Source organism: Nocardia sp. NRRL S-836 (assembly GCF_001279525.1).
In the GTDB taxonomy this organism is placed as follows: Bacteria; Actinomycetota; Actinomycetes; order Mycobacteriales; family Pseudonocardiaceae; genus Lentzea.
This window is the reverse complement of record NZ_LGDY01000104.1, coordinates 57672-114912: the sequence shown is the minus strand read 5'-3', so window position 1 is coordinate 114912 and position 57241 is coordinate 57672. Positions and strand designations below refer to the sequence as shown.

Genomic DNA, 57241 nt, shown 5'->3' with positions numbered 1-57241 from the left:
CGCGGCGCCCCGCTGCCGTGGTCGCGGGAAAATCGGGGTAGGGCTTTCCCCACCCCGCACGACTGCTCGGTAGGGTCCCCGCATGGGTGTCTTCGTCACTGGTGTGCGGCCGCGGTGGTCGGACATGGATGCGTTCGGTCACATCAACCACGCGAACACGGTGACATTGCTGGAAGAAGCCCGCATCGAGCTGCTGTTCACCGAGGCTGCCCGCCACGGGGTCAAGGAGCTGGCCGAGGGCATGGTCGTGGCGCGGCTGGTGGTCGACTACCTCGCGCCGATCGTGTTCACCGGCGAGGAGATCGTGGTGGAGATGTCGGTGCGCGAGCTGAGGTCCGCGGCGTTCACCCTCGACTACGTGGTGCGTGGCGGCCGGGAAACGGGTAGCCCGGTGGTCACCAAGGCGGAGACGCTGATGGCCCCCTACAACTTGACGACCGCGCGCCCGCGTCGTCTGACCGATGCCGAACGCGACTTCCTCGCGGGTTGGCGTGCCGGAGGAAACGGTGCCTGAGCTGGTGTTGGCCGACGCGGCCGAGAGAGACGACCTCGGCGCGTTCGCCGCGCGCGCGGTGCGGCTGGACGGGCAGACGGTCGTGCGTCTGCGCAACCGCAACGAAGAACTGCTGGACGCGTGGGTGGCGACGCCGTTCGACACGCTGGCCACGCGGACCGTCGCGGGGCAGGCGAGTCCGGCGGACGTCACGGTGTCCGGGTCGGAGCTGCTGACCGGTCTCGCGGTGATGCGCGACGAGCGCATCGATCCCGGCCCGGCCAAGGACCTGATGTGGCGTTCGGCCCTGCCGCCCGCCGACGGCTGGCTGATGGTCGACCGGTTGCCGGTCGAGGTCGTCTCGAAGCTCGCGGACGAGGGTGTCGAGGTGGCGCGGGAGAACACCGGCCCGCACGGCACGCCGCCGGCGTCGCTGATGGACCAGACCGTGCTCACGGTGACCGGGTCCGGGCTGGACGTGAAGATCCCGCTGCGGTGCCTGTTCGCGTTGTCCGGCATGGGTTTCCTCGGCGAGGACGGCGAGGTCCGGGTGACCGCGACGGACTCGTGGCTGCGGATCGACGCCCGCTACGGCGCCGTCGTCAGGCGCCGGCACTCGATGCTGCCGCTGATCGTCTGAACCTCGACCTTACTGCAGCTCAGCCGAGGGTGAATTCGCTGCGTCGCAAGCGGACGCGCGTGGCACCATGTCGCGCGTGTCCGCCGAAACCCGCGAACAGGTCCAGGAGACCGAGTACCGCGTCTCGACGCTGGAGCTCTTCTTCGACCTGGTCTTCGTCTTCACGATCACGCAGCTGACCGGCACGCTCGCCGACGACACGTCGCCGGTGGGCTTCGCCCAGGTCGTGATCATGCTGTTCGTGATCCTCTGGATGTACTTCGGGTACGTCTGGCTCACGAACGCCGTCGCGCCGGACACGAACGTCCGGCGGCTGCTGCTCATGGTCGGCATGGGCGGGTTCCTGGTCATCGCACTCGCGATCCCGAACGCGTTCGACGCGGCCGGTCCGGCGTTCGGCATCGGCTACCTGATCGTGAACCTGGTGCACTCCGGGCTGTTCATCTCAGCCGGTGGGCCGGGGTCCGCGGCCGCGATGGCCCGCCTGGCGCCGTTCAACCTCGGGTCGGCGGGGCTGGTGCTGGCGGGTGGTTTCCTGCCGAGCACGTGGCGCGCGGCCGCCTGGACGGCCGCGGTGGTGCTCATGGTCGTCTCGCCGTACGTGAACCGGCGGCACGGCGAGTTCCGCATCCGCCCGGCCCACTTCGTCGAACGGCACGGGCTCGTCGTGATCGTCGCGCTCGGCGAGTCGATCATTGCGATCGGCATCGGCGCGGCCGGTCTGCCGCTCAACTTCCAGCTCGTCGTGGCGGCGTTGCTGGGTCTCGCACTCGTCTACCAGCTGTGGTGGTGCTACTTCGGGCGTGCGCAGGACACCCGTGCCGAACACAGCCTCGCCGCGATGTCCGCACCGGAGCGTGCGCGTGCGGCGCTGTCGGCGTTCGGGTGGGCGCACGCACCGATGCTGCTCGGCATCGTCGTGGTGGCCGTCGGCGTGAAGAAGACCATCGGGCACGCCACCGAGCACCTGCACCTCAGCGGCGCGCTCGCGCTGGGCGGTGGCGCCGCGCTGTTCCTCATCGGTCACGTGATCTTCCGCACCCGGCTGCGGATCGGCACGGTGCGGTGGCGTGCCGGCGCGGCCGCCGTGTCGCTCGCGACCGTGCCGATCGGACTGTGGCTGGCGATCGCCCAGGTCGCCGTGCTCGTGCTCGTCTTCGGCGCGCTACTGGCGGTCGAGGACAAGCTGCGGGCGTGACGGCAACGCCAGCAACGACAGCCCGCCAAGCACCAGCACCCCGCCGACGACCGTCGCCGTGGTGATCTCCTCACCCAGCACCAGCACCCCCAGCGCGGTCGCCACCACCGGTTCGGTGAGCGTGAGCGTGGCGACCGTCGCCGCCGGCAACGCCTTGAGCCCCGCGCCGAACAACAGGTAGGCCACCACGGTCGGGACCAGGGCGAGGTACAGCGCGATGGTCATACCGCTCGCGGAGTCGAGCCCGCCAGGCCAACGCCACACGAGCACCGGCACCAGCAGCACCGCGCCCACGCCGAACATGAGCCCCATCGCGCCGTAGGAACGCTGGCCGTGCGCGATCAACCGCGACCCGGCCACCGTGTAGACGCCGTACCCGAGCCCGGCGAGCAACGACGCCGCCACCCCGAGCCACGACACCCCGCCGCCACCGCCGGTCAGTACCGCCACACCCACGATCGCCAGCGCCGTGGCGCCCAGCCAGCGCGGCGACGGCGTGCGGCGGGTGAGCAGCCACTCGACGACACCCGCCCACACGGGCCCCGAACCCAGCGCCACGACCGTGCCGACCGCGACGCCGCTCAGCCGCACGCCGGTGAAGAACCCGAGCTGGTAGGCGACGACCCCGACCGCTCCGGCGACCACGACCGGCCACGAGAAGCGGGCGTCGCGGTAGGCGCCGAGCAGCCAGGCGACGGCCACGAGGACCACGCCCGCCAGCACCACGCGGACCGCGCCCACGGCGAGCGGGTCCAGGCCGCCGGGGCCGAGCTCCTGCGCGGTGCCGGTCGTGCCGAAGAGGACGGCGGCGGCGAGGACGGCGAGGACTCCACGGGTGCGCACGGCTGTCATCCTCGCCAAGGCCGGCGGTTCGGTCGAACGGATTCCGCGGTGGGCTCGGCAGTGGGGCTGCCCTCGAACTTGCGGTTGTCGGAGAAGTCGAACACGTCTGAACTTGAGGAGATCAAGGCGTGGTGGATTTGGTCCAAGCTTCGTAAGCCTCGACAAAGTCGTGTACGACGGGCGCTTTTGTCCACCTCGTGGCAGCTCTTCGGAGAGTTGCGGCACGTTGCAGAATCGACTGAACAGGGCTTGCTCCGCTCACCCGCAACGCGGCTGTCCCCCACAGAACCGCGCGTTCGAGATCGGGTGGATTCCGCAGGATTGCAGCTGTTGCCATGTCCAAGCGGGTCAACACCCGGCTCCAAGCGGAGTCGGCTTCCTCGACTGCTGCGTCACTCTCTGTGACGTAACGGACGACGTGCCCCAAGTGTCCCAGCGGAACCCAGGCTGTAGCCGCATTGACGGCAAAGCGCGGGTAGTCATAAGGGCTGAAGGAAATGCAGGGACTCAGGATCTTGGTGTCCGTGCCGAGTGACTCCAGCAACCTCATGCCCGAGTCGATTGCCGCCCCTGCTTCGTCGCGTCTGCCGAGCTTTCCCAGCGCCCGTGCCTCTCCGTTCGACCGCAGGCGTACGACCTGGGGAGAACTCGGATTCAGGGCGATACCCGCCCGGGCGATTTCTGCTGCCGCTGCGTAGTCTTTTTCATAATATGCGCAGAATGACCGCGTACCGCGAACCCAGATTCGGAGATCGGTGTCGTTGGCGGCCGCGGCCAAGGCCTCGCCTTCAGTGCAGTACGCTGTGGCTACGTTGAACTTGCCTGCGTTGACGGCCATGTAGCCGAGCAGAGCCGATGCCTGCGCGGCGAGTCGTGTGACCGCGTCGCGTCTGGTCGGATGTATCCAGCCGTCGAGTACGTGTTGCACTGTGGTTCGAATCTTCAGCGCTTCCGCTGCGAGCCGTTTCGGGCCTTCGCTTTCATACCGCGAAATGACATCTGTGATGGCTGTGTTGACAAGCTCTATCATCGTCTCGCCGGTGGCGGAGGCAAAAGAGCTCGCTCTCTCGGCGATGGCCGACGGGCTTTCCCAGACAAATTCTGACGACGATCCAACCCCAGTCCGTCCGTCTGCCGCCTTGTCCTTCAAGGCCTCATCGGCACGGTTGCGTCCAGGGAAGTCGAACCACAGCAAATCCTCGGGAAGGTGCAGGCCTTTCGCAATAGTTCTGAGCATATCAATGTTCGTCTCGGGTTTTCCGCGTTCGATCCTGCTGACGCTTCCCTGTTGCAGGCCGAACCAGCGGCCGAACTCTTCCTGGGTGAGCGATCGGCCGATCAACTTCAGAAAGACTTCGTGTCTGCGATAAGCCTTGATCACCCGGCCCATGTGCTGACTGTTGAACGCTGCTCGCATCTCGTCTGTGAGGAATGATTCCCTCGCGAGTCCGGAAGGCGGCTTGGAGAGCACGTCGGCGTGGGTTCGGCGGCAGCGTCCGCACAGCTTCGCGGTGTTGTCGGTGGCCAATGATGAGTTGCATGTACCGCATTGGCGCCCACGCGGGTTCGGCGCAACGCGTCCGGGAGTCGTGTTCATGAAGAGACGATCATCCCACCGCGCACCCGCTATGCAGGTCAGACGCGCTCAGGGTGCTACCTGTGGCCGGCTGCGCTGCTACCGGGTAGCAGCACGCCGACCACAGGTGGCAGCGCTGAACGGGGTCTCGCGTTCACAAGGAGGTCAGACCGCGCCGGCCCAAGCTCAGACTAGCCACACCGCGGTGTCCGGCGGCAGCTGGTCGCCGTCCATCGGCCCGGACGACAGCAGCACCTGACCGGGCGGCAACGGCACCGAAGCGCCCGAGGTGTTCAGCGCGCAGATCAGGCCGCCGCCCTTGCGCCGGAACGCGAAGCAACCGGCGGGGGCGCCGTACCACTCCAGCTCGTTGCCGCCGAACGCCGGCGAGGTCTTGCGGTGTTCGAGCGCCTCGCGGTACAGCGACAGCATCGAGCCGGGGTCTTCCAGCTGGGCCTCGGCGGTGAGGTGGTCCCACTCGTTGGGCTGCGGCAGCCACGTGTTGACCGCGCTGGAGAACCCGAACGGGGGCGCGGTGCCCTCCCACGGGATCGGCACCCGGCAGCCGTCGCGGCCGCGTTCGGTGTGGCCGGAGCGTTCCCAGGTCGGGTCCTGCAGGGCCCAGTCGGGGAGCTCCACGTTCGGCAGGCCGAGCTCTTCGCCGTTGTAGAGGTAGACCACGCCGGGCAGGGCCAGCTCGACCAGCGTCATCGCGCGGGCGCGCTGTTCGCCGAGGGGGCCGCCGCCGTAGCGGGTCACGTGGCGCACCACGTCGTGGTTGGAGAGCGTCCACGCGGCGGGCGTGCCGGTCAGGGCCACCGCGCCGAGGGAGTGCTCGATCGCGGAACGGACGGCGTCGGCGTCGAAGCCGGCTTCGACCAGGCGGAAGTTGAAGCCCAGGTGCAGCTCGTCGGGGCGGACGTAGGCGGCGAAGCGCTCGTCGTCCTTCACCCAGATCTCGCCGACGGCCATGGTGCCGGGGTAGCCGTCCATGACCTTGCGGATCATGCGGTGGATCTCGTGCACGCCGTCGTTGTCGAAGCGCGGGTCGTGCACGTCGTCGGTGAGCACGCCGGGGACCTGGGCGCGGATCTCCATGTCCGGCAGGCCCTCGGGCTTGGCCATGCCGTGGGCCACGTCGATGCGGAAACCGTCGACGCCGCGGTCGAGCCAGAAGCGCAGCGTGTGCTCCAGGTCGGCGCGGACCTCGGGGTGGTCCCAGTTCAGGTCGGGCTGCTCGGGCGCGAACAGGTGCAGGTACCACTGGCCGTCCGGCACGCGGGTCCACGCCGGGCCGCCGAAGACGGAGACCCAGTTGTTCGGCGGCTGGGAGCCGTCGAAGCCGCGGCCCTCGCGGAAGATGTAGCGGGAGCGCTCCATGCTGCCGGGACCGGCCTGCAGGGCCTCCTGGAACCACTCGTGCAGGTCGCTCGTGTGGTTCGGGACCAGGTCGACGGTCACCCGGATGTTGTGCTCGTGCGCGTCGGCCACCAGGCGGTCGAACGCGGCCAGGTCGCCGAACATCGGGTCGACGTCACGCGGGTCGGCCACGTCGTAGCCGTGGTCGGCCATCGGCGAGCGGTAGAACGGGGTGAGCCACAGGGCGTCGACACCGAGCAGTTCCAGGTAGCCCAGTCGGGAACGGATGCCTTCCAGGTCGCCGACGCCGTCGCCGTTGGAGTCGGCGAAGGAACGCACGTACACCTGGTAGAAGACTGCGTCACGCCACCAGGCGGACTCTTCGGCGATCTCAGGGCTGAGGTCGGAGGATCGTCGCACGGGGGGTCATCCTGCCATTCGTCTCGCTGCGAAAGGACCCGATCGGGTGATGGGCGATCAAGACCAGCTGTTCATCAGGCTGTTCGCGGCCATCTCCAGGTAGTCCCAGAGCTGCTTGCGGTGAGCTTCGTCGAGGCCGGCTTCGTCGACGGCGACCCTCATGCAGCGCAGCCACGCGTCCCGCTCGACCGGTCCGATCGTGAACGGCACGTGCCGCATTCGCAGCCGGGGGTGTCCCCGGTTCTCCGAGTACGTGTGCGGGCCGCCCCAGTACTGCATGAGGAACAGCCGGAGGCGTTCCTCCGCTGGTCCGAGGTCCTCTTCCGGGTAGAGGGGGAGGAGGACGTCGTCGGACTTCACCTCTTGGTAGAAGCGCGCGACGATGCGGTGGAACGTCTCCTCGCCACCGACCTGTTCGAAGAAGCTAACCGGGTTGCCCACGCAACCATCCTGACTCACGCGGGCCACCGCGCGCAGGCCGCCCCGGCTATTAGCTCAGTCATAGGGGTCTGAGCTGCCAGGACACCGGGTGATCACCATCTCGAATGGGTGTTCTGGCTCACCCCGGGCCGCCGGTTCACTTGGCCGTGAAGCCGGCCTCCTCCAGTGCGGGCATCAACTGCGCGCGCAGGTTGCGCTGGACCGCCCACTGCCGTCCCGGCCTGGTCTTCACGGTCACCCGCAGCGTGATGTTCTCCGGCGTGAACTTCTCCACGCCGAGCACCTCGGGCTTGGCCGTGATGTCGGCCTTCAGCGGCTCGGACTCGGCCACCTCGGCGACCGTGCGCTCCAGCACCTTCGTGGCTTCGGCCAGGTTCGCGCCGTAGCTCAGCGGCAGGTCGACGACCGCGACCGCGAAGCCCTGCGACGAGTTGCCCACGCGCAGGATCTCGCCGTTGCGCACGTACCAGACCGTGCCGCCGGTGTCGCGGATCGTCGTGGTCCGCAACGCCACCGCCTCGACGGTGCCGGTGATCGACGGGCCCAAGTCCACGACGTCGCCGACGCCGTACTGGTCCTCCAGCAGCATGAACATGCCGGACAGGAAGTCCTTGACCAGGTTCTGGGCGCCGAAGCCGATCGCGACGCCCAGGATGCCCGCCGAGGTCAGCACCGGGGTGATGTCCAGGCCGACCACGATCATGATCTCGAGGAACGCGATCCCGAAGATCAGGATCGTGACGATCGACTTCAGCACCGAGCCGATGGTCTTGGCACGCTGCTCCCGGCGCTCGGAGATCAGGTTCCCGAGCGCCTGCGGAGCACGTTCCCGCAGCGGCTTGAGCAGGCCCGGCTTCTTGCCCTCCTTGCCGGGCGTCGTAATCCGGTCGATGACCTTGCGGAGCAGGGCCCTGATCACGAAGGCGGCGATCAGGATCACGACGATCTTGATCGCGCCCGCCAGGATCGAAGGGCCGTACTTCTCGAAGAACTCGACCGCCTGCGCGGTCTTGTTCGCGGCGTCATCCACTGGATTCGTCGCCAACACGTGGTCGTGCCCTCCTACAACTCCATGCCGGTGGCATTCGCGAGAAACGTCAGCTGGTCCACGGCGAGAGCGACCGTCCGGCTGACCGACCTGCCCGCGTGACCGACCTCGGTCTCGCGCCTGATCAGCACCGGGTGCTTGGCCGGATCACTCGTCGAAGCGTGCTGCAGCGCCGCGCACATCTTCCTCGCGTGGTTGGGATCCACGCGACTGTCCGACTCGAACACCGTGAACAGGACCGAAGGGTACTCAACGTCCGCTTCGACGCGGTGGTACGGGGAGTAGGACAACAGCCAGTCCAGCTCTTCCGGCACGCTCGCGCTGCCGTACTCGTCCGCCCACAGTCGCCCGAGCAGGAACTTCTCGTAGCGCACCATGTCGAGCAGTGGCGCTGAGCACACCACGGCCGCGTAGAGGTCCGGCCGTTGCGTCAGCGCGGCGCCCACGAGCAGGCCGCCGTTGCTGCCACCCATGATCGACAACTGCTGCGGCGTGGTCCAGCCGTTGCGCACCAGGTGCTCGGCGGCGGCGTGGAAGTCGTCGAAGACGTTCTGCTTGTGCTGCCGCATGCCGTCGACGTGCCACTCCTCGCCTTCCTCGTCGCCGCCGCGCAACGACACGTGCACCCACACGCCGCCCGCCTCGACCCACGCCAGCGTGGTCGCGCTGTAGCCGGGGCCGCGGCCGATCGCGAAGCCGCCGTAGCCGGTCAGCAGCGCGGGACGGGGCAGGTCGGGCTTCTGCTCGCCGCTGACGACGAACATCCGCACGGTCGTGCCGTCCTTGGACGGGTACGCGATCTGCTGCGTCGTCACGGCCGGCAGCTCGACTCGGCCGGGAGCGGCCTCGTGCAGCTCGGTCCGGCCGGTCGCCGAGGAGTAGCGGAACACCGAGGCGGGCGTCACGAAGTCCGTCCACCCGAACCACAGCGTGTCCTGGTCGTGGCCGGTCAGCGAGTCCACGACGGACATCCCGTGCAGCGAACCCGTGCCGGGCATGGGGATCACCTGCCGGTGCGCGCCGGTCGCGGCGTCGTGCAGGTGCAGTTCGGACACGGCGTGCCGGGTGCGCAGCACGACCAGGTCGCCGTCGAGCCAGCGCACGCCGTCCAGCACCGAGTCGGACTCCTCGCCGATCAGCTCGGTCCACTCGGCCGGGTTCGCCGGGTCCGCCACGCACACGCGGAACCGCGGCGCGTCGAGCGAGGTGTGCAGGTAGAGCTTGCCGTCGCGGGCGACGAACGCCTCGGAGCGCGCACCCGCCTCGGTCAGGATCACGGGCCTGAGCTCGCCGTCACCGTGCAGGTCGGCGATCCACACCGAGTCGTGCCGCGTCGTGCTGGGCGAGCCGTTGACCAGCAGCCAACGGCCGTCGTGCGACAGCTTGACGCCGTAGTAGTAGGTGTGGCCGAGTCCTTCGCCGTGCACGTTGAGGTCCGTGTCCGGGTTCGTGCCGACGCGGTGCCGCCACACGCGGCGGTGGAACAGCTTCTCGTCTTCGGGCAGCAGCGCCGGGTCGACCTGGCGGACGTAGTAGAACTCCTCGCCGCCGGGCAGCCAGGCGACCGGCGAGTACCGGCACCGGTCGATCGGGCCGTCGAGGTGCTCGCCGGAGTCGACGTCGACCACGTGCAGCAGCGAGTGCTCGTCACCGCCGATGGAGACCTGGTAGGCCAGGCGCGTGCCTTCGAGGCTGGGCGACCAGCTGTCCAGCGTGGTCCTGCCAGACGGGTCGAGCACGCTCACGTCGAGCAGCACGCGTTCGGTGCCGTCGCTCTCGCGCAGGACGACGACCGGGTGGTCCTGCTCGGGGCCGCGGCGGGTGAAGAACGCGCGGCCGGCGCGCCAGGTCGGCGTGGACACCGAACCCGTGCGCATCAGCTCCTTCAGGCGCGCGCCCAGGCGTTCGCGGCCCGGCATGGCGTCCAGCCAGGAGCGGGTCAGCCCGTCCTGGGCCTGCGACCACGCCTCGGTGCGGGGATCTGCGGTGTCCTCGAGCCAGCGGTAGGGATCGGCGACCTCGCGGTCGTGGATCCGCTCGACGAGGTTTAGCCGCTCGGCGACCGGGTAGGCGATCGTCGCAGGCAGTGGTGTGGAAGGAGCCTCTGTCACCTTGTCAAGGGTAGCGGGCGATGAAAACCATCCCCGATAGGGAGCTGGTTCACCCCAGGTTTGATCACACATCCGTGACGCGTCACTTATCACACGTGATTTTTTCCTGGTAAGTGTGGTCTCCTATGGCTGAACCGGTGGAGGTGGTCGCGTGCCAGACCGACAACCGACCCCTATCGGCGCCTCGCCACCAGGCGAGACGACGCCGACGGTCTCCCCATGCCGAAATCAGCCCGAGCTGCGGGCGGTGCCGGATGCGGATCGAGACGGGGGAGGTTCCGGTCCGGCGCCGGTGGTTTTCCCCTGGGGAAGACGCAAGGTCCTGCTGCTGAACGCCACGTTCGAGCCGCTCACGGCGCTGTCGCTGCGCCGGGCGGTGGTCCTGGTGGTGTGCGGGAAAGCCGAGGTGGTGCACGGGGACGCTTCCGGGCTCGTGCTGCACTCGTCGAAGTCCGAGGTGCTCGTGCCCTCGGTGATCCGGCTGAGCACCTACGTTCGCGTGCCTTACCGCGGTCGCGTGCCGATGACCCGTGCCGGGCTCATGCACCGCGACCGTTACCGCTGCGCCTACTGCGGCGGGCGGGCCGAGACAATCGACCACGTCGTGCCGCGTTCGCGTGGCGGACCTCATACCTGGACGAACTGCGTCGCGTGCTGCGCGAAGTGCAACCACCGCAAGGCGGACAAGCTGCTGTCCGAACTGGGCTGGCGGTTGCGCGTCGTGCCGGCCGCGCCACGTGGCCCGCACTGGAGGCTGCTCGCGGGTGTGGCCGAGGCCGACCCGCAGTGGTTGCCCTACCTGGGTGAACCCGCGGCCTGAGCTGCCGCACCGGTGGGCGTGGGTCAGGCCGCGAGGGTGAAGTCCGTGCGGCGGGCCGTGATGCGCACGGAGTCGTCCATGGTGATGCGGACGGAGTCGTCGTGCGCCGTGATGCGGACCGAGTCCTCACGCGCCGTGATGCGGACCGAGTCCTCACGCGCCGTGATGCGCACCGAGTCGTCGTGAGCGGTGATCCGAACGGAGTCCTCACGCGCAGTGATCCGGACGGAATCGGCGCACGTGATCCTGACCGAATCGCTCGCCGTGATGCGCACCGAGTCGTCCATGGTGATCCGCACCGAGTCCGAGGCGGTGATGCGCACCGAATCAGCCGCGGTGATCCGAACGGAGTCGTCGGCGGTGATGCGAACGGAGTCACTGGCGGTGATACGCACTGAATCGTCCTTGTAGCTCGGAAGAGTGACGGACAGGGCCTGGGGGCGGGTCGTCGTCAACATTTCGTGTCCTCCAGGACTCTTAGGGCGGGTGCGCAAGACCCGTATAGGTGAAAAGCTAGGAGCTGGGTGATCCGGGAACAAGACCCCAAACCGGCACCCGTTCGCATCCGACCGGGTGAGGCCTGACCGGGTGTAACCGCTGCGCCGCACGAGAGCGCTCATTGGCTCTACTGGCCGGTACGGACACGCTGAGTGACCCGAAATCCGGCCAAACGTGATGTGCGTCATACTGCAAACGGAGTGCTGCGCTGTATTTACCGGGACTTTTTCCGGTGCTGTGCCTGAAGAACAGCGCTCGCGCACCGTTGCGAACCGGCCCGAACGTGCCGAATCCGGGCTGGGTGCCGAGGCCGGTGATCGCCACGCGGGTGTCGTGCCGCTGGTGACCCCGCCTGTGGACGCGTGAATGGACGGCCGGGACCCCTGAGCCGATCGTCGGGTGGGGCGTTCGTCGGGTGTCGGGGTGACCGGAGTGCTCGCGCGGCGCGGTGGTCGTTCGGGTCCGCACGGTGCGGTCACTGGTAGTTGCCGCCGCAACCACTGCGGCGGTCTACTCCATCCAGGTCCTCCGGCGGCGCGAACCGGTGGTTCTCGGACGCGTGCGGTGCGTGGCCGCCGACGCTCTGCTACACGTCCCGCCGCGGCCGCGGCTCACCGCGTGGTGGCCCGGCCACTCGGGCGCGACCGAGTTCGGCTACCGTACCGCCGTGACCATCGTGGAGACCGTTCTCGTCTTCGCGCTGATCCCGCTGGCGATTTACGGCGTGATCACGCTGCTGACGGTGAGGCCAAAGGCCACCCGGATTCCCCGGTACCGGCCCGGCCAGGAGTGGGGCTACGCCCCGGTGTGGTGGAGCGCGAACCCGGCCGGGTTGAGCGCGGACCACCACGGTTCTGCCGAGTCCGCCGTGGCGGGTTCGACTGCCAAGGGAGGCGCTCGTGGCAACTGGTAAGGCCATCGAGGCCGTCGACCCGTCGACGTTGCCGCTCGGGGCGGTCGTGACCAACAGCGGTCGCGTCTCCGCGGCCAAGATGTACGAGCCGCACGCGCCCGAGCTGCCGTTCTCGGCGTCCCAGCTGGCGCAGCTCGACGAGGCCCTCACGCTGTCCAGCCGCACCACCGGGCTCGACTTCAGCGTGTACCTCGGCGAGCTGGGCGGCTCGTCCCGTGCGCGTGCCGAGGAGCTGCACGCGTCCACCGAGCGCCCCTCGCACCACGTGCTGGTGGCCGTCTCGCCCGGCGAGCGCGTCGTGGAGGTCGTGACCGGCGAGGAGTCGCACCGGCGGCTGGCCGACCGCGGCGCCAAGCTCGCGGTGATGAGCATGGTCGCGTCCTTCAAGGAGGGCGACCTCGCCGGCGGCCTGGTGTCCGGCCTGCGCATGCTGACCGACCAGGCGGGCCACGCGCCGCGTTCCTGACCTGAGCTCACCCGACAGCCCCCGGCCCCGCGGCCGGGGGCTTGTCGGCGTCTCAGAGGCGCATGCGCGCGGCCACCTCGTTCTGTGCCACGACGAGGGCGGAGATCCGCTCCCAGCCGAGGCTGCGGTACAGGTGCACGCCGTCGGCCGACGAGAACAGCAGCCCGGTCCGCGCCCCGTCCTGCACGGCCTCGCGCGCCAGCGTGCCCATGACGACGCTGCCCAGCCCGCGCCGCCGGTGCTCGGCCGAGGTCTCGATGCGGTGCGCCACCGCGTCCGTACCGACCACCGCCATCAGCCCGCTCGCCGCCGGCTCGCCGTCCGCGGCCAGCACCCGCACCTGGATGACCGGGTCGCGCGTCACCTCCACCGCGTACCCGGCCGGTGGACCGGGCTGCGGGTGGTCGTCGAGCGGGCGCCGCATGAAGGTCTCGTCCGGCCTGGCCACCCGCAGCCCGGCCCGTTCCAGCTCCCCGATCACCCCCGCCGGGTCGCCGGTGGGGACGCTGAGCCAGTCGGGCTGCCGGGTCGCGGCGACCAGTTCGGCCAGCGCGGCGACCTCGGTCTCGTCGGTGGCGAGCCACTCGAACCGCCGGTGCGGCCGGTTCACGTGCACGACCAGGTGGCCGTCGCGGTGCTCGGACGTCAGGCCCTCCGCCGCGATCCAGCCGCGGTGCCAGCGTTCGACGAGCGTGCCGATGTGGTTCATGGTTCCCCCTCGTTCTCCAAGGCCCCCGCACGCGGAAGCCCCGCACCGCGCGAACGGGGTGCGGGGCTTCCATAGGACCGTGTCAGGACCGGTCGAACTCCTGTGCCGCAAGGGCCCGCACGATTCCCGCGCGTCCCTCGGACACCAGGCGGCGCAGCGCCGGCGGGTGCTCGTCGGCCAGCCACGCGTCCGCCGCATCCACAGTGGACTTCGCGATCGACCACGCCGGGAACATGCCGACCACCATGGACTGCGCGCGTTCCGAGGAACGGCGGTCCCACACGCCCTTCACGTCCGCGAAGTAGCGCTCGACGTACGGTTCGAGCAGCTCCTTCTGGCTCGGGTGCGAGATGCCCGCGATGATCGCCTCGCTGACCGCGTTGGGCAGGTCGTCGTCGTTCGCGGCCCGCTCCCACGCCTCGTCCTTGGCGGCGGCCGTCGGGCGCAGCGCCCTGGTCGACTGGGCGCGGCGGTGGCCGGTGGAGGTGGGGTCGCGCTCCTCCTCGGCGGTGATCTCGGCCAGGTCGGCCCTGCCGTGCGCGACGAGGGCCTGCAGCAGCCGCCAGCGCAGGTCGGTGTCGACGTCGAGGCCCTCCAGGACCGCGGTGCCGTCGTACCAGCCGCGCAGCACGTCCAAAGTGGACTCGTCCAGCACCGACGAGGCGAGCGCGTTCACGAACGCCAGCTGGTGGTCGGAACCCGGCTCGGCCGACTGCGCGAGCTCCAGCGTCTTGGCCACGAACCGGCGCCAGCCCTCCGCACGCCACGCACCGTCCGCATAGGACGACAGCGCCGTCTGGGCCTGCAGCAGGAGCCGCTGCACGACACCGACCTCGGACTCGGCGTGCAGACCGCCGAGCACCAGGTTCACGAAGTCGCGGGCCTTGAGCTCGGCCTCGCGGGTCATCTCCCACGCGGCCGACCAGCACAGCGTCCGCGGCAGCGGCTCGGCGATGTCGGAGATGTGGTCGATCAGCCCCGCCAGCGAGTCCGGGTCCAGGCGCATCGTGCAGTACGTGAGGTCGTCGTCGTTGACCAGCACGATCTTGCCGCGGTGCACGCCGACCAGCTCCGGCACCTCGGTGCGCTCACCGGTGACGTCCAGCTCGTGGCGGTGCGTGCGGACCAGCTTGCCGCTGCCGTCGTCGTCGTAGACGCCGATCGCGATGCGGTGCGTGCGGTACTCGCCGGCACCGGGACGCGCGCCGCCCTGCAGCACCGCGAACTCGGTGAACTTGCCCGCGGCGTCGACGGTGAACTTGGGGCGCAACAGGTTCAGGCCGGTCGTCTCCAGCCACTGCGCGCTCCACCACGACAGGTCGCGGCCGGACGCCTCCTCCAGCGCGCCCAGCAGGTCCGCGAGCGTCGCGTTGCCCCACGCGTGCTTGCCGAAGTAGACCCGCAGGCCCGCCAGGAAGTTCTCCAGGCCGACGTACGCGACGAGCTGCTTCAGCACGGAAGCGCCCTTGGCGTAGGTGATGCCGTCGAAGTTGACCTCGACCGCCTGCAGGTCCGGGATGTCCGCGGCCACCGGGTGCGTCGAGGGCAGCTGGTCTTGCCGGTAGGCCCAGGACTTCTCGATCTTCGCGAACGTCGTCCACGCCTGGCGGTACTCGGTGGCCTCCGCCTGCGCGAGCACCGAGGCCCAGGTGGCGAACGACTCGTTCAGCCACAGGTCGTCCCACCAGCGCATGGTGACCAGGTCGCCGAACCACATGTGCGCCATCTCGTGCAGCACGGTCTCGGACCGGCGCTCGTAGAGGTAGCGGGTGACCCGGCTGCGGAAGACGTAGTCCTCCAGGAACGTGACGCAGCCCGCGTTCTCCATCGCGCCCGCGTTGAACTCCGGCACGAAGCACTGGTCGTACTTGCCGAACGGGTACACGACGCCGAACGCCTGGTGGAAGAACCCGAAGCCCTGCTTGGTCTCGGTGAACAGCCGCTCGTGGTCCATGTGCGGGGCCAGCGAGGCGCGGCAGTAGATGCCGAGCGGGATGGTGATGTCGCTGCCGTCGTCGCCGCGGCTCACGAACTCGTCGCGCCACTCCGCGTACGGACCGGCGACCAGCGCCACGATGTAGGTCGACATCGGCTTGGTGGTGGCGAACGTGTGCACCGCCGAGCCGCCCTCGCCGTCCTCGGTGGCGGTGATCTCGCCGTTCGAGATGACCTTCCAGTCGTGCGGCGCCGTCACCTTCATGGCGTACACGGACTTCAGGTCGGGCTGGTCGAAGCACGCGAACATGCGCTTGGCGTCCGCGGTCTCGAACTGCGAGTACAGGTACACGCCGCCGTCAACGGGGTCGACGAACCGGTGCAGGCCCTCGCCGGTGTTCATGTACCGGCAGTCGGCCTCGATCGTCAGCTCGTTCGTCTCCGCGAGGTCCGACAGCCTGATGCCGTCCTCCTCGCGGTAGTCGGAGACGTCGAGCTCCTCGCCGTTCAGCACGGCCCGGTGCACGGTCGCCGCCACGATGTCGATCCACGAGGAAGCACCCGGAGTCCGGCTGCGGAACACCACGGTGGTGGTGGAGCGGAACGTGTCCGAACCCGGCTTTCCGCCGCCGTCGGTCAGGTCCAGCTCGATCCGGTAGGACTCCACTTCCAGCAGCTCAGCACGTTCCTGAGCCTGGTCGCGGGTGAGGTTGGGCGCGGCCACTGGTCACCTCGTCTGCCGCGCGTGTGGTTACGCGCTGACGTCGTCGGGAATGGTTATGACTCCCGCATCCAATCACGGAACCGGCGCACGGGAAGAGATGACAGGGTGATCTGGTTGGGCTGATGGGGCGATAACCCCACCCACCGTCACTGAAGGGGCACGTATGGCCGACAAGGCGAAGGTCGACTTCTACTTCGATCCTCTTTGCCCGTTCGCCTGGATCACCTCCAGGTGGATCCTCGAAGTCCAGGAGGTCCGCGACATCGACCTCAGCTTCCACGTGATGAGCCTCGCCGTGCTGAACGAGGGCCGCGACCTGCCCGAGCAGTACCAGGAGCTCATGACCAAGGGCTGGGGCCCCGTCCGCGTGGCCATCGCCGCCGAGCAGAAGTTCGGCAACGAGGTGCTGCCCCGGCTCTACGCCGCCATGGGCACCCGCATTCACAACGAGGGCAACAAGGACTTCGACGACGTCATCAAGCTGGCGCTCGCCGACGCCGAGCTGCCCGCCGAGCTCGCCGAGGCCGCGCACTCGACCGAGTACGACGAGGAGCTGCGGGCGAGCCACCACCGCGGCATGGACCCGGTCGGCATGGACGTCGGCACCCCGACGATCCACATCGACGGTGTCGCGTTCTTCGGGCCCGTGCTCACCAAGATCCCGCGCGGCGAAGAGGCCGGACGGATCTTCGACGGCGCCCGCCTGCTCGCCGGATATCCGTACTTCTTCGAGCTGAAGCGCACTCGATCGGGTGATCTCGACTTCTCCTGAGCCGATTCGGGCCGTCCGGGGACATCGGCGGCGATTTCCTGTCAGGGGTCGCCGCTAACGTCCCCGACATGGCACACCACCGCATCGAAGTAGCAGTTCAGGGCCCCTGGTCGCTCGCGACGAGCCGGTCGTTCTGGGAGGGCTTCACGCCGTCCGCGTTGCCGCCGAGCGAGGGCGAGAGCCTGCACACGACGTTCCTGGTCGAAGGCGAGTGGCGCCGGGCTGAGGTCTCCGTGACCCAGCACGGCGCCACTGCCGTGTTGGAGGCGTCCGGCGAGGGTGACCTCGACCGGGCGGCGGCACAGGCGTGCCGTTTCTTGTCGCTGGACGTGGACGCGCGCGCCTGGCCGGACGTCGGCGCGCGGGACCCGGTGATCGCGTCCGCCCAGGCGTCCTTACCCGGCCTGCGGCCGTGCGGCTTCTACTCGCCGTACGAGGCCGCGGCCTGGGCGGTGCTGTCGCAGCGGGTGTCGATGGCGCAGGCGGCCAAGTTCAAGGCAGCCCTGCTGAGGGACGGCGTGTTCCCGCAGCCCATCGCCCTGCGCTCGCTGGACCTCGACCTGCCCGGCCGCAAACCCGAGTACCTGCGCGCGGTGGCCGAGGCCGCCCTGGACGGCCTGCTGGACGCGACCGCGTTGCGGTCGATGAAGCCGGCGGCCGCGGTGCTGGCCGTGCAGCAGGTGAAGGGCCTCGGCCCGTTCGCCGCCGAGCTGGTGGTGCTGCGCGGGGCGAACGCCCCCGACGCCGTGCCGCACAACGAGAGCCGCCTCGACGACGAGGTCCGCGAGCGCTATGGCCGGCCCCTGGCCGAGGTGTCCGAGGCGTGGCGTCCTTTCCGGACGTGGGCGGCGGTCCACCTGCGGGTGCTGCGCGAGCGGCGGATCGGGGGTGTGCTCGCGGCAGCGGGGAGTTGAGCGGCGAAATTTCGCTTCGCGGGTTGTAGGGCGCTAGGGCGTGTCGTGGGGTCGGTGGGCGTGTCGGGGGAGGGCTTGGCGGGGCGCGGATGCCTTGGCGGGTCCACTCATTGCTTCCGTGGCGTCCGCTCCTGTCTCGGTGGCTCCGGCAACGGCCCCAGCTTCGGCTTGGTGGCACTGGTCGGTCGGCTCACGGGTGATCGCAAAGTCGATCCGCAGCCGGCAACGGCCCCAGGCTTCGGCTTGGCGGCACTGGGCTGACGGCACGCGGCAGTCGGCACCGGACTCGGCGGCACTGGGCTGAGGGTTCACTGCACTCAGCACCGGACTGGTGGAGGCGGGCTCAGCGGCACCCGGTGCCGGGCTTCGTGGTGATGGGCCCAGCGCCACCCGCTGCGGGGCTTTGCGATGCCGGCCCGGCGGCACCCGTTGTCGGGCTTTGTGATGCCGGGCCCGGCGGCACCCGGTGCCGGGCTTTGTGGTGCTGGGCTTCGCGTCCAGCCCAGGTCCTCGCGTCTGATTTGCAGTGCTGGTTCCGGCTCCGCAGCTCCAAGCCGCTGCCCACTGCGCCCACCTCCGCAGTACCTGGCCTCCGTCCCCCCGCAGCCTTTCCGGCCTGGGCGCGGTCCCAGGTTGGTCCCGTCTTCGGCCCGCTCCTGATTCCGATTCCGCCTCGTCCCAGTCCTGGGCTGGCCCTGGCCTTGGGCGACTCCCGACTCCGGCTCGTCCCTGACCTCTGCGCCCGGCCACCGCCCCCTTGGTCCCGGCCGCTATCCCCGGCCGCCCCGCCTGCGGCTCCCCACCTGCGGCGCCCGCCCTCGGGGCCCCGCCCGCTACTCCCGCAGACCGCGCCCGCTACCCCCTTGGTCTCAGCCGCTATCCCCGGCCGCGCCCCTGCGGCTCTCCGCCTGCGGCTCTCCGCCTGCGGCTCTCCGCCTGCGGCTCTCCGCCCGCTGTCCCCGCAGACCGCACCCGCGGTCCCGGCTGCCTGCCTCGCGCACGTGGCCCCCGCCCGCCTGCCCCGACCTGCCTGCCCGGCCGCCTGCCCCAACCGCAGGTCCCGCGCCCGTGGCCCCCGGCCGCCTGCGCGACCAGCCTGCCCGGCCGCAGGCCCACCCTGCGGACCGCGCCAGCGGTCCTCGGCCGTCGCCCACATGACCGCCCCGACCGCGATGTGACACTCTGGGAGGTGTCAGCGCTGTAGGTGTCACATCCGCCTTGGAGGGCTCTCGTGATCGAGGTCGTCAACCCCGCCACCGAGGAAGTCATCGGCACGCTCGCCGAAGGCACCCCGGCCGATGTCGACGTGGCCGTTGCCGCGGCGGTCGAGGCGTTCCCGGCCTGGGCTCAAACCTCGGTCGAGGAGCGGGTGAAGGTCGTGCGCGCGATCGTCGACGGCCTGCGGGAGCGGGCGGGTGAGCTCGCGGCCACCATGACCCGCGAGATGGGTACGCCGCTGACCTTCAGCCAGAAGGTGCAGGTCGCGAACCCCATCGGCATCGCCGAGGGGGTTGCCGAGGTGCTGGAGGGCGGGTACTTCGCGCCGGAGGAGATCGGCAACTCGCTGGTCCTGCGCGAGCCGGTCGGGGTGGTCGCGGCGATCACGCCGTGGAACTTCCCGTTGCAGCAGATGGTGGCGAAGGTCGTGCCGGCGCTCGCCGCGGGCAACACCGTGGTGCTCAAGCCGAGCGAGCTCGCGCCGAAGACCGCGGACCTGCTCGCTGAGATCGTCACCGCCGTGGTGCCGCGGGGCGTGTTCGGGCTGGTGCACGGCACCGGGCCGGTGGTCGGGGAGGCGTTGGCGGCGCACCCGGACGTGGACATGGTGTCGTTCACCGGGTCCACGCGGGCGGGGCGGCGGGTGTTCGCCGTGGCCGCGGAGACGGTGAAGCGGGTCGCGCTGGAACTGGGTGGCAAGTCGGCCTGTGTCGTGCTCGACGACGCCGATCTCGGGCGGGCGGTGAAGATCGCGGTCGCGAACTCGTTCATGAACAACGGTCAGGCGTGCAGCGCGTGGACGCGGCTGCTGGTGCCGGCCGACCGGCACGACGAGGCGGTGCGGCTCGCGGCCGCGGCGGCGGGCAAGTACGCGCCGGGCGACCCGGCGGAGGCGGCCACCCGGATCGGGCCGGCCGTGTCCGCGGCCCAGCGCGATCGTGTGGTCGGGTACATCCGCAAGGGGATCGAGGAAGGTGCCCAGCTCGCTGCCGGTGGGACGGAGGCGCCGTTGCCGAAGGGGTTCTACGTGACGCCGACGGTGTTCGGGGGTGTCACGCCGGAGATGACCATCGCGCAGGAGGAGATCTTCGGGCCGGTGCTGTCCGTCATGCCGTACGTGGACGAGGACGACGCGGTGCGGATCGCGAACTCCACGATCTACGGGCTCGCGGGGGCCGTGTTCTCCGCCGACACCGACCGTGCGCTGGCCGTTGCTAAGCGCTTGCGCACGGGGCAGGTCGACATCAACGGCGGGGCGTTCAACACGAGCGCGCCGTTCGGCGGGTACCGGCAGTCGGGCAACGGGCGCGAGTTCGGGCGGTACGGGCTCGACGAGTTCTGCGAGATCAAGTCGATCCAGCGGTAATTGGGCTGCGAAACCGGTCATGGCGGCGTATCACTGCCGTCATGACCGACTCGACGCTGAGCATCAGGACCCTCGGCCGCGCCGACTCCGACGACTTCAGGACGGTCTTCGCCTGGGCGTTCCTCGCCGAGCCGCACGAGAGCGGTAACCGCTGGATGCGGGTGCTGGAGCCGGAGCGGACGCACGTCGTGTTCGACGGTGACGAGATGATCGGCACCGGCGGCGTGCTCAGCCGGGAGCTCACCGTCCCCGGCGGGGTGCTCGCACCGGCCGGCGCGGTGACCGTCGTGGGGGTCAAACCCGGTCATCGGCGCCGTGGTGTCGCGTCGCTGCTGATGAGGACGCAGCTCAACGACATGCACGAGGCGGGCGACTCCATCGCGATCCTCTGGGCGTCGGAAGGCTCGATCTACCGGCGGTTCGGCTACGGCGAGCTCGCGTCGGGCATGTCGATGCTGACGATGCCGACGCGGATGCCGTTCCACGCCGGTGTGCCCGTGAGCGATGCCAGGATCCGCCAGGTCACGCGGGACGAGGCGCTGCCGTTCATGCGTGAGGTCCACGACCGGGTGCGTCGCACGAGGGTCGGGTGGATCAGCCGGGTCGAGCAGACGTGGGACGTCCACCTCTCCGACGACGAGTCCGACCGCGGTGGCCTCACATCGTACCGCTATTGCCTGCACCCGCAGGGGTACGTGGTGTTCCGCGTGAAGCACGGGCGCAGCAGCAGCGGGCCGCAGAACGAGCTGCACGTGCGCGAGCTGGTGTGCGAGACCGAGCAGGCCTACGCGGACCTGTACCGGTTCCTGCTGGACCTCGACCTGGCCAGCGAGATCTCCTTCTTCACCGCCACCGACGACCCGATCGTGCACATGGTCGACAACCCGCGGAAGGTGCGGCGGGAGCTGTCCGACGCGTTGTGGCTGCGGATCGTCGACGTCGGCAAGGCGCTGTCGCTGCGCCGCTACCTGTCCGATGTGGACAGTGTGATCGCCGTCGAGGACGCCCTGTGCCCGTGGAACTCGGGCCGCTGGCGGCTCACCGCGAAGGGCGGCGAGGCGGTCGTGACGCGCACCGAGGACGCCGCGGACGTGTCACTCGACGTCGCCGCCCTCGGCAGTGCCTACCTCGGTGGCGTGCGGCTTTCCGTGCTCGCACGGGCGCACCGCGTGGTCGAGCACACGCCCGGTCATGTCGACGCGTTGACGGTTGCGTTCCTCAACACACACGAGCCGCATTGCCCGGAAGTGTTCTGACGGAACTCAAGGGAGCTATTGCTCGTTGACGGATTACCTGCTGTGGGAGGTAAACCGTGGGCACGATCGTGTGGGTCGTTGTGCTGGTGCTGCTGGTCGCCGGTGTGTTCTACCTGGTCAGCCAGAGCAACGCGCGCAAGGTGCGGGAGCTCGACGACGCCAAGGCGGAGGCACGCCGCTGGGTCGAGCGGCTGGGCGGGCAGGTGATGAGCCTCACCGGCGGCAACGCCGCGTCGACGCAGGCGCTGGCCGACGCGTCCGAGCGCTTCACCGCCGCCGGCTCGCAGATGGAACAGGCCCGCACGATTCCGCAGGCGCGGCTGGTCACCCAGACCGCGATGGAGGGCTTGCACTACGTCCGGGCCGCCCGTGAGGCCATGGGCATGGACCCCGGCCCCGCGCTGCCCGAGATCGCGGGCCAGAAGCAGGCCGGTGCCGTCAGCGAGGACCGCCAGGTCACCGTCGAGGGCCACGCCTACGCCGCCTCACCGCAGTCCGGCTCCGGCACGCCCTACTACTACCCCGGTGGCATGGTCGCGGGCCGCCCGGTGCCGCGGGGCTGGTACTCCGAGCCGTGGTGGAAGCCCGCCCTCGTCGCCGGCGCCTGGGGTGTCGGCACGTTCCTGCTGATGGACGCCATGTTCTCCGGCATGCACGGCATCGGCGACTACGGCATGGCCGACATGGGCATGGGCGGCGACATGGGCATGGGTGACATGGGCGACGTCGGCATGGGCGACCTGGGTGACACCGGCGGGTTCGACTTCGGTGACATGGGCGGCGGGTTCGACTTCTGACGAGGAGGTGCTCGGTGTCCGAGCACCTCCCGCAGTGGCCTCAGGCCTGGCAGACCGGGCACCAGAACAGGTTGCGCGCGGCCAGCTCCCTGGTCAGGACCTCGGTGCCGCAGAGGAAGCACGGCTCACCGGCACGGCGGTAGACGTACACCTCGCCGCCGTGCCGATCCACGCGCGGCGGCCGCTTCATCGCCCTGGGCATGTGCTCGGGGCGCACGGTGTTGATCTTGCCGACCTTCACGCCGTCCTTCATCAGCACGACCAGGTCGTTCCACAGCAGGTCCCACAGCTCGCGGCTGACCTCGGTACCGGTCAGCAGCGGGTTCACGTTGTGCCGGAACAGCACCTCGGCCCGGTACACGTTGCCGACGCCCGCGATGACCTTCTGGTCCATCAGCAGCACCGCGATCGACTGGCGGGACCGGGCGATCCGCTCGTAGGCCAGGTCCGGGAGGGCGTCTCGGCGCAACGGGTCGGGTCCGAGCCGGGCGCGGATGGCCTTCACCTCGGCGGCGTTGAGCACCTCGCACGCCGTCGGGCCGCGCAGGTCGGTCCAGTGCGTGGCGCCGGCCATCCGCATCCGCACCTGGCCCACCGGCGCGAGCACGGGCAGCGGCGCCTCGGTGAACGTGCCGTACAGGCCGAGGTGCACGTGCACCACCGCGTCCGGGCCGTAGACGTGGAACAGGTGCTTGCCGTGCGCCTCGGCGCGCACGAGCCTGCGTCCGTCCACAAGGGACGCCGCGAAGCGCCCCTGTGGACTGGAGACGGTGACCGGCGCGCCCGCGTACCGGCGCTGGTGCAGCCGCGCGAGGCGGTGCAGGGTGTGACCTTCCGGCATCGGCTATTCGGTCTTGCCGGAGTTCTCGTAGGCGCTGACCTGGTCGATGCGCCGCTGGTGCCGGGCGTCGCCGGAGAACGACGTGCGCAGGAACGCCGAGACGATCTCGGTCGCCTCCTCCGCGGTGTGCTGGCGGGCGCCGATGCCGACGAGCAGGGCGTCGTTGTGCTGGCGGGCGAGCTGCGCGGTGTCGACGTTCCACGCCAGCGCGGCGCGCGCACCCTTCACCTTGTTCGCGGCGATCTGCTCGCCGTTGCCGGAGCCGCCGATCACGACGCCGAGGCTGCCGGGGTCGGCCACGACCCGCTCGGCGGCGTCGACGCAGAACGACGGGTAGTCGTCGAGGGCGTCGTACTCGTGGGCACCGACGTCGACGACCTCGTAACCCTGCTCCTTGAGAGCCGTGGACAGGTGGGACTTCAGCTCGAAGCCCGCGTGGTCTGCTGCCAGATAAACGCGCACGTCACGAGTCTGACACGCTGGTGCCCATGTTCAGCCAGGAGGGGTACCGGCTGCGGCTGGAGTGGGGGCCGGAGGGGATCGAGGCGCTCAGGGCCTGTGACGTGCTCGTCGTCGTGGACGTGCTGTCGTTCACGACGTCGGTCGACCTGGTCGTCGGCAACGGGGGACAGGTCCGGCCGTCGCGCTGGCAGACCGCCTCGGGGCGGACGCTGCGACCAGCGTCACTCGTCGACGCCACAGGCGTGGTGGAGCTGCCGTCGCCGAACGGGTCGAACCTGTGCGCGCTCGCCGGGCAGACCGGGGCGCACGTGCTCGCCGCCTGCCTGCGCAACGCCGAGGCGGTCGCGCATTACGCTGCCGAGGTCGGGGAGACCATCGGGGTGGTCCCCGGTGGCGAACGGTGGGGGCTCGACATCTTGAACGCCGGACCACGCGAGTTCGGCCCGTTGCGGCCGTGCGTCGAGGACTACCTGGGGGCGGGCGCCGTGCTGGCGGCACTGCCCGGATCGGCCTCACCCGAGGCCCAGCTCGCGGCCACCGCGTTCCGCAACACCGACGTCGCGGCGGCCGTGCGGGAGTGCGGGTCGGGGCGAGAGCTGGTCGAGAACGGGCACGCCGCCGACGTGGACCTCGCGGTGCGGGTCAACGTCAGCACGGCCGTGCCGCGGCTCGTGGACGGGGTGCTGCGGTGATCGAGATCGCGGACGGCGTGTTCCTCCGCCGCCACAGCGCCGCCGACCTCGACCTCACCCTCGGCCTGATCACCGGATCGGGTGACTCGCTGCTGGTGGACTCCGGCATGGACCCGGCGCTGGCCGACGAGGTGCGGCCGTCGCGGATCGTGTTGACGCACAACCACTTCGACCACGTGCTCGCGACCGAGGCGTTCCTGCCGTGCGAGGTGTGGGCGCACGAGGACTGCGTGGTCGACGAGAGCCTGCTGGAAAGCCGGGCCAGGTACTACGACGACCCGTTCACCGGCACACTCATCGCGCCCACGCACACCTTCCGCGACAGCGTCACGCTCGACGTCGGCGGCCGCCGGGTCGACCTGCACCACTTCGGCCCGGCCCACTCCTCGCACGACGTGGTCGTGCACGTGCCGGACGCCGGCGTGGTGTTCGCGGGCGACCTCGTCGAGGAAGGCGCGGAGGCGAAGGCCGGGCCGGACGCGACGACGTCGAACTGGCGGCACGTCCTGGACCTGCTGCTGGAGCTCGACCCGCGCATCGTCGTGCCCGGCCACGGCAACCCGGTCGACGCGGCGTTCGTGCGGGCGATGGCTATCCCGGAGGCCAGCTGAGGCCGCGGCCGCCGAGCACGTGGCAGTGCACGTGGAAGACGGTCTGACCGCCGTCGCGGCCGGTGTTGAACACGAGCCGGTAGCCGGACTCGTCGACGCCCTCGGACTTCGCCACCTGGTGCGCGGTCGCGAGGACCTGCCCGGCGAGCAGCGGGTCGAGGTCGCCGACGGCCCCGTGGTGCTCCTTGGGGATCACCAGGACGTGCGTCGGCGCCTTGGGGTCGATGTCGCGGAACGCGAGCGTGGTGTCGGTCTCGGCCACCACGGTCGCCGGGATCTCGCCCGCGACGATGCGGCAGAACAGGCAATCGGTCACGCCGTGATGGTATTGGTCCCGATGGGTGCTGTTGTTCTGGCCGGGCAGCGGTCAATCATGGCGGGGTGAAGGGCGCCAAGCTCCTCGTCGTCGTGCGGTGCCTCATCAGTTTCGCGATCGGCCTGCTGCTCGCCGTCCTCGCGATCCGCTTCGGTGAGGCGCTCTGGCGGGCCTTCCAGTCCTAGTTCTCCGGTGGACGAACTGTCAGCAGCCGACTGTCAGCGTTGAACTGTCAGCGCACGAAGCAGAACTCGTTGCCCTCGGGATCGCGCATCACCTGGAAGCTGCCCTGCTCGTCGGTGTGCACCACGCCCTCGCGCGTGCCACCGAGGTTGACCGCCTTCACCACCGCGGCCTCGATGTCGTCGACCTCGAAGTCGAGGTGCAGCCGGTTCTTCACGTCCTTGCGCTCCGGCACCGGCTGGAACGACATCCGCGGCCCGCCAGGCGGTTCGACGTGCGCCCAGCCGTGCGCGCGCTCGACCGGCTCACCGCCGAGCAGCTCGGCCCAGAACCGCACGAGCCGCGCCGGCTCGTTGCTGTCGATGACGATCTGTTCCAGCCTCACGTCTCCACCAGGTTCTCTCGTGCCCACTCGCAGCACAGGTCCAGCAGCGCCAGCACCTTGCGGCCCTGCCCGGTCAGCTCGTACTCGACCCGCGGCGGGTTCTCGTCGAACGACTCCCGCGCCACCGTGCCGTCCCGCTCCATCGTCCGCAACGTCTCGCTGAGCACCTTGGCCGTGACCGGCGGCAGCCCGGCCCGCAGCTCGGTGAACCGCCGACGCCTGGGTGAGAGCGCGCGCAACACGTGCGCCGTCCACTTGTCACCGATGCGGTACGGCAGGCTCACGGTGTCGCATTCCACCTGGTCAACCCCGATATCGTTGCGGAAACCGGCAGTGTGCAGCCTACCTTCGCGGCCATGGCGAACATCGTTGTTTTCGGCGCGTCCGGCCAGGCCGGGCGCGAGGTCGTGGCGGTCGCGAAGGCACGCGGCCACGACGTGACGGGCGTCGGCCGCGACCCCGGCGTGCAGGCGGCGGCCGAGGTGGCGGCGGGCCACGACGTGGCGGTGAGCGCGGTCGCCGACCTCGCCCGCGACCCCGCTGAGTTCTACACCGAGGCCGCCACGGCCCTGGTGGCCTCCGGGGTGGGCCGGATCGTCGTCGTCGGCATCTACCCGCTGCTGGAGACCGCGCCGGGCGTGCGGGTGGTGGACGCGCCGGACTTCCCGGCGGAGCACCGGCCGTTCTGCCTGGGCCACGCGGCGGGCGTCGAGGTGCTGGCGCGGTCCACCGCGGACTGGGTCGTGCTGAGCCCGGCGGGCCTGTTCGGCGGCGAGGACCGGGGCGGCTACCGCATCGGCCCGCCCGACCCGGCTGACCAGCTCACCTACGGCGACTTCGCGCTGGCCGTCGTGGACGAGATCGAGCGCCCGAAGCACCACCGCACGCAGATCGGCATCGCCTCGATGTGAGTCACATCACGAGAAAGGGCCGAGTGCGGGTGCACTCGGCCCTTCGTCGAGAGCGGGCGACGGGAATCGAACCCGCGTAGCTAGTTTGGAAGACTAGGGCTCTACCATTGAGCTACGCCCGCTTGCCGCCCCTCTTCAGGGGCTGCGGTTAATACTTTAGCGGGTGGCGGTAAGCTGGGTGCAACCGGGGCGTGGCGCAGTTTGGTAGCGCACCCGCTTTGGGAGCGGGGGGTCGCAGGTTCAAATCCTGTCGCCCCGATTAGAGGCCCTGACCAGTCATTACGACCGGTCGGGGCCTTTCCCGTGAGGAGCACGGAGTGCGGTGACCACCCGCTCGGAGAAGTCACCCCCGCAGGTACCGGCTCGCCCACGCCGCCAGCACCTCCGCCACGTACGCGGCGTCCGCGCGGTGGGTCAGCAGGTGGTCGGCGCCGTCGAGCGAGACGAACGACTTCGGGTGCCGGGCGGCGTCGAACACGGTCCGGGCGTTGTCGATGCCGACGAGCTCGTCCTGCGGGGAGTGCATGACCAGCAGTGCGCGGCCGAGGCCCGCGATGCAGGCGGTCTGGTCCTGCCGGTTGATGTCGGCCAGGAAGTCGTCGCTGATGCGGAACGGCCGCCCGGCGAGCACCACCTCGGCGATGCCTCGGGTCTCGATCTCGGCTTTCGAGGAGCCGAGCAGGTGTTCCACGTGCGCGGTGTCGGCGGGGGGCGCCGATGGTGACGACGGCGCGGGCCTCGGGGATGCGGCGGGCCGCGGCGAGGACGGCGGCGCCGCCGAGTGAGTGTCCGATGAGGACGGTCGGGGCGCCGATCGTGTCGCGCAGGTGGTCGGCGGCGCACACCAGGTCGGCGACGGTGGAGGTGAAGGTGGTGTTGGCGAAGTCGCCGCCGGACTGGCCGAGGCCGGTGAAGTCGAAGCGCAGCACGGCGACGCCGCGGGCGGCGAGCTCGCGGGCGATGCGGGACGCGGCGACCGAGTCCTTGCCGCAGGTGAAGCAGTGGGCGAACACGGCGGTGGCGACCACCTGGCCCGCGGGCAGTTCGAGGCGGCCCGCGAGCAGGTCGCCACCGGCTCCGGTGAAGAGCGTTTTCTGGTTGTCCACGACACTAGTGTGCGTTCGTGCGCTATCAGTACCTCGACGCCCGGCTGCGGCAGGCCTTCGACGACGCCGGGCTCAGCCGGTGCCAGCGGGCGTTGCTGCAGGGGGTGTTGCGCGCGCTCGACCCGGACGCACACCTCGGTGAGCACGTCGCGGGGGTGAACAGCGCGGTGCTGGCGGTCATGCGGGCCCGGACCGCGCTGGCCGGTCACGCCGCCGAGGACCAGCCGCGGTGGAACCTGCTGCGCCGCGTCGTCACCACCTCGATCACCGTCCTGGACGCGGCCGCGCCCGCCTACGCGCACGCAGGGGCCACAGCGCTGGCCGAGGCACGGCAGGTGTTGCACGACGTGGACGCCGCCATCGCCGCCGACGGACAGCGGCTCGACCCGGCGGTCACGGCCGCGGCCGCCGCGAAGCTCGACCCCGCGGTGCTCACCGCGGCCGTCAAGGAGTGGCTCGGTCCACTGTGGAACGGGGTCGAGCTCCCGGTGCGCGCCAGGATGGTCGCCGAGCTCGCGGTCGTCACGGCCTGCCACGGGCGGGACGGGCGGCACCTGCGCACGGACCTGTTGCGGTTCCTCAAGAAACCGGACGACCTCGCGCAGGTGCTGTGGCCGCGGCCGCGCAGGCACGCGGTGGCGCTGGTCGTGCGCGGCGCGCGGGTGCTGCGGCACCTCGACGGGCTGCTGCCGGGGGCGCGGCAGGAGCCGTTGCACCGCAACAGGTTGCCGAGGGATGACTTCCTCAAGGACGTGGTCACCGGGTCGTCGGTGCTGGTCAGGATGCCGGTCACGGCCGCGGACGCGCACACCGCGGCGCTGCTCGGGCGGCGGGCGTTGAGCGAGGTGCTCGACCAGTACGCGGCGGGGGAGCGGCTGACCGAGCTCGACATCGCACCGGTGTGGCAGGTCAGCGGGCCCACCGGGCGGGTCACGCGCGGCACGGAGCACCAGCGCACGGTCGGCAACGCCTACCCGCTCACCGCGTACTGGCCGGGTGAGCTGCGCTCGGCGATGCGGGTGGCGAACCTGGCCCGCCAGGTCGACGCGCCGATGGCCAGCGCGGGACTCGCGTGGAGCGCGCTGGAGGCGACCGGGCTCGACCCGGGCAAGATCGCCTGGCTGGCCAAGGCGTGCGCGCTGCAGGTGTTGCGGCAGCACCTGGTCAGCCTGCACGTCGTCGTCACCGGCCACGACCGGGAGCTGCGCGCGCCCCTTGACGCGTGGGTGCCGACGACGGGCGTGAAGCACCACCTCAGATCCGTGGACGCGTGGCTGGAGGTGCTCGTCCGGCACAACCGGCCGGCCGGGCCGCTGAAGGCCGCGCAGGACGCCGTCATCGCGCTCGCCGCGAACGAGGGCGGCCTGGTGCAGGACCTCGTCGAGCTGTGGCGGGCCCGGCTCGCGGACGCGAACCTGCTCGCGGACTGGTTGCAGGAGCAGGAGGACACGGCCGCGGCGACGCTGGAATGGCTCTACGTCACGCGGAACCTCGCCTTCCACGCCGGCACGTTCGCCGCGCCCGGTGACGTGCTGACCGCACATGCCGGGCAGGCGCTGGCCGACCTGACGCTGGAGTTCCTCGGCAACTGGCGCACCAGGGAACGGCAGCGCGGCCAAGCCGAGACCCCGGCGCTCGACGTCTACCGCCGCCTCGCCCAGCGCAAGGACCAGCTGACCGCACGGCTCCGGCGCGCGGGGTCGGTGCGCCGGCTCAGCGTCGAGGACATCTCCGGCCCCGACGAGAAGTGGTGGTCGCGGGGCAACGGCTGAGGCGGGTCGCACGGGAGAGGGCTCCCCGACCGGGGAGCCCCACTTCACGCCGTTCTAGGGCTTGTCCTGGCTCAGCCAGTCCTCGACCCGGTCCGGGTTCGCCTCGATCCACCGCTTCGCCGCCTCTTCCGGCGCCATCTTGTACTTCGCGATGAACGACGCGACGGTGTTCTGCTCGTCGTTGTTCCACTGGAAGTTCTTGACCAGGCGGTACGCGGGCCCGCCCTTCTCGGCGAACCCCTTCGAGGCGATCTTGTCGAGGTCGTATCGCGGGTAGTCGCAGGCGACCTTGGCCGCGTCGACGTCGCAGCCGGCCGTGTTCGCCGGCAGGTCGATCTTCACCAGCTCGATGTCGAGGTGCAGCCACTGCGGCTCGAAGAAGTAGCCGACCAGCGGCGTCTTCTTCTCCTCGGCCTGGCGGAACGCCTTGATCAGGTTGAGCTCGCTCTCGGCGTAGACGACCTTGTAGTTGAGGTTCAGGTTCTTCACCAGCGCCTCGTCGTTGGTCACGTACGACGGGTCGCCGTCGAGCAGCTGGCCCTTGTCACCGGACTTGGCGGTCCTGAACCTGTCCGCGTACTTGTTCAGGTTCTGCCAGTTCGTGATGTCCGGGAACTCCTTCTTCATCCACGGCGGCACGTACCAGCCGATCACGCCCCTGTTGCCGGACGGGCCGACCCTGACCGCGGTGCGCTTCTCCTCGACGTACTTCTGCTTCAGGTCCTCGTGGCCCCAGTTCTCCAGGATCACGTCGACCTCGCCGTTGTCGAGGCCCTGCCAGGCGGTCTGCTCGTCCATCTCCTTCTTCTTGACCTTGCAGCCGAGACGGTGCTCGGCGAGGTACGCGATCACGGCCGCGTTCGCCTCGTAACCAACCCACGGGTTGACCGCGATGTTGATGCCGTCGCACGGCTCGGTCGGAGCGGTTGAGCTGGATCGCGGCGACGACGACGTCGATCCGCCACCACAACCGGCAATTGTCAACACGAGCGCCATTGCCAGAGCGATTCTCAGGCGTTGCACGGACTTCGCTCCTCTTGGGGGAACAGCGGTTCAGGAGACCGCTCAGTTCAGCTTTTCCGGTTCGATCTACGTCAGTCAAGTCATAGGATCATTGGTTGTCCACAATGGAGTAAATGCGTTTCTGCCCTTGACCGCACTCGTGTGAAGGTCGATGCTGTCGCGCATCGAGAAACGTTGTGCGCTGTCCGCAACAAGGTCGGAGTGGTGTGGCGTGGATCCCGTGATCTCGGTCAGGGACCTGTGGAAGGTGTTCGGTTCCAAGGCGTCCCAGGTCGTGGCCTCACCTGAGCTGAAATCGTTGTCGCGGTCGGAGTTGATGGACCGCACCGGTGCCGTCGCCGCCGTGCGCGGGGTGGGCTTCGACGTCGCTCCAGGAGAGATGTTCGTGGTCATGGGCCTGTCCGGCTCCGGCAAGTCCACTCTGGTCAGGTGCCTGACCCGGCTCGTGGAGCCGACGGCGGGCACGATCACGTTCGAGGGCGAGAACATTCTCGACGCGGACCAGAAACGGTTGCGCGACCTGCGGAGGAACAAGTTCTCCATGGTCTTCCAGCACTTCGGGCTGCTGCCGCACCGCTCCGTCGTGGACAACGTCGGTTACGGACTGGAAATCCGCGGGGTACCGCGCGCGAAACGTGCGCGGCGGTCGCAGGAAGTGATCGACCTCGTGGGTCTCACCGGGTACGAGAAGTCCTATCCGGACCAGCTCTCCGGCGGTATGCAACAGCGCGTCGGACTGGCTCGCGCATTGGCCGGTGATCCCGATGTGCTGTTCTTCGACGAACCGTTCTCGGCACTCGACCCGTTGATCCGCCGCGACATGCAGTCCGAGGTGATCAGGCTGCACCGCGAGGTCGGCAAGACGATGGTGTTCATCACCCACGACCTGAGCGAGGCGCTCAAGCTCGGCGACCGCATCCTCATCATGCGCGACGGCCAGGTGGTGCAGGTCGGCACCGGTGACGAGCTGGTCGGCGCGCCCGCGGACGACTACGTGCGCGACTTCGTGCGTGACGTGCCGCGCTCCCACGTGCTGACGTTGAAGTGGATCATGCGACCGCCGACGCCCGACGACGCGCTCGACGGTCCCGAGCTGGGCCCGGACACCGTGGTGCGCGAGGCGATCCGCAGCGTGCTCGGCGCGGACCGGCCGGTGAAGGTCGTGCGGGACGGCGAGCTGCTCGGTGTCGTGGCCGACGAGGAGATCCTCGGAGTCGTCGCCGGGGAGGCGTGAGCATGGTCGCCGTATCCGCACCACGGCCGGTGCCGCGCCCGAAAGTCCACAAAGGCCTGATCGCCGGTGGGGTCGTGCTGGTCTGGCTTTTGCTGTGGCTGCTGTTCCGCGACACCGCCACGCTGGCGCTGGGCGCGTCCGAGCTGACGCCGCTGCACCGGTGGGTCAACGAGCTCAACGACGCCGTCGGCGCCTCGCGCAACTCCAACCCGCTGTTCCTGTACTTCTTCAACGAGATCCGGCTCGTCATCGACGGGTTCGTCACGTTCGTGCAGGCCATGATCGCGCAGCCGTCGTTCGGGCGGCCGGTGCCGGTGGTCGGCTGGCTCGGCGTGGTCGCGATCGCCGGGTTCGTGAGCCTCGCGGCCGCCGGGTGGCGGGTGGCGCTGCTGGCCGTCGCGGGCTTCGCGTTCCTGGGCCTGCAGGGGTTGTGGCAGGAGAGCATGGACACCCTCTCGCTCACCCTGGCCGCCGTGGTGATCTCGCTGCTGGTGGGCATCCCGCTGGGCATCTGGGCCGGGTTGTCGGACCGGGTGAACCGGGTGCTGACGCCGGTGCTCGACTTCATGCAGACCATGCCGACGTTCGTCTACCTGGCGCCGCTGACGCTGTTCTTCCTGATCGGACCGGCCTCGGCGACGATCGCGACGCTGATCTACGCCGCACCGCCGGCCATCCGGATCACCGCGCACGCCATCCGCGCGGTGCCGCGCACCACCGTCGAGGCGAGCGAGTCCCTCGGGGCGACGCCGCGGCAGACGTTGCTGAAGGTGCTGCTGCCCTCCGCGCGCGGGACGATCGTGCTGGGCGTCAACCAGACGATCATGGCCGCCCTGTCGATGGTCACGATCGCGGCGTTGATCGACGCGCCGGGCCTGGGCAAGACGGTCGTGAAGGCGTTGCAGACGCTCGACGTCGGCACGGCGTTCAACGCGGGCCTGGCGATCGTGGTGCTGGCGATCGTGCTGGACCGCGTCACCACCGCCGCGACCGAACGCCGCACGCTGCCGCGCTGGGCGTTGCTCGGCGGCCTGGGCGTCACCGGTGTCGCCGTCTACCTGTCGTACACCTACCTGTGGGCGGCGGAGTTCCCAGCTTCCGGGGTGGAGGTCGGCTCCGGCATCCGGCAGGGCACGACGGCGGCGACGGAGTGGGTGCAGGACACGCTCCCGGTGCTGACCGGCGGCTTCAAGGACCTCGTCACGTCCGCGCTGCTGAACCCGTTGCAGGCGCTGCTCGCCGGGTCGCCGTGGTTCCTGGTCGCGCTGGTCGTCGTGGCGCTGTCGGTCCTCGTCGGCGGCGTCCGCGCCGCGCTGACCTCCGCGGTGTGCCTGGGGCTGCTGGTCGCGACCGGACTCTGGCAGGACGCGATGACCACCCTGGCGGCCACGCTCGTCGCGACGGTCATGGTGATGGTGCTCGGCGTCGTCGTGGGCGTGTGGATGGGCCGCAGCCGGCGCGTGGACCGGCTCGTCCGGCCGGTGCTCGACGCCGGCCAGGTCATGCCCGCCTTCGTGTACCTGGTGCCGTTCCTGGCCCTGTTCTCGGCGTCGCGGTTCACGGCGGTCGTCGCGGCCGTGGTGTTCGCGGCCCCGGTCGCCATCAAGATCATCGCCGACGGCGTGCGCGCGGTCTCACCCGCGACCGTCGAAGCCTCCACGGCACTGGGCGGCAGCGCCTGGCAGACGATCGTGAAGGTGCAGCTGCCGATGGCGCGCGGCGCGTTGACGCTCGCCGCCAACCAGGGACTGATCTACGTGCTGTCGATGGTCGTCGTCGGCGGACTCGTCGGCGCCGGCGCGCTCGGCTACGACGTCGTCGCCGGCTTCTCGCAGGGCCAGTTGTACGGCAAGGGGCTCGCGGCCGGCGTCGCGATCGTCGTGCTGGGCGTGATGCTCGACCGCCTCACGCAGGCGGCCGCGAAGCGGTGGACCAACTAGAAGGGTCGTGGACAGTGGCAAGGCACAGCGTGCTGGGCGTGGTGCTCGCAGGGGCACTGGCGCTGGCCGGTTGCGGCGGTGCGAAGGTCGGTGACACCTCGTCGGGTGCGGCCGGCGACTGCGGCACGTTCAACCTCGCGGTGAACCCGTGGGTCGGCTACGAGGCGAACGCGGCTGTGCTCGCGTACGTGGCCGAGAAGGAGCTCAAGTGCAAGGTCACGAAGAAGGAGCTCAAGGAAGAGGTGGCCTGGCAGGGCTTCGGCACCGGCGAGGTCGACGCCGTCGTCGAGAACTGGGGCCACGACGACCTGCGCAAGAAGTACGTCGACGAGCAGAAGACCGCCGTCAGCGCGGGCTCCACGGGCGTGAAGGGCCAGATCGGCTGGTACGTGCCGCCGTGGCTGGCCAAGGAGCACCCCGACGTCCTCGACTGGAACAACCTGAACAAGTACGCGGACCAGTTCAAGACGTCCGAGTCCGGTGACAAGGGCCAGCTGCTCGACGGCGACCCGTCGTTCGTCACCAACGACGAGGCGCTCGTGAAGAACCTGAACCTCAACTACAAGGTCGTCTACGGAGGCAGCGAGACCGCCCTCATCCAGGCGTTCCGCCAGGCGGAGAAGGACAAGAAGTGGGTCATCGGCTACTTCTACTCGCCGCAGTGGCTGCTCAACGAGATCAAGCTGGAGAAGGTCAAGCTCCCCGCCTACACCCCCGGCTGTGACGCCGACGCCGAGAAGATCGCCTGCGACTACCCGGACTACGACCTCGACAAGGTCGTGTCCAAGAAGTTCGCCGACGCGAACGGCCCGGCCTTCCAGCTGGTCAAGAACTTCAAGTGGACCAACGAGGACCAGAACGCGGTCGCGAAGCTCATCGCCGAGGACAAGATGAAGCCGGAGGACGCGGCCAAGAAGTGGGTCGAGACCAACGGCGACAAGGTCAGGTCCTGGCTGTCCAAGGCCTGACACGGGTCGTGGGGGCGGGTTCCCGGACGAGAGGAACACACCCCCACGACCACCCCCGGCATCACGCAGCCTGTTGTCCGTTGGGGACCTCAGGCTCGTGGCGGTGCGTCATGCGGTGCCACCACGAACGCGGCTTGCCACCGTTGCGGTAGTACTCCTGGACGCGGCGGGCGTCCTCCCGCAGGGCGAGCTGCCGGTAGTCCATCTCCGCCTTGATCGCTTCGGGCGTCCACTCCATCGGGCTCATCTCCTCAGTTCGTCTCTCTGATGACAAGGAGATTGCTCCTGAGGGGTGAGGCCCTGCATCGGACGATCACCTAAGGCATGGCCGCAGGACCCCTTACCCGGCTGCTGAGGTGAGGGCCGGAAGGCTCTCCGGCGGCCGGGTAAGGGGGCGGTCCGGTCAGTCGGTCAGCGCGGTGGCCGTGGCCGCGGCCCGGACGGAGGCCGTGGTGGCACGAGCCTCGTTGTCGTCCGGCTTCGCCTCGCGGAGGTTCCAGTTCTCCAGCGCGGCGACCGCGCGGAACGTGACCTTGCCCAGCGCCGCGTCCTTCGCGGTGTAGGTGTAGGCGAACGGGAAGTCGACCTTGCCCGTCGGTGACGCCGCCACCCGCTGGACCGCCTGACCGATCTCCTCGTCGTAGCCACCGGTCTCGTTGACCCGGTAGAGGGTGACCCGGACGTTCTCGGTCTGCCGCGCGTTCGCGACCGACACCTTGATCGGCTTGGTCTGGCCGGCCCGCACCGAGGACGGGACTGTCAGCGGTGCCACCGACACGTCGTGCGTGTCGATCGTCACCGTGCTGGTCCCCGTGCCCGTGCGGCCGTCGTTCGTCGAGCCCGACACGGTGACCGTGTACACGCCGTCCCGTGCGTACCGGTGCCGGATCTGCTCGTACGCCACGAAGTTCTTCGACGTGCCGTCACCGAAGTCGATCACTCCGCTGGTCAGCACCCTGCCGTGCGGGTCACCCGAGCCGAGCTCGAACGGGAGGTCGTCGAACACCGACGGCTCGTAGTAGCTCACCGCGGTGTACGGCTTGAGCGGTGCGGCCGCCTGCACGTCCATCCAGAACGGGTCCGCGTCGTCCGCGGCACGTGCCACCCGGATCAGGTACGTCTCGCCCGCGGTCGTCGCGAACACCGCGCCGTTCGAGTTGCCACCGGAGGCGAAGCAGTCCACCTCGGACAGGTCGCCGGCACGGTGCACGCTGATCGCGTTGTAGTACGCCGACACGTTGACCCACTGCGTGCGCGTTGCCCGGTAGCTGTACCAGAGCGACTGGGTGGCGGCCGCGTCACAGCTCGGCGGCGCCTCGCCCGGCTCCGGAGTCGCGCGGGTGAGGTCGCCCTCGACCCGCGACGGCACCGTGACCGGCGTCGCCGCGGCCCGGTCGTCGTTCACGGCGGCCCGCACCGGCGTCATGGTCAGCGACACCGGGCCCGTGTAGCCGGAGTAGTGCTCGGCCACGGCGAGGTGGTAGGTCGTGCCCGCCTTGACGCTGAAGGTCTTCTCCCGTTCGCCGGGGGTCGTGCAGCCGCCCGGCACCGGCGTGAGCGCGCCGCGCGTGCCGGTGAAGACCGCGTAGAACGTGTACCGGGTGCTCTGGGAGGTCAGCTTGACCAGCCCGTCAGCGGATGCCGTGTAGCGCACCCACACCGTGCTGTAGCTCTGGTAGTTGCAGATGCCCGGGTCGTCCGGCGCCTTGGTGGCGCCGGTGGTGTCGACCGTCGTGGTGGCCGGCAGCGCGGTGATCTCGGTGGCGGCGTCGAAGTCGTCGTTGGCGGGTGCGTCGGCGTGCGCGACGCCGGGTGCGAAGGCGGTCAGTGCGGCTACGGCCACCGCGGTGGCCACCAGGCGCAGTCTGCTGAGCTGCTTCATGGATTCCCCCGGATCAGTTCGTGAGAGCGGCGGCGGCGGAGGTGGCGGCGGGACGTACGGTGGTCGCGATCGCGATCACCTCGTTGTCCTGCTCGCGGGCGTCCCGCGTGGGCCACGGCAGTTCGGCCACGGCGCGGAAGCTGACCTTGCCGATCGCGGCGTCCTCCGGGGTGAAGGTGTAGGCGAACGGGAAGCCGACCTTGCGGGTCGGGTGCGCGGGCACCTCGATCGAGAGCCGGCCGACCTGTGCCCAGGAACCGTTGACCGACCGGTAGAGCGTGACGGTCGGCTTCTCCAGGTACCGGGTGTTGGCGACCTGCACGGTGATCGTCTTCTGCTCGCCGGCCCTGGCCGAGGTCGGCACGGTGAACCTGGTGATGCCGACGTCGTGCGTCTTGATCTTGACGACGGTGGTGTCGCTGCTGGTGCGGCCGTCGGCGGAGGTCGAGTTGACCGTCACGGTGTACTCGCCGTCCGCGGCGTACTTGTGCTGCTGGCTCGTCTCCGTGCTCGGGGAAGCGGTCGTGCCGTCACCGAAGTCCCACGAGGTCGTCACCGGCGCGCTGTAGGCGTTGTTGTGCTGCAACGAGAACCCGATCGTCTCGTACAGCGGGCGCTCTTCGGTCGAGGAGTAGACCGACGTCCGCAACGGGAGCGCCTCGGTCAGCCGCAGTGTCGCGGACGGCGAGTAGCTGCTGTTGGAGCCGGTGACCTGGACGAAGTAGGTCCTGCCACCGGTCACGCCCACGGCCTTGCCGGTGTAGTGGCTGCCGTCGACGCAGGCGAGCAGCCGCAGGTCGGGCAACGAGGTTCCCTCGTAGACCGCGGCGAGCGGGCTGCTGTTGCTGCCGTCCATCTTGAGCACCAGCGACTGCGTCTGCGCGGGCGTGTACGCGTACCAGACCGAGGGCAAGCCCTGGTTGCCCCAGCACGACGTCGCCGCCGGCTCGTCCGGCTCGGCCGAGGCCAGCGTGAAGTCGGGCTGTGGCGCGCTGAACGGCAGCGCGGTGACCGGCTGGGCGTCGGCGAAGTCGTCGTTGGCCGCCGGGGCGATCCGGTCCAGCGCGAGCTGCAGCGCCCCGCCCGGCGTGCCGTTGCCGCTGACCATGAAGTGGTACGTGGTGCCGGTCGTCGCGGGGAACGTGATCGGCACGCTGCGGCTCGTGGTGCAGCCGTCCCACTGCGGGTTCCACAGCTGCTTGAGGTCGCCGCGCTCACCGGTGAACGTCGTGACGTGCAGGTCGCGGTCGCTGCCCTCGGTCTTCAGGCGCAGCAGGCCGTTCTCGGTCGCGGTGTAGGTGAACCACACCGAACCGGTGAGGCCGGCACCCCGGCAGGCGAACGGGTCGTCGGCCGCCTTGGTCGCCTCGGTCGTGTCCTGCGCCACCGAGTACGGCAGCGCGCTGATGACCGTCGGTGTGGCGAAGTCGTCGTTCGACGGTGGTGCGGCGTGTGCCACGCCGGGCACCAGCACCCCCGTCAGCACGGCGGCCGCGACCGCCAGTGATCGTGCAGAAGGCATGCGAAAGTCCCCCAAGTCCCCAGACCCCCAGCCTCCAGCGGCTGGAGGTTCCCCGGCCTCTAATCGCAACGGGCGAGGTGTTCGTTGCACACCTCGCCCGAATTGCGTCGTTCGGCCTAACGCTGCATCGCCGTCACCTCCGAGGCCCACTGCCACGGCGCCGCCGTGCCGCCGGGCAGCGAGTTGAAGTACTCCCAGCCGGCCACCCCGCCGAAGTTCGGGTACTTCGTCTTCAACGACGTCACGGTGCTGCGCAGCGTCGTCGTGCTCACGTACCCGCTGCCGCCGTTGGCCGGGTTGGTGAGCGTGCCGAGCACGACCTTGTTCGCCGGGATCAGGCCGCGGCTGATGATCTGGTCGTAGTTGGCGGTGCTCGCCGCGCTGCCCCAGCCGTTGTAGAACTGGCCGTTGAAGTAGGCGATCTTCGAGCCGTGGCTGCGGTAGAGGTCCTCGTAGCTGAACCCGGACAGGTTGCCGCCGCCGCGCAACGCCGACGCCACCGGCGACAGCGTGATGATGAAGCCCGCGCCGAAGTCCGCCTTCAGCGCGTCGATCACCCGGCGGATGCCCGCGATCGACATCTGCTCCTCGACGTCGAGGTCGACGCCGTTGAGCTTGTAGGTGCGGATCGTGTCGCGCAGCAGCGGGTAGTACTCGGAGAACCGGGTGTCGAGGCGTTGGAACGAGCCCGGTGCCGCGCCGCCGACCATGCCGATCACGTTCACGCCACGGGCCTGCATCGCGGCGAGGTCCTGCCACATCTGCGCGTACCGCGAGTGCGACGGCGGGTGGTCGTTGAGGTGCACGACCCTGTTGTCGTTCAGGTGGATCGCGGCGACGAGCAGGTCGGTGACGCCGGTGTTGCGGTCGACCAGCGGTTTCGGCGAGACGTAGGTGCCGGTCGCGCCGTTGCTGTACTGGGTCTGGTAGTAGACGACGGTCCGTTTCTGGGTGGCGGCCGTGGCCGGTGGTGCGGCGAGCACCACCAGCAACAGCGCCAGGAACAGCTTCTTCATGCGCTACCTCGTGAATCGCAGGGTGATCACTTGGAACGGGCGCAGCACCACCTCCGCCGACGCGGCATCCAGTGGCCGTTCGAGCAGGTCGGTCTCCTGGACGTCGTGGTAGGCGAAGGAGGTGCTGAGTGAGGCGCGCGCACGACCGCCGTGCGCCTCGTAGAGCCGGACGACGACGTCGCCCGACCGGTCGTCGGCCAGCTTCACGGCCTCGACCCTGACCGCCGGGTTGTCGGTGCGCACCAGCGGTTCCGGTGCGCGTGACCCCCGGACGGAGCGCGGCGGCAGGTTGATCCGGTAGCCCGCGTCGATCGCCTCCGGCAGGCCACCGAGGACGAGGGCGTAGCGGAAGCGGTGCTCGCCCTGGTCGGTCTCCGGGTCGGGGAACCGGGGCGCGCGCAGCAGGGACAGGCGCACGGTCGTGGTCGTGCCGCCGTCCTCACGGGTCGTGCGGGTGACCTCGTGGCCGTAGGTGGAGTCGTTGACCACCGCGACGCCGTAGCCGGGTTCGCCGACGTGCAGGAAGCGGTGGGCGCAGATCTCGAACTTCGCCGCCTCCCACGAGGTGTTGGTGTGGACGGGGCGGTGCAGGTGGCCGAACTGGGTCTCGGCGGTGGAGACCTCGGCACGCAGGTCGAGCGGGAAGGCGATCTTGAGCAGCTTCTCCCGTTCCCGCCAGTCGACCTCGGTGTCGAAGTCGACCTGCCGCGCGCCCTGCCTGAGCCGGATCGTCTGGGTCAGCGCGGAGTCGCCGAACCGGGTGCGCACGACCACGCCGTCGGCGGTGTCCACGCGTTCGGACGGGGTCAGGTCGGCGCGCCAGTTGCGGTAGAACGGGTCGATGTCCCAGGCGTCCCACTGGTTCGGGTTGTCCTTGTGCAGCTGCGGCAGGCCCGCGCACCCGTGCGGTGGCAGCACCTCGCGGTCGTGCTCCAGGTCGAGGATCGAGGTGATCACGCCGTCGCCGCCGACCGTGACGCGGATCCGGCCGTTGTCGAGCACGCCGTTCTCCGGGCGCACGAACGGTTCCGGCGCGGCACCGCCGAGCACGTCGAACGTCAGCTCGTCGGTGCCCTCGTCCTTGACCGCCTCGATCGAACGGCCGGTCAGCTCCTCCAGCTCGGCGGCGACACGGGCGTAGGTCGCCTCGGCCTCGCGGTGCACCCACGCAATCGAGCTGCCCGGCAGGATGTCGTGGAACTGGTGCAGCAGCACCGTCTTCCACAGCCGGTCGAGGTCGTCGTACGGGTACTCGTGGCCCTGCAGCGCCGCCGCCGTGGCCCAGTGCTCGGCCTCGCGCAGCAGGTGTTCGGAGCGGCGGTTGCCCTGCTTCGTCTTCGCCTGTGTGGTGTAGGTGGCGCGGTGCTTCTCCAGGTACAGCTCGCCGGCCCACACCGGGGCGTCCGGGTACTCGTCCTGCGCGGCCTGGAAGAACTCGCGCGGCGGCTCGACCTTCACCGTGGGGGAGCCTTCGAGGTTCGCGACCCGGTGCGCGGTCTCCATCATCTCGCGGGTGGGGCCGCCACCGCCGTCGCCGTAGCCGAACGGCACCAGCGACCGGGACGCCTTGGCGTGCTCGGCGAACTGCCGTGACGCCCGTGCGAGCTCCTCGCCGCTCAACGAGGAGTTGTAGGTGTCGACCGGCGGGAAGTGCGTGAAGATCCGGGTGCCGTCGATGCCCTCCCACCAGAACGTGTGGTGCGGGAACCGGTTGATCTGGTTCCACGACAGCTTCTGGGTGAGGAACCAGCGCGAGCCGGACAGCTTGATCAGCTGGGGCAGCGCGGCGCTGTAGCCGAACGAGTCCGGCAGCCACACCTCCTCGGTCTCCACGCCGAAGTTGTCGAGGAAGAAGCGCTTGCCGTGCACCAGCTGGCGGGCCATCGCCTCGCCACCGGGCATGTTGGTGTCCGACTCGACCCACATGCCGCCGACCGGCACGAACTGTCCACTCCGGACCTTCTCGCGCACCCGGTCCCACACGTGCGGGTGGTGCTCCTTCATCCACGCGTACTGCTGCGCCTGCGAGCACGCGAAGTAGAAGTCCGGGTACTCGTCCATCAGCTTCGTGACGTTGGAGAACGTCCTGGCGCACTTGCGGACCGTCTCGCGCAGCGGCCACAGCCAGGCGCTGTCGATGTGCGCGTGACCGATCGCGGAGACCTTGTGCGCGGAGGCCGTGGCGGGCAGCGCGAGCACACCCGCGAGCTGTGCGCGGGCCTCCTCGGCCGTCTCGGCGACGGCGTTGAGGTCGAGCGCGTCCATCGCCCGGTCCAGCGCGTGCAGCACCTTGTGCCGGCGCGGGTCGTGCTCGGGCAGCTCCCTCATGAGGCCCTGCAGCACCTCGATGTCGAGCATCAGGTGCCAGACCTGCGGCTGGAACACCGCGAGCTCGGCCTTGAGGATCTTGTACAGCGGCTCGGTGCCCGCGGTGTCCTTGTCGCCCAGCGGGGTCGGCAGGAACGGGTGGAAGTCGAGGATCGTCGGGTTGCCCGCGGCTTCGAGGTAGTAGCGGACCTCGGTGCCCTCGACCGGCAGGTAGGTGTTGCGCGGCTCGATGCCCTTGATGGGCACGCCGTCAGCGGTGTAGGCGAGGCCTTCGGACTGGAAACCGGGGCCGGGGTGGGTGAAGCCGAGGTCGAGCACGACCTCCACCTGCCTGCCCCGCCACTCCCGCGGCACGCTGCCGGTGAGGCGGAACCAGCTGGTGCTCCACGGCGCACCCCAGGCGTCGCCGACCTGCGCCGGCTCGTACCGCGCCGCGAGGGCTTCGGCGACCGGGACCGGCTCGTCGGGCACGGTCCACACCGCCAGCTCCAGCGGCGCGGTCTCACCGTACACGGCCGGGCGGATGCGTTCCTCCAGCGTGCGGTTGAGGCGTTCTTCCAGCAGCGCGCGTTCGTCGTGCATGTCGGCTACCCCAGCTCGATCGAGGCCCGCACGCCGGTGCGCGCGAGGGCCATCCACTCTTCGAAGAAAGCACCACCGGGACCCCACGAGGCCCGGTCGCCGTGCAGCCTGACCGGCGTGCGCTCGGCGGGCGCGGGAACCACCTCCCGCGCGACCCTGGCGATGACCTCGCCCAGGGGCTTGACCTTCCGTTCGGTGGTCATCAGCCCCAACTCGTACTCGCGTTCGGGGAAGTCCACCAGCGCACGGTCGACGTCGAACGAGCACCACCACGTGACGCCCCACAGATCGGCGCAGGTCAGCACGTTTGCAAGCGTGTGCTCGGCGAACTCGGGCGCCTGCTCGGCGCTGATCTCCGGCTGTGCGGCGCCGACCTCCTGCAACCACACCGGGCGCCCCGGCTCTTTCGCGTGCGCCTTCGCCAGCTCGACGAGGTACTCGGCGTGGTGGACGCTCTCCGGTGACATCGGGCCGTACCGCTGCGCCGTGCCGTTGAAGACCCACGAGTGCACGGTCGTCATCGCGCCCTTGTTCGCCGCGTGGTCGGGCAGGAACGGGTGGTCGTTCTCGTACCAGACGGCGTCGTACTCGGAGTGCACGTGCGGGTGGCCCGGTGCGGCCCGCGCGCACTCGGTGAGCAGCGCGTCGAGCCACCCGGCGGCCTGCTCGGGCGTGCACGGGTTCGACTCGGTGAGCAGGTTGACCTCGTTGCCCAGGGTGAAGCCGAGGAAGTTCGGCCGGTCGGCGAGCGCCTCGGCGAGCGTGCGGATGTAGAGCTCCTGCCCGCTGATCACGTCCGGGTCGGTGAAGATGTTGGCGCGGTGCCAGGTCTGCACCCACGACGGGTAGAAGTCGAAGCTCGACAGGTGGCCCTGCAGCACGTCGACCTGCACGTCCAGGCCGAACCCGTGGGCGGCGTCGAGCACCTGGCCGAGCTGCTCGACGGCCTTCGGGCGCACCAGGCCGCGGTTGGGCTGGAACACCGGCCACAGCGGGAACACCCGCACGTGGTCGAGCCCCAGGCCGGCGATGGCCTCGAAGTCGGCCTTGACGTCGTCGAGCGAGAAGTCGAGCCAGTGGTGGAACCAGCCGGTGGACGGGGTGTAGTTCACGCCGAAACGCAAGATGGAGCTCCTCGGGGTTCAGCCCTTGATCGCGCCTTCTCCGACTCCGCGGAAGAAGTGCTTCTGCAGCAACAGGAACAGCAGGATCAGCGGCAGGACGGCGATGATCGTGCCCGCCGCGACCAGCCGCTGGTTCTGCACGAACGTGCCCTGGAGGTACGCCAGGCCGATGGTGAGCGTGTACTTGTCCTGGTCGCCGAGCACCACGAGCGGCCAGAGGAAGTCGTCCCAGCTGAACATGAACGAGAACAGCGCCACCACGACCAGCGTGCCCTTCACCGACGGCAGCGCCAGGCGGGTGAACCGCTGCCACGCGTTGGCGCCGTCGATGACCGCCGCCTCCTCGACCTCGGCGGGCAGTGCGAGGAACGCGTTGCGCAGCAACAGGACGTTGAGCGCGTTGATCGCACCGGGCAGCACGACCGCGGTCAGCGTGTTGGCGAGCCCGAGCCCGCGCATCACCAGGAACAGCGAGATCAGGATCGCCTCGAACGGCACCAGGATGCTGCTGGCGAACACCACCCCGGCGAGCCTGCGGCCGGGGAACCTCAGCCGTGCCAGCGCGTAGCCGGCCATCGCCGCGCCGAGGCAGTTCGTGACGACGTTGACGCTCGCCACGGCCAGTGAGTTGAGCGCGAACGTCCAGACCGGCACCACGTCGGCCACCGCCGCGTAGTTGGCGAGGGTCGGGTCGTCCGGGATGAAGTCGGGCAGGAAGACGTCCTCGCCCGGTCCCTTGACGCTGGTCGCGAACTGCCACAGGAACGGCCCGATGCTGATCGCGAGGATGCCCAGCAGCCCGAGGTAGCGCAGGGCGAGGAAGACGTGCGCGCGTTTCACAGCTGTTCCTCCCTGCGGTTGAGCTTGAGGGTGACCAGCAGCAGCCCCAGCAGGATCACGAACAGCACGGCGCTCAGCGCCGAGGCGTACCCGACCTCGCCGGTGAGGCCGCGGCCGACGGACTGGATGAGCAGCACCATCGTGGTGCTGGCCCCGCCCGGCCCGCCGGACCCGCCGGACAGCAGGTAGATCTCGGAGAACACGCGGAACCCGTTGACCGCGCTCAGCGCCGCGACGAGCACCATCGTCGGCCTGAGTGCGGGCACCGTGACCGACCAGAAGCGGCGCAGCGGTCCCGCGCCGTCGACCATCGCGGCCTCGTGCAGGTCCTTCGGCACGTTCGCGAGCGCGGCCAGGTAGATCACCATGTAGTAGCCGAGGCCGCGCCACACCGTGACGACCATCGAGCTGACCAGCAGCAGCGTGGAGTCGGTCAGGAAGCCGATCCTGGTGCCGCCCAACGCCTCCACGACGTTGTTCACCAGGCCGCGGCTGTCCAGCAGCCACGTCCAGATGAGCCCCACCACGACCGCGGACGCGATCACCGGAGTGAAGAACGCCGTGCGGAAGATCGCGATGCCCGGCACGACCTTCTGCGCCAGCATCGCGACCAGCAGCGGCAGCAGCACCAGCGGCGGCACCACACCGGCCATGTAGATGAGGCTGTTGCGCGCGGCCACCCAGAACTTCGGGTCGTGCGCCATTCGCACGAAGTTGTCCACGCCGGTGAACCGGCCGCCACCCAGCGCGCTCGCGTCGGTGAACGCGAGCACGATCATGTTCACGAACGGGAAGATCGTGAACATCAGGCAGACGGCCAGTCCCGGAGCCAGGAACAGCCACGGCGTGTAGGGCCGGTGGGTCACTTGAGCAGCCTGTTGCACTCGTTCACGGCGTCGTCCAGCGCCTGCTTCGCGGACTTCTTGCCCAGCATGGCGTCGGCCAGCTGCTGCAGCAGCGCCTCCCGCATCTGGTCGCTGAACTGCACCGGTGTGTAGTTCACGGCCGTCTGGAGCTGCTTGGCGGCCGCGACCCGCACCCGTGCCTCGTCGCTGCCGTCGTCGGTCGTGAAGTACGGGTCGTCGCCGCCCTTCGACGTGGACGGGAAGATCGAGGCGAGCTTCGCGAACCTCACCTGGTTCTCGGCGTTGGTGACGAACCGCCCGAACGCGAGCGCCGTGGCCTGGTTCTTACTGCTCTTCGGCACGCTGACGCCGTGCAGGAACATGTTGGCGCTGCCGGTGTTCGTGATGGGCTTGGTGATGCCGATGTTCGCGTACAGGCTCGGCGCGTCGGTCTTCAACTTGCCCAGGTCGTACGCGCTGCCGGGGTTGAGCGCCGTCTGCTGCGCCATGAACTTCGTGCCGGCGCCGGTGTAGTTCTGCGTGAGCGCCTCGGGGATCAACGCGCCCGCGTCGTACATCCGCTTGTAGCTCTCGACGAACTCGACGCCCTTGGGCTCGTTGAAGGTGAACTTGCCGTTGTCGAACACCTTCACGCCGTACAGCCCGAAGTCGGCGATGCTCGGGGTCTGGCCGAGCATCGCGATCTTCTTCTGCGCGAGCTTGAGCGCCTGCTCCTCAAGCTCCTTGAAGTTGGTCGGCGGCTTGTCCGGATCGAGGCCGGCCTGCGTGAACAGCGCCTTGTTGTAGAAGACCGGCCCGGTGTTGAGGTACCAGGGGAAGCCGTAGCAGCCGCCCTTGCCGGGGATCTCGAACGCCTGCCAGGCGTTGGCCAGGTACTCCGGCTTGGCGTCCTTGAGCACTTCGTCGAGGTCCACCAGCTGCCCCGCCTTGGCCAGCGGGAAGCTGAGGTCCGGCGGCACGTTGATCACATCGGGCAGACTGCCCGCGCTCGCGTCGGCCATGACCTTCGCCAGGTACCCGTCCGCGGGCTGGTCGACCCACTTCACCGTCGTGCCCTGGTGCTGCTTCTGGAACGCGTCGATGACACCGTTGACGTAGTCGGTGTACTTCGGCTTCAACGACCACGTCTGAAACGTGATCTCGCCCGTGACCTGCCCGTTCGCCGAGCTGTTGCTCGCGGTGCCGCCGGACAGCCCGCAGCCCGCGACGGGCAGCGCCGCCAGGCCGGCGAGGAACGTGCGCCTCTTCATTGACACCCACCTCCTTGCTCGCGGACCCTAGCTAAACCGGTTTATCTCCGGCTAGCCTCCGACCGTCTTGTTGTCTCGTTCCGGACAGGGTGCGTTGCGTTGAAGAGGCCGACCATCAAGGACATCGCCGCCGCGGCAGGCGTGTCCAAGGGCGCCGTGTCACTGGCCCTGAACGGCCGCCCCGGAGTGTCCGAGACAACCCGCGCGCGCGTGCTGGCCGTGGCGTCGTCTCTGGGCTACCGCCCGTCGGCGACGGCGCGCGCGTTGTCCTCCGCCTCGGCCGATGCGGTCGGTCTGGTGCTGGTGCGCCCACCGCGCGCGTTGGGGGACGAGGCGTTCTTCTTCCAGCTGATCGCCGGGATGCAGTCGGAGATGTCGTGCGCGCTGCTGCTGCAGGTGGTCGCGTCGCGGGACGAGGAGATCGCGCTGTATCAGCGGTGGTTCGCCGAACACCGGGTCGACGGGGTGTTCCTGGTGGACCTGCTGGTGTCGGACCCGCGGGTGGAGCTGATGTCGTCGCTCGGGATGCCGGCGGTGGTGGTCGGCGGGGCCGGGCACCACGGAGCTCTGGCGTCGGTGTGGGCGGATGACTACGCGGCGATGACCTCGGTGGTGGCGTATCTGAAGTCGTTGGGGCATCGGCGGATTGCCCGCGTTGCCGGGTTGCCGTCGTTGTTGCACACGGTGCGGCGGGATGCGGCCTTTGCCGAGTCTGTTGTGGATGGTGTTGTCGTGTATGGGGATTACACGGCGGAATCCGGGGTTGCGGCTACTCGGGCGTTGCTGGCGGGTGGGGAGCCGCCTACCGCGATCGTTTATGACAACGACGTGATGGCGGTGGCGGGGGCCTCGGTTGCCGCGGAGGTGGGGGTTCCGGTGCCTGGGCGGTTGTCGATCGTGGCTTGGGACGACTCGGTGTTGTGCCAGCACGGGCGGTTGACGGCGTTGTCGCGGGACACGTTCGCGTTCGGGGCACGGGCGGCTCGGGCGTTGCTGGCGGTGCTCGGTGGGGCGGTGCCGACGGATGTGGAGGACGTGTTGCCGGAGTTGGTGGTGCGGGGGAGTTCTGGGGTGGTGGGGAGTTCGTAGGAGGTTGCGGGTGCTTCCTTTCTGGGGCTCCGCCCCAGACCCCGACACTCCCAAAGAAGCCGGTCCAACGCCGCGGGCGGGTTGATGGCACGCCTGTTTGTGTTGGGCGGCTTGCGGTTGTGTGGGTGGTTGCGTTGCGGTGGTGGCTGCCCCGCCTAGCTCTCACAGAGCGAGCCAGACCTGGGAGGGGATGTCAACCGGGCGAAAAAGCGTGCCCGGTTGACATCCCCTCCCAGGCCCGGCAGACGGTCGGAGCGCTAGACGGGGAAGCCACCACCGCCCAAGCCCGCGTGGCAGAGCTCGACACGCCTCGCCTTCGGCGTCGGGCTTGATGCGGGGCTCGCCTTCGGCGTCGGGCTTGGCGCGCCCCGCCTTCGGCGTCGGGCTTGGCGCGCCCCGCCTTCGGCGTCGGGTCCGGCGTGGCTCGCGTTTGCCATCGGGTCCGGCTTGGCTCGCTTTCGGTGCCAGCCCGGACACCTTCGGCTCCGCCGTCCAGTCCGGCGCGCTTTGGCCGGGCTCACCTCAGGCAGGCCCCGCTTCGGCCAGGCCTCGCTGATCACGCTTCACCGCGACCTGCCTTCGCCTCGCTTTGACCGTGCCTCACCTCGGGCAGGCCTCGCCTCGGCCCAGCCCTCGCCTCGGCCCGGTCTCGCCTTGACCAGCCCTCGCCTCAGCCCGGCCTCGTTTTGACCGGGCCGAGCCCTCCGGCTCAGCACGCGTCACCACCGGCATGCCTCGCCTTCCAGCCCGGCATGCGTCCCGTCCCGCGCGTCCCGTCCAGCGCATCCCGTCCGGCGCGTCCCACCGTCAACATCCCGGCTCGACCGGCGAACCCCAAACACCCCAGCAGGCGGGCCATCGGAGGCCGAGCCGCCGACAAGGCTTGCGCCACCCTTCCCGCGTTTCCTCATGTGCGGGCGCGGATGACCATGTGTTCGAGACATACCTGATAGACGGCCCCCGGCCGACATCCGGACATCATTCACCCGGTCGAGTGAGCACGCCCAGGTCAGAGCAGCCCAGAACAAAGGAGCGCCTACGTCAGCGACGCCACCTGGTCGCTGACCACCTGGGCCGCCGCCGACACGAGTGCGGTCACCGCCGGGTTCGTCGAGTTGTCCTGGCGCCAGCCGAACTGGGTGTAGACGCGGAAGTTCGGGGACCAGGGCAAGCGGACCAACCTGCCGTCGGCCAGTTCTGCGGCGACGGTGACCTCGGGCATCAGGGCGATGCCGAGGCCGGAGGAGACGGCGCGTTTGGCGGCGTCGATCGAGTCCAGTTCCAGGACCGGGGCGCGGGTCTCGTCGAAGGCCAGGGTGGCTTCGAAGAGGTCGTGGTAGGAGGCGCCGTTCTCGGCTCGGATCAGGGTGCTGCCGGTGATGTCGTCCTCGGTCAGGGACTGGCGCTGGGTCAGCATGTGGTTCGGGCCGGCGACCATCGCCAGGGGCTCGGGGCACAGGACGGTCGTTTCGAGGCCCTCGCGCGGTTCGATCGCGCCGATGAAGAAGGCGCAGTCCAACTGGCCGTCGCGGACCGAGTTCAGGTTGTTCAGCGCGTTGCGCGAGTGGAGCGAGAGTTGCACGCTCGGGTAGCGCCAGCACATGTATTCGATGAGCGGTAACAGACGGTAGTCGGTCAAACTCTGTGCGGAACCGATGACCAGTTTGCCGTGCGGCTCGCCGTTCATCGTTATGGCTTTTCGGGCCTTTTCGGTGAGGTTGATGATGTTACGCGCGAACGGGAGCAGTTCCACGCCTGCGGAGGTCATCTGGATACCCCGGGGCAGGCGTCGGAATAGCACGACACCGAGTGCCTCTTCAAGGGCCTTGATGCGGGTGGTGATGGTCGGCTGCGAGCAGTTGAGCGTGGCTGCGGCCTTGGTGAAGCTCCCTGTCTGAACCACGGTAGTGAACGCGAGAAGCTGGCGTGTCTCCATCAGGCGGATCCTCGGATTAAAACGGTGCGACGACTTTTTCTCGCTCGTTCCCGTGGTCCTGTTACGGATGCTGCGAGGGTCGCAACGCTACCTGTCGCAACTGGCGCGACGATTAGTGCTTATGGAGTCATCTTGATCGGTCTCGAAAGGGTGAGGGGGCCGAAAGAGTGAATTCGGAGAGGGCGTTGGAACGGCCTGTAGTTGAACGACTCTCTTCTGTGAAGTAGTTCGCCAGGCGAAACAGAGCAGTGGCTTGGCGGACGTGTGCGGCGGCGTCCGGGAGGACTCGGAGGCGCCTGCTGCATGTGCGCAGGCCGGAGGGGAGCGACGGCGGTCGCGCGCGGCCTGGGTGAGGCGGTCGGAACGTCGCGGGTGCCCGCGAACCGGGGTGGCGGCGGTCACACGGCAGGGCTCGCCTAGACTCGCTGGGAATCCGGGAGCCACGAGTGGCGGTACCGGCTGTCTGCACGTTCTTGTTCGTATCGAGGAGTCCACGTTGAAGAGCACCGTCGAGCACCTGAGCCCGACGAGGGTCCGGATCAACGTCGAGGTGCCGTTCGACGAGCTCAAGTCGAACTTCGACCAGGCGTACCGGAAGCTCGCGAAGCAGGTCCGCATCCCCGGTTTCCGTCCGGGCAAGGCCCCCGCCAAGGTGCTGGAGAGCCGCATCGGCCGCGCTCCGGTCCTGGACGAGGTCATCCAGGAGGCCATCCCGGCGAAGTACCTGGAGGCGGTCAACGCCGGTGAGGTGCGCACGCTGGGTCGTCCCGACTTCGAGGTCACCAAGATCGAGGACGGCGAGACGCTCGAGTTCACCGCCGAGGTCGACGTCCGTCCCGAGATCACCGTGCCCGCGTTCGGCGAGCTCGCGGTGACCGTGGACGAGCAGGAGGTCACCGACGAGGACGTGACCACGCAGCTGGACGAGCTCCGCGCCCGCTTCGGCACGCTCACCGGTGTCAGCCGTCCCGCGCAGACCGGCGACTTCGTGATCGTCGACCTGTCCGCCACGGTCGACGGCGAAGAGGTCGAGGAGGCCCGCACCAGCGGCCTGTCCTACGAGATCGGCTCCGGCCAGCTCGTCGAGGGCATCGACGAGGCGCTCGTGGGTGCCTCCGAGGGCGAGACCAAGACCTTCACCACCACCCTGGTCGCCGGTGCGCACGAGGGCAGCGAGGCCGAGGTCACCGTCGTGCTCAACACGGTGAAGGAGCGCCAGCTCCCCGAGCTCGACGACGAGTTCGCGCAGCTCGCGAGCGAGTTCGACACCCTCGACGAGCTCAAGGACGACCTGCGCACCCGCCTGGGCCGCGTCAAGAAGATGCAGCAGGGCGTCCAGGCCCGCGACAAGGTCCTCGAGGCGCTGCTGGAGACCACCGAGGTCCCGCTGCCCGAGGGCATCGTCCAGGGCGAGATCGACGCCCGCAAGCACGACGCCGTGCACGCCTTCGACCACGACGACGCCAAGTTCGCCGCGTGGCTGGAGGAGCAGGGCCAGTCGGAGGAGGAGTTCGACGCCGAGCTGCGCAAGGCGGCCGAGCAGGCCGTCAAGACGCAGCTGGTGCTCGACTCGATCGCCGACGCCGAGCAGGTCACGGTGTCCGACGGCGAGCTGACCGAGCGGATCATCTACCAGGCCCAGCGCTTCGGCATCAGCCCCGACGAGTACGTCAAGCGCGCGCAGCAGTCCGGCCAGCTCGGCGCGATCTTCGCCGACGTCCGCCGCGGCAAGGCGCTCGCGAGCGTCGTGCGCCAGGCCGAGGTCAGCGACACGGCCGGCGAGAAGCTCGACCTCGACGAGCTGTTCGGCGAGACGAAGTCCGAAGAGGACGCGCAGTAGCCGGCAGACCGACGCGCTCGCCCTTCCCGCGAGCGGGCGAGCGCCGGAAATACAGCTGATAGCGAACGCGGGCGGTGTCGGGCATCTGACGCCGCCCGCCTTCGTTAAGGTCGATCGCAGAGAGTTTTGGCATCCAGATTTCGTTCCACCTGGAGTTAGGCAGGCAGACGTGACGCAGCACTCCTTCCCGACCCCCGAGATGCGGTCGGCCACCGCCGGGATGAACCTGAACGACTCGGTGTACGAGCGGCTGCTCCGCGAGCGGATCATCGTCCTGGGATCGCAGGTCGAAGAGGGCATCGCCAACCAGATCACCGCTCAGCTGCTGCTCCTCGCCGCTGAGGACCCCGAGAAGGACATCACCCTCTACATCAACTCGCCGGGTGGCTCCGTCACGGCGGGCATGGCCATCTACGACACGATGCAGCTCATCGAGCCGGACGTGGCCACGGTCGCCATGGGTCTCGCTGCCTCGATGGGGCAGTTCCTGCTCTCCGCGGGCGCTCGCGGCAAGCGTCAGGCGCTCCCGCACGCGCGGATCCTGATGCACCAGCCGTCGGCGGGTGTCGGCGGTACGGCCGCGGACATCGCGATCCAGGCGGACATGCTGACGCGCACCAAGCGCGAGATGGCCGAGCTGATCGCCGAGCACACCGGCCAGCCGGTCGAGCGGATCATCGCCGACTCCGACCGCGACCGCTGGTTCACCGCGCAGGAAGCGCTGGAGTACGGCTTCGTCGACAAGGTCGTCACCCGGTCGCAGCCCGTCGGCGACTCGAACAACTGACGTCAGTAGGAGACCCAAGTGAGCCAGTTCCACATGCCTCAGTCGCGGTACGTGCTGCCGTCGTTCGTCGAGCGCACCAGCTACGGCATGAAGGAGTCGAACCCGTACAACAAGCTGTTCGAGGAGCGCATCATCTTCCTCGGCGTGCAGGTTGACGACGCCTCGGCCAACGACGTGATGGCGCAACTGCTGGTGCTCGAGTCCGAGGACCCGGACCGCGACATCCTGATGTACATCAACTCGCCGGGTGGCTCGTTCACCTCGCTGATGGCCATCTACGACACCATGCAGTTCGTCCGCCCGGACATCCAGACGTACTGCCTCGGCCAGGCCGCCTCGGCCGCTGCGGTGCTGCTGGCCGCCGGCACGCCCGGCAAGCGCCACGCGCTGCCGAACGCGCGAATCCTGATCCACCAGCCTTCGATGGAGGGCGCGTACGGTCAGGTTTCCGACCTGGAGATCCAGTCGAACGAGATCCAGCGCGTGCGCCGCCTGATGGAGTCCACCCTCGCGCGGCACACGAACCGGACGGCGGAGGAGGTTCGCGAGAGCATCGAGCGCGACCGCATCCTCACGGCCGACGAGGCCAAGGAGTACGGCATCGTCGACTCCGTGCTGCCCTACCGCAAGCTCTCCGCGAAGTCCTAGAGGCGTCGGTGTCCCGAGGACTGGGAACCCAGTCCTCGGGGCCGCCGCCTGCCCGACACGCCGATGTGACCGGTTAACTGGCCTGATCGGGGCGTCGGGGGGACGCTGGTCCTCCCCTGAAACGGGGTAGGCCAGGTACCGTCAGGAGAACGGGCGAAGCACCCACAGCCAGTGGGACTGCCACAGCAAGTCAGCAGGCGCACTACAGCAGGTGTGCGCCGGAGGGGACATAGGTCAGCGGTCATGGCGCGTATCGGTGACGGCGGCGACTTGCTGAAGTGCTCTTTCTGCGGAAAGAGCCAAAAGCAGGTGAAGAAACTCATCGCCGGCCCCGGCGTCTACATCTGCGATGAGTGCATCGATCTCTGCAACGAGATCATCGAGGAGGAGCTGGCCGAAGCCGGCGACGTGAAGCTCGACGAGCTGCCGAAGCCCGCCGAGATCCACGAGTTCCTCGACCAGTACGTCATCGGCCAGTCCGACGCGAAGCGCACCCTCTCGGTCGCTGTCTACAACCACTACAAGCGCATCCAGGCGGGCGACCGCGGGCGCGAGGGTCGTGACGACGGCGTCGAGCTGGCCAAGTCGAACATCCTGATGCTCGGCCCGACGGGCTGCGGCAAGACCTACCTCGCGCAGACGCTCGCGAAGATGCTGAACGTGCCGTTCGCCATCGCCGACGCGACCGCGCTGACGGAGGCCGGGTACGTCGGTGAGGACGTCGAGAACATCCTGTTGAAGCTCATCCAGGCCGCCGACTACGACGTCAAGCGGGCCGAAACGGGCATCATCTACATCGACGAGGTCGACAAGATCGCTCGAAAGAGTGAAAACCCGTCGATCACGCGCGACGTCTCCGGCGAGGGTGTGCAGCAGGCGCTGCTGAAGATCCTGGAAGGCACCACCGCATCGGTGCCACCGCAGGGCGGCCGCAAGCACCCGCACCAGGAGTTCATCCAGATCGACACGACGAACGTGCTGTTCATCGTGGCCGGTGCCTTCGCGGGCCTGGAGAAGATCATCCAGGACCGGGTCGGCAAGCGCGGCCTGGGCTTCGGTGCCGAGGTCCGGTCCAAGGCCGAGGTGGACGCGGCGGACTACTTCGCCGACTCCATGCCGGAGGACCTGATCAAGTTCGGTCTGATCCCCGAGTTCATCGGGCGTCTGCCGATGGTCGCCTCCGTCACGAACCTCGACAAGCCGTCGCTGGTGATGATCCTCACCGAGCCGAAGAACGCTCTGGTGAAGCAGTACCAGAAGCTCTTCGAGATGGACGGCGTCGAGCTCGAGTTCACCAAGACCGCGCTGGAGGCGGTGGCCGACCAGGCCATCCTGCGCGGTACCGGTGCTCGTGGTCTGCGCGCGATCATGGAAGAGGTCCTGCTCCCGGTGATGTACGACATCCCGAGCCGCACGGACGTCGCCAAGGTCGTCATCACCGAGCAGACGGTGAAGGAGAACGTGAACCCGACCATCGTGGCCCGGCAGCCCTCGCGCCGGGAAAGGCGTGAGAAGTCGGCGTAGGGGCTTGTATTTCGCGAAGGGCGTCTGGGTCACCCCAGGCGCCCTTCGTCGTTCCGGCGGCAGGACACGGGACCACTAGGGTGGTGCCATGTCGCTGCCTCACGTGCTCCTGATCCACGGCTGGACCGGCTCGGGCCCCGACCACTGGCAGAGCCGGCTCGCCCGCACGGTCGCCGAGCACGGCGGCATGGTCGACATGCCGCACTTCAGCGACCCGGACCAGCCCGACCTGACCACGTGGCTGCGCGAGCTCGACACCCACCTCGAAGCCGCACCGGCCGACCGCGAACGGGTCGTGCTCGCCCACTCGCTCGGCTGCTACCTGTGGCTGCACCACGCCGCACGCGAAGGCATCCGGCACGTCGACCGCGTGCTGCTGGTCGCGCCGCCCGCACCGGACTACCCGGAGCCGGCCATCAAGACGTTCTTCCCGGCCCCGCTCGACCCGGCGGGCCTGCGGCGTGCGGCCACCGACACGCGCCTGGTGCTGGGCGAGGGCGACCCGTACCTGCCGATCGAGGTCGGCAGGCAGCTCGCCGAGTCGCTGCGCATCGAGGTCGACGTCGTGCCGGGCGCCGGTCACCTCAACGTCGACTCCGGCTATGGCGAATGGCCCGCTGCCCTCAAGTGGGTCCGCTCGAAGACGGTCCCGCTCTCACCGCGCTAGCACCCGGCCACCTGAGACCGCTCGCGGGCGTGCAGACGCCCTGTAGAGCCGCTAGACGGCCTTCTTGGCGTACTTGGCCAGGAACCGGATCACGTCCGGCGTGATCTTGCGGTAGAAGCTGTCGTCGTGCCCGCCGGGCTTCACCACGCCCACCTCGGGCCGCTCGTCGCGGATGAACTGCCGCGTGCCCACCACGAACCGGTCGCGGTCGCCGACCCACACGCCCAGCGCGGTCGGACCGGTCGCGCGCGGGTGCCGCAACGGGTCCAGCGCGGCCCACTCGGGCTCGTTCTTGAACGCCTTGCGCTTGGCCATCTCCGGCCACGACGTGATCAGGCCGGGGGAGATCGCGGCGGTCGCGCTGACCGGGTCGCCGCGCTCGGCCCTGCGGCGGGCGTACACGAGCGCGCCGAAGCCGCCCATCGAGACGCCGGTGACCGCGAACGGGTCGCCGTAGCCGCGGTCGCGCAGCCAGCCGGGGACCTCGTCGAGCAGCATCTTCATCGGGTCGTCGCCGGGGACGTTCTCGTGCCAGTAGTTGTCGCCGCCGTCGACCGCGACGAAGCCGAACGCGGGCACCGAGCCCCTGGCCACGGCGTTGGCCAGCACGCCGGCGATGTCGCCGACCGCGGCGTCACGGGCGCTGCCGTGCAGGCCGTGCAGCAGGATCGACATGGGCAGCCCGCGCGGGGCGGCGCCGGTCGGGGTGAAGAACGCCAGCGTGACCTCGCGGTGGCGGGCGGCCGAGTAGACGCGTTCGAAGCGGACGGTCGGCTTGGCGCCGGACGTGGCGGCCACGCGGTCGGCGGTGGCGATCTGGTGCTCGGTGGTGCGGTGGGCCGAGGTGTACACGGCGGTGCCGGCCGCGGTCGCGACGACCACGCCGACGGCCGCGAGCAGTGCGCGGCTCCTGTACCTCGGTTCCCCCATGCCCACCTCATCGCGCGGGTCCCGGTCCTCGTTTCCTAGAACACGGAACGTGCGCGTAACGAGGTCAGTTCCGCGTCGGAAAAACCCAGCCAGCGCAACACATGATCATTGTGCTCGCCGAGGGCCGGTACCGCACCCGGTGACCACTCCCAGCCGTGCACCGGCGGCGGCAGCATGCGCACCGACCCACCGGGCACCGGCACGTCCACCCACCCGCTGAGCTGCGGATGAGCGGGCAGCTCGGTGATCGAGCGGGTCAGCGCGGCCGGTACGTCGGCCTCGTCCAGGGCGGTCAGCAGCGCGGTGGTGGTCAGGCCCGAGAACGCCCGTTCGAGCAGTGCGTGGAGCTCGTCGCGGTGCTGCACGCGGGAGCTGACTGTGGCGAACCTCTCCTCGGGCGCGAGCCCGGCCAGTGCGCACAGCCGCTGCCACTGGCCGTCGTTCTGCACGGCCAGGTGCACCGCGCCGTCCGCGCACGCCACCGGGCCGTACGGCGCGATGCTCGGGTGGTGCGCGCCCGAACGCGGGGCGGCCGCACCAGTGCCGACGGCGTAGAGCATCGGCTGGTGCATCCACTCGGCGAGCGCGTCGAACAACGACAGCCGCAGCCGTGCGCCCTCGCCGGTCCGCGCCTTGCGCAGCAACGCCGCCAGCACCGCCGCGTGCAGCTGCACCCCGGCGGCGATGTCCGCCACGGAGATCCCGGCGCGGGCCATCACGTCACCCTCACCGGTCAGCGAGACCAGGCCCGCCTCGGACTGCACCAGCGCGTCGAACGCCTTGCGGCCGGCGTACGGGCCGTCCCAGCCGTAGCCGGACAGCTCGGCCACGACCAGCGACTCCGGCAGCTCCAGCGCCAGCCGCTGCCACACCCGCGGCGACAGGTTGCACAGCACCACGTCCGCGCGGTCCACGAGCCTGGTCAGCACCTCGCGGCCGGCCGGGTGGAAGACGTCGAGCGACACCGACTCCTTGCCGGCGTTCGTCCACGCGAAGTACGACGACACCTCCCCGCACGACGAGTCGTAGTGCCGCGCGAAGTCACCGCTGCCCGGCCGCTCGATCTTGATCACCCTGGCGCCCAGGTCGGCCAGCAGCCGGGTGGCGTACGGCACGGCGACGGCCTGCTCCAGGCTCACCACGACGACACCGTCAAGCGGCCTCAACGACCCGCTCCCCGCCGGTGTAGACGTTCATCGAGTCGCCGCGCAGGAACCCGACGAGCGTCATGCCCTGCTCCTGCGCCAGCTCCACCGCGAGCGACGACGGCGCCGACACCGCGGCGAGCACCGCGATCCCGGCCATCGCGGCCTTCTGCACCAGCTCGAACGACGCCCGCCCGGACACCATCAGCACCGACCCGGTCAACGGCACCAGGTCTTGGAGCACCGCCCAGCCCAGCACCTTGTCCACGGCGTTGTGCCGGCCCACGTCCTCGCGCACGACCAG

General features: G+C 69.6%; 52 protein-coding genes, 2 tRNA genes and 1 pseudogene (1 of these 55 running past the window's edge). 25 read left to right on the top strand and 30 right to left on the bottom strand.

The features are described 5' to 3' along the window. The first annotated feature begins 82 nt into the window (after positions 1-82). The 3 genes from ADL03_RS23430 to ADL03_RS23420 all read left to right on the top strand — a co-directional run bounded on the left by ADL03_RS23430 (position 83) and on the right by ADL03_RS23420 (position 2331). Positions 83-514, top strand: a complete 432-nt coding sequence (locus ADL03_RS23430) for a thioesterase family protein (protein ID WP_053735678.1) — start codon at positions 83-85, stop codon at positions 512-514. Further along, a complete protein-coding gene (locus tag ADL03_RS23425) occupies positions 507-1133 on the top strand; it encodes a hypothetical protein (protein WP_053735677.1) in 627 nt (208 codons plus the stop codon). Before ADL03_RS23430 ends, ADL03_RS23425 begins: the two co-directional genes overlap by 8 nt. 76 nt (positions 1134-1209) lie before the next feature. Further along, positions 1210-2331 (top strand): low temperature requirement protein A, encoded by a 1122-nt coding sequence (locus ADL03_RS23420; protein WP_197288580.1) that lies wholly within the window; start codon positions 1210-1212, stop codon positions 2329-2331. Here the strand turns inward: ADL03_RS23420 and ADL03_RS23415 are convergent. The 6 genes from ADL03_RS23415 to ADL03_RS23395 all read right to left on the bottom strand — a co-directional run bounded on the left by ADL03_RS23415 (position 2299) and on the right by ADL03_RS23395 (position 10129). Beyond that, a complete protein-coding gene (locus ADL03_RS23415) occupies positions 2299-3183 on the bottom strand; it encodes a DMT family transporter (RefSeq protein ID WP_231642159.1) in 885 nt (294 codons plus the stop codon). The genes ADL03_RS23420 and ADL03_RS23415 overlap by 33 nt on opposite strands. A 112-nt stretch (positions 3184-3295) precedes the next feature. After that, on the bottom strand, positions 3296-4564 hold the full coding sequence (locus ADL03_RS47325; RefSeq protein WP_197288579.1) for a helix-turn-helix transcriptional regulator: 1269 nt from the start codon (positions 4562-4564) through the stop codon (positions 3296-3298). 372 nt (positions 4565-4936) lie between these two features. Further along, positions 4937-6529 (bottom strand): glycoside hydrolase family 13 protein, encoded by a 1593-nt coding sequence (locus tag ADL03_RS23410; RefSeq protein WP_053735674.1) that lies wholly within the window; start codon positions 6527-6529, stop codon positions 4937-4939. 57 nt (positions 6530-6586) lie between these two features. Then, positions 6587-6970 carry a globin gene (locus tag ADL03_RS23405; RefSeq protein ID WP_053735673.1) on the bottom strand — a complete coding sequence of 128 codons (384 nt, stop codon included), beginning with the start codon at positions 6968-6970 and terminating at the stop codon, positions 6587-6589. Between the two features lie 136 nt (positions 6971-7106). Next, complete coding sequence (locus tag ADL03_RS23400; RefSeq protein WP_053735672.1) at positions 7107-8000, bottom strand: mechanosensitive ion channel family protein; 894 nt, start codon at positions 7998-8000, stop codon at positions 7107-7109. A gap of 32 nt (positions 8001-8032) precedes the next feature. After that, positions 8033-10129 (bottom strand): prolyl oligopeptidase family protein, encoded by a 2097-nt coding sequence (locus ADL03_RS23395; protein WP_053735671.1) that lies wholly within the window; start codon positions 10127-10129, stop codon positions 8033-8035. A 247-nt stretch (positions 10130-10376) separates the two neighbouring features. Between ADL03_RS23395 and ADL03_RS23390 the strand changes: the two genes are divergently transcribed. Then, positions 10377-10949: an HNH endonuclease gene (locus ADL03_RS23390; protein ID WP_369809005.1), complete on the top strand. Its 573-nt coding sequence runs from the start codon at positions 10377-10379 to the stop codon at positions 10947-10949. 23 nt (positions 10950-10972) lie between these two features. On the opposite strand, the gene ADL03_RS48600 is transcribed toward ADL03_RS23390, so the two are convergent. Further along, the gene (locus tag ADL03_RS48600) at positions 10973-11344 is read right to left on the bottom strand and encodes a DUF2345 domain-containing protein (RefSeq protein WP_053735670.1); all 372 of its coding nucleotides are present in this window, start codon (positions 11342-11344) and stop codon (positions 10973-10975) included. 770 nt (positions 11345-12114) lie between these two features. Between ADL03_RS48600 and ADL03_RS23380 the strand changes: the two genes are divergently transcribed. Together ADL03_RS23380 and ADL03_RS23375 are read left to right on the top strand one after the other, a co-directional pair. Beyond that, entirely contained in the window at positions 12115-12360 is a 246-nt protein-coding gene (locus ADL03_RS23380) for a hypothetical protein (RefSeq protein WP_053735685.1), read from the top strand. After that, positions 12347-12826, top strand: coding sequence for a DUF5130 family protein (locus tag ADL03_RS23375; RefSeq protein ID WP_053735669.1), 480 nt, complete (start codon positions 12347-12349; stop codon positions 12824-12826). Before ADL03_RS23380 ends, ADL03_RS23375 begins: the two co-directional genes overlap by 14 nt. Positions 12827-12878: 52 nt before the next feature. Here the strand turns inward: ADL03_RS23375 and ADL03_RS23370 are convergent, their stop codons facing one another. Then, entirely contained in the window at positions 12879-13535 is a 657-nt protein-coding gene (locus ADL03_RS23370) for a GNAT family N-acetyltransferase (RefSeq protein ID WP_053735668.1), read from the bottom strand. Positions 13536-13617: 82 nt separating this feature from the next. Then, complete coding sequence (gene pepN, locus ADL03_RS23365) at positions 13618-16194, bottom strand: aminopeptidase N (protein ID WP_053735667.1); 2577 nt, start codon at positions 16192-16194, stop codon at positions 13618-13620. Between the two features lie 163 nt (positions 16195-16357). On the opposite strand from pepN, the gene ADL03_RS23360 reads away from it, so the two are divergent. From ADL03_RS23360 to ADL03_RS23340, 5 genes are all read left to right on the top strand, one after another. Continuing rightward, the gene (locus ADL03_RS23360; protein ID WP_053735666.1) at positions 16358-16966 is read left to right on the top strand and encodes a DsbA family protein; all 609 of its coding nucleotides are present in this window, start codon (positions 16358-16360) and stop codon (positions 16964-16966) included. A gap of 68 nt (positions 16967-17034) precedes the next feature. Beyond that, on the top strand, positions 17035-17880 hold the full coding sequence (locus tag ADL03_RS23355; RefSeq protein WP_053735665.1) for a DNA-3-methyladenine glycosylase: 846 nt from the start codon (positions 17035-17037) through the stop codon (positions 17878-17880). A gap of 1231 nt (positions 17881-19111) precedes the next feature. Next, positions 19112-20464: an aldehyde dehydrogenase family protein gene (locus ADL03_RS23350; RefSeq protein WP_053735664.1), complete on the top strand. Its 1353-nt coding sequence runs from the start codon at positions 19112-19114 to the stop codon at positions 20462-20464. A gap of 41 nt (positions 20465-20505) precedes the next feature. After that, positions 20506-21720: a GNAT family N-acetyltransferase gene (locus ADL03_RS23345; RefSeq protein WP_053735663.1), complete on the top strand. Its 1215-nt coding sequence runs from the start codon at positions 20506-20508 to the stop codon at positions 21718-21720. Between the two features lie 56 nt (positions 21721-21776). Next, entirely contained in the window at positions 21777-22517 is a 741-nt protein-coding gene (locus tag ADL03_RS23340) for a hypothetical protein (RefSeq protein ID WP_053735662.1), read from the top strand. A 40-nt stretch (positions 22518-22557) separates the two neighbouring features. Here ADL03_RS23340 and ADL03_RS23335 read toward each other — a convergent pair whose 3' ends face one another. Further along, positions 22558-23358 (bottom strand): Fpg/Nei family DNA glycosylase, encoded by an 801-nt coding sequence (locus ADL03_RS23335; protein ID WP_053735661.1) that lies wholly within the window; start codon positions 23356-23358, stop codon positions 22558-22560. A 3-nt stretch (positions 23359-23361) separates the two neighbouring features. Further along, positions 23362-23820: a ribose-5-phosphate isomerase gene (locus tag ADL03_RS23330; protein WP_053735660.1), complete on the bottom strand. Its 459-nt coding sequence runs from the start codon at positions 23818-23820 to the stop codon at positions 23362-23364. A 26-nt stretch (positions 23821-23846) separates the two neighbouring features. Between ADL03_RS23330 and ADL03_RS23325 the strand changes: the two genes are divergently transcribed. Then, positions 23847-24512, top strand: coding sequence for a 2-phosphosulfolactate phosphatase (locus ADL03_RS23325; RefSeq protein ID WP_053735659.1), 666 nt, complete (start codon positions 23847-23849; stop codon positions 24510-24512). Next, on the top strand, positions 24509-25123 hold the full coding sequence (locus ADL03_RS23320) for an MBL fold metallo-hydrolase (protein WP_053735658.1): 615 nt from the start codon (positions 24509-24511) through the stop codon (positions 25121-25123). The genes ADL03_RS23325 and ADL03_RS23320 overlap by 4 nt, the downstream gene beginning before the upstream one ends. Here the strand turns inward: ADL03_RS23320 and ADL03_RS23315 are convergent. From ADL03_RS23315 to ADL03_RS23305, 3 genes are all read right to left on the bottom strand, one after another. Next, on the bottom strand, positions 25104-25439 hold the full coding sequence (locus ADL03_RS23315) for a histidine triad nucleotide-binding protein (RefSeq protein WP_053735657.1): 336 nt from the start codon (positions 25437-25439) through the stop codon (positions 25104-25106). The genes ADL03_RS23320 and ADL03_RS23315 overlap by 20 nt on opposite strands. A gap of 232 nt (positions 25440-25671) precedes the next feature. Then, positions 25672-26007 (bottom strand): VOC family protein, encoded by a 336-nt coding sequence (locus tag ADL03_RS23310; protein WP_053735656.1) that lies wholly within the window; start codon positions 26005-26007, stop codon positions 25672-25674. Beyond that, on the bottom strand, positions 26004-26291 hold the full coding sequence (locus ADL03_RS23305; protein ID WP_197288577.1) for a helix-turn-helix domain-containing protein: 288 nt from the start codon (positions 26289-26291) through the stop codon (positions 26004-26006). Before ADL03_RS23305 ends, ADL03_RS23310 begins: the two co-directional genes overlap by 4 nt. Positions 26292-26363: 72 nt before the next feature. On the opposite strand from ADL03_RS23305, the gene ADL03_RS23300 reads away from it, so the two are divergent. Further along, a complete protein-coding gene (locus tag ADL03_RS23300) occupies positions 26364-26918 on the top strand; it encodes an NAD(P)-dependent oxidoreductase (protein WP_053735654.1) in 555 nt (184 codons plus the stop codon). Positions 26919-26969: 51 nt separating this feature from the next. Here the strand turns inward: ADL03_RS23300 and ADL03_RS23295 are convergent. Then, positions 26970-27040, bottom strand: a tRNA-Gly gene (locus ADL03_RS23295). 63 nt (positions 27041-27103) lie between these two features. Between ADL03_RS23295 and ADL03_RS23290 the strand changes: the two genes are divergently transcribed. After that, positions 27104-27177, top strand: a tRNA-Pro gene (locus ADL03_RS23290). Between the two features lie 238 nt (positions 27178-27415). Here ADL03_RS23290 and ADL03_RS49730 read toward each other — a convergent pair. After that, a pseudogene (locus ADL03_RS49730) lies at positions 27416-27931 on the bottom strand (alpha/beta hydrolase family protein); the annotation flags it as partial. Positions 27932-28041: 110 nt separating this feature from the next. On the opposite strand from ADL03_RS49730, the gene ADL03_RS23280 reads away from it, so the two are divergent. Next, a complete protein-coding gene (locus ADL03_RS23280; RefSeq protein WP_053735652.1) occupies positions 28042-29796 on the top strand; it encodes a hypothetical protein in 1755 nt (584 codons plus the stop codon). Between the two features lie 54 nt (positions 29797-29850). Here the strand turns inward: ADL03_RS23280 and ADL03_RS23275 are convergent, their stop codons facing one another. Beyond that, positions 29851-30819, bottom strand: coding sequence for an ABC transporter substrate-binding protein (locus ADL03_RS23275; RefSeq protein WP_197288576.1), 969 nt, complete (start codon positions 30817-30819; stop codon positions 29851-29853). Between the two features lie 211 nt (positions 30820-31030). Here ADL03_RS23275 and ADL03_RS23270 point away from each other — a divergent pair, with 211 nt between their 5' ends. From ADL03_RS23270 to ADL03_RS23260, 3 genes are read left to right on the top strand one after another with little or no spacing between them, the layout of a single operon-like run. After that, entirely contained in the window at positions 31031-32053 is a 1023-nt protein-coding gene (locus ADL03_RS23270) for a glycine betaine/L-proline ABC transporter ATP-binding protein (RefSeq protein ID WP_231642158.1), read from the top strand. 2 nt (positions 32054-32055) lie between these two features. Next, positions 32056-33993, top strand: a complete 1938-nt coding sequence (locus tag ADL03_RS23265; protein ID WP_053735650.1) for an ABC transporter permease subunit — start codon at positions 32056-32058, stop codon at positions 33991-33993. A gap of 14 nt (positions 33994-34007) precedes the next feature. Then, entirely contained in the window at positions 34008-34961 is a 954-nt protein-coding gene (locus ADL03_RS23260; RefSeq protein WP_053735649.1) for an ABC transporter substrate-binding protein, read from the top strand. Between the two features lie 61 nt (positions 34962-35022). Here ADL03_RS23260 and ADL03_RS47320 read toward each other — a convergent pair whose 3' ends face one another. The 9 genes from ADL03_RS47320 to ADL03_RS23220 form a co-directional block, all read right to left on the bottom strand. Further along, positions 35023-35199 carry a hypothetical protein gene (locus tag ADL03_RS47320; RefSeq protein ID WP_197288575.1) on the bottom strand — a complete coding sequence of 59 codons (177 nt, stop codon included), beginning with the start codon at positions 35197-35199 and terminating at the stop codon, positions 35023-35025. A gap of 165 nt (positions 35200-35364) precedes the next feature. After that, positions 35365-36843 (bottom strand): PKD domain-containing protein, encoded by a 1479-nt coding sequence (locus tag ADL03_RS23255; protein WP_053735648.1) that lies wholly within the window; start codon positions 36841-36843, stop codon positions 35365-35367. A gap of 13 nt (positions 36844-36856) precedes the next feature. Then, positions 36857-38365 (bottom strand): PKD domain-containing protein, encoded by a 1509-nt coding sequence (locus ADL03_RS23250; protein ID WP_082373403.1) that lies wholly within the window; start codon positions 38363-38365, stop codon positions 36857-36859. A gap of 116 nt (positions 38366-38481) precedes the next feature. Then, positions 38482-39381 carry a glycosyl hydrolase family 18 protein gene (locus ADL03_RS23245; protein WP_053735646.1) on the bottom strand — a complete coding sequence of 300 codons (900 nt, stop codon included), beginning with the start codon at positions 39379-39381 and terminating at the stop codon, positions 38482-38484. 3 nt (positions 39382-39384) lie between these two features. Further along, positions 39385-42291: a glycoside hydrolase family 38 C-terminal domain-containing protein gene (locus tag ADL03_RS23240; protein WP_053735645.1), complete on the bottom strand. Its 2907-nt coding sequence runs from the start codon at positions 42289-42291 to the stop codon at positions 39385-39387. A gap of 5 nt (positions 42292-42296) precedes the next feature. Continuing rightward, positions 42297-43415 (bottom strand): cellulase family glycosylhydrolase, encoded by a 1119-nt coding sequence (locus tag ADL03_RS23235; RefSeq protein WP_157529116.1) that lies wholly within the window; start codon positions 43413-43415, stop codon positions 42297-42299. Between the two features lie 18 nt (positions 43416-43433). Then, the gene (locus ADL03_RS23230; protein WP_053735643.1) at positions 43434-44255 is read right to left on the bottom strand and encodes a carbohydrate ABC transporter permease; all 822 of its coding nucleotides are present in this window, start codon (positions 44253-44255) and stop codon (positions 43434-43436) included. Further along, a complete protein-coding gene (locus tag ADL03_RS23225; protein WP_197288574.1) occupies positions 44252-45121 on the bottom strand; it encodes a carbohydrate ABC transporter permease in 870 nt (289 codons plus the stop codon). The genes ADL03_RS23230 and ADL03_RS23225 overlap by 4 nt, the downstream gene beginning before the upstream one ends. Further along, positions 45118-46371, bottom strand: a complete 1254-nt coding sequence (locus tag ADL03_RS23220) for an ABC transporter substrate-binding protein (RefSeq protein ID WP_197288573.1) — start codon at positions 46369-46371, stop codon at positions 45118-45120. The genes ADL03_RS23225 and ADL03_RS23220 overlap by 4 nt, the downstream gene beginning before the upstream one ends. Positions 46372-46470: 99 nt before the next feature. Here ADL03_RS23220 and ADL03_RS23215 point away from each other — a divergent pair, with 99 nt between their 5' ends. After that, entirely contained in the window at positions 46471-47460 is a 990-nt protein-coding gene (locus ADL03_RS23215; RefSeq protein ID WP_053735640.1) for a LacI family DNA-binding transcriptional regulator, read from the top strand. 1036 nt (positions 47461-48496) lie between these two features. Here ADL03_RS23215 and ADL03_RS23210 read toward each other — a convergent pair. Continuing rightward, a complete protein-coding gene (locus ADL03_RS23210) occupies positions 48497-49396 on the bottom strand; it encodes a LysR family transcriptional regulator (RefSeq protein ID WP_053735639.1) in 900 nt (299 codons plus the stop codon). A gap of 496 nt (positions 49397-49892) precedes the next feature. On the opposite strand from ADL03_RS23210, the gene tig reads away from it, so the two are divergent. The 5 genes from tig (at position 49893) to ADL03_RS23185 (ending at position 54862) form a co-directional block, all read left to right on the top strand. Continuing rightward, positions 49893-51236, top strand: a complete 1344-nt coding sequence (gene tig / locus ADL03_RS23205; RefSeq protein WP_053735638.1) for a trigger factor — start codon at positions 49893-49895, stop codon at positions 51234-51236. 199 nt (positions 51237-51435) lie between these two features. Then, on the top strand, positions 51436-52023 hold the full coding sequence (locus tag ADL03_RS23200) for an ATP-dependent Clp protease proteolytic subunit (RefSeq protein ID WP_053735683.1): 588 nt from the start codon (positions 51436-51438) through the stop codon (positions 52021-52023). Between the two features lie 33 nt (positions 52024-52056). After that, on the top strand, positions 52057-52671 hold the full coding sequence (locus ADL03_RS23195) for an ATP-dependent Clp protease proteolytic subunit (protein ID WP_154697940.1): 615 nt from the start codon (positions 52057-52059) through the stop codon (positions 52669-52671). Between the two features lie 243 nt (positions 52672-52914). Next, positions 52915-54195: an ATP-dependent Clp protease ATP-binding subunit ClpX gene (gene clpX, locus ADL03_RS23190; RefSeq protein ID WP_030468156.1), complete on the top strand. Its 1281-nt coding sequence runs from the start codon at positions 52915-52917 to the stop codon at positions 54193-54195. An 88-nt stretch (positions 54196-54283) separates the two neighbouring features. Then, the gene (locus ADL03_RS23185; protein ID WP_053735637.1) at positions 54284-54862 is read left to right on the top strand and encodes an alpha/beta hydrolase; all 579 of its coding nucleotides are present in this window, start codon (positions 54284-54286) and stop codon (positions 54860-54862) included. 51 nt (positions 54863-54913) lie between these two features. On the opposite strand, the gene ADL03_RS23180 is transcribed toward ADL03_RS23185, so the two are convergent. The 3 genes in view from ADL03_RS23180 to fdhD are tightly spaced (at most 35 nt apart) and all read right to left on the bottom strand, a layout consistent with a single transcriptional unit that may run on beyond the window. After that, positions 54914-55792, bottom strand: coding sequence for an alpha/beta hydrolase family protein (locus ADL03_RS23180; RefSeq protein ID WP_053735636.1), 879 nt, complete (start codon positions 55790-55792; stop codon positions 54914-54916). A 35-nt stretch (positions 55793-55827) separates the two neighbouring features. After that, positions 55828-56958, bottom strand: a complete 1131-nt coding sequence (locus tag ADL03_RS23175) for a CaiB/BaiF CoA-transferase family protein (protein ID WP_053735635.1) — start codon at positions 56956-56958, stop codon at positions 55828-55830. Then, a protein-coding gene (gene fdhD, locus ADL03_RS23170) for a formate dehydrogenase accessory sulfurtransferase FdhD (RefSeq protein ID WP_053735634.1) crosses the window boundary here: on the bottom strand, positions 56945-57241 show its final stretch. The gene runs 531 nt beyond the window's last position; the window shows 297 of its 828 coding nt (coding positions 532-828); its start codon lies beyond the right edge, outside the window; its stop codon occupies positions 56945-56947. Before fdhD ends, ADL03_RS23175 begins: the two co-directional genes overlap by 14 nt.

What these genes read in the sequence shown, in the direction of transcription:
- ADL03_RS23220 (WP_197288573.1), bottom strand. Translation starts at nt 46,371, where the DNA reads ATGAAGAGGCGCACGTTCCTCGCCGGCCTGGCGGCGCTGCCCGTCGCG.
- ADL03_RS23370 (WP_053735668.1), bottom strand. Translation starts at nt 13,535, where the DNA reads ATGAACCACATCGGCACGCTCGTCGAACGCTGGCACCGCGGCTGGATC.
- ADL03_RS23360 (WP_053735666.1), top strand. Translation starts at nt 16,358, where the DNA reads ATGGCCGACAAGGCGAAGGTCGACTTCTACTTCGATCCTCTTTGCCCG.
- ADL03_RS23195 (WP_154697940.1), top strand. Translation starts at nt 52,057, where the DNA reads ATGCCTCAGTCGCGGTACGTGCTGCCGTCGTTCGTCGAGCGCACCAGC.
- ADL03_RS23355 (WP_053735665.1), top strand. Translation starts at nt 17,035, where the DNA reads ATGGCACACCACCGCATCGAAGTAGCAGTTCAGGGCCCCTGGTCGCTC.
- ADL03_RS23200 (WP_053735683.1), top strand. Translation starts at nt 51,436, where the DNA reads ATGCGGTCGGCCACCGCCGGGATGAACCTGAACGACTCGGTGTACGAG.
- ADL03_RS23250 (WP_082373403.1), bottom strand. Translation starts at nt 38,365, where the DNA reads ATGCCTTCTGCACGATCACTGGCGGTCGCGGCCGCCGTGCTGACGGGG.
- ADL03_RS47325 (WP_197288579.1), bottom strand. Translation starts at nt 4,564, where the DNA reads ATGGGCCGGGTGATCAAGGCTTATCGCAGACACGAAGTCTTTCTGAAG.
- ADL03_RS23240 (WP_053735645.1), bottom strand. Translation starts at nt 42,291, where the DNA reads ATGCACGACGAACGCGCGCTGCTGGAAGAACGCCTCAACCGCACGCTG.
- ADL03_RS23185 (WP_053735637.1), top strand. Translation starts at nt 54,284, where the DNA reads ATGTCGCTGCCTCACGTGCTCCTGATCCACGGCTGGACCGGCTCGGGC.
- clpX (WP_030468156.1), top strand. Translation starts at nt 52,915, where the DNA reads ATGGCGCGTATCGGTGACGGCGGCGACTTGCTGAAGTGCTCTTTCTGC.
- ADL03_RS23300 (WP_053735654.1), top strand. Translation starts at nt 26,364, where the DNA reads ATGGCGAACATCGTTGTTTTCGGCGCGTCCGGCCAGGCCGGGCGCGAG.
- ADL03_RS23345 (WP_053735663.1), top strand. Translation starts at nt 20,506, where the DNA reads ATGACCGACTCGACGCTGAGCATCAGGACCCTCGGCCGCGCCGACTCC.
- ADL03_RS23180 (WP_053735636.1), bottom strand. Translation starts at nt 55,792, where the DNA reads ATGGGGGAACCGAGGTACAGGAGCCGCGCACTGCTCGCGGCCGTCGGC.
- ADL03_RS23265 (WP_053735650.1), top strand. Translation starts at nt 32,056, where the DNA reads ATGGTCGCCGTATCCGCACCACGGCCGGTGCCGCGCCCGAAAGTCCAC.
- ADL03_RS47320 (WP_197288575.1), bottom strand. Translation starts at nt 35,199, where the DNA reads ATGGAGTGGACGCCCGAAGCGATCAAGGCGGAGATGGACTACCGGCAG.
- ADL03_RS23255 (WP_053735648.1), bottom strand. Translation starts at nt 36,843, where the DNA reads ATGAAGCAGCTCAGCAGACTGCGCCTGGTGGCCACCGCGGTGGCCGTA.
- ADL03_RS23210 (WP_053735639.1), bottom strand. Translation starts at nt 49,396, where the DNA reads ATGGAGACACGCCAGCTTCTCGCGTTCACTACCGTGGTTCAGACAGGG.
- ADL03_RS23430 (WP_053735678.1), top strand. Translation starts at nt 83, where the DNA reads ATGGGTGTCTTCGTCACTGGTGTGCGGCCGCGGTGGTCGGACATGGAT.
- ADL03_RS23325 (WP_053735659.1), top strand. Translation starts at nt 23,847, where the DNA reads ATGTTCAGCCAGGAGGGGTACCGGCTGCGGCTGGAGTGGGGGCCGGAG.
- ADL03_RS23415 (WP_231642159.1), bottom strand. Translation starts at nt 3,183, where the DNA reads ATGACAGCCGTGCGCACCCGTGGAGTCCTCGCCGTCCTCGCCGCCGCC.
- ADL03_RS23335 (WP_053735661.1), bottom strand. Translation starts at nt 23,358, where the DNA reads ATGCCGGAAGGTCACACCCTGCACCGCCTCGCGCGGCTGCACCAGCGC.
- ADL03_RS23245 (WP_053735646.1), bottom strand. Translation starts at nt 39,381, where the DNA reads ATGAAGAAGCTGTTCCTGGCGCTGTTGCTGGTGGTGCTCGCCGCACCA.